The following is a 56,339-nucleotide window of genomic DNA, read 5'->3' as shown; positions in this document are numbered from 1 at the left end:
ACCAACAGCCCCCTGCATTACAGAACAGCACAACAGCACAGAGAGGTGCGCCGCCATGACCAGTACCACCGAGACCGCCGCCCCGGTCACCACCGGCCTCTACATCGGGGGCCGGGAACGCCAGGCCGGGCAGACCCTGGAGATCGCCGACCCCGGCAAGCCGGGCGCCGTCGTCGGGCACGCCGCCGCGGCCTCCGCCGCCGACGTCGACGACGCCGTGGCCGCCGCGAAGGCCGCCTTCCCGGCCTGGGCGGCCCTGACCGCGGAGCAGCGCGCCGACACGATGCGGGCCGCACTCGAGGGGATCGCCGAACACCGCGACGAGGACGCCGCCGTGCTCTCCCGCGAGAACGGCAAGATCCGGATGGAGGCCTGGGTGGACTCGCTGGTCTTCGAGATCCGCTGGAACCTGGCCCTCGCCCTCGCGGCCGAGGTGGATGCCACCAAGGTGCTCCCGCCGGCGCCGGGCATCCCCGTCTCCACCACCGTCGCCTACCAGCCGCTCGGCGTGGTGACCGTGATCGTGCCGTTCAACTGGCCCATCGCCATCCTCGCGGCCTCACTCCCGCACGCGCTGCTGGCCGGGAACACCGCTATCGTGAAGCCGCCGCCCACGGCGCCGCTGGCCACCACCAGGGTGGTGCAGCGGATCGCGGAGAAGCTGCCGCCGGGCGTGCTCAACGTCGTCACCGGCAAGGACGCGGAGATGTCCGCCCTGATCAGCAGCCCGGACGTCGCCAAGGTCTGCTTCACCGGCAGCGTCGGCGGCGGCAAGCGGATCATGGAGATGGCCTCGAAGGCGCTGACCCGGGTGACGCTGGAACTGGGCGGCAACGACGCCGCCGTCATCCTGGCCGACGCCGTCCTGGACGACACCCACCTGGACCGGCTGTACGCCGCCATTTTCGACACCACCGGCCAGATCTGCATGAACGCCAAGCGCATCTACGTCCACCGCTCCCGGCTGGACGAGGTGGTCAATGGGCTCGCCGCCCGGCTGGAGCGGGCCGTGATCGGCTACGGCCTGGACGAGGGCACCACCATGGGGCCGCTGCACTCCCCCGCCCAGAGGGAGTTCGTGGCCGGGCTGATCGAGGAGGCCAAAACCGCCGGGGCGGACGTCCGCGAGTACGGCACCCTGCCGGAGGACCCGGAGCTGCGCGGCGGGAACTTCCTCCGCCCGGCGCTGGTGATCGACCCGGATCCGTCCCTGCGGGTGGTGACCGAGGAGCAGTTCGGCCCTGTCATCCCGCTCCTGCCCTTCGACACCGAGGACGAGGCGGTGGAAGCCGCCAACGCCACCTGGGCCGGCCTCTGCGGCTCCGTCTGGACCGCCGACGCCGCCACCGCCAACCGGGTGGGTGCCCGGCTGGTCTGCGGCTACGTCTGGGTCAACGACCACGGCGCCACCCGGCTGGACCTGCGCGCCCCCTTCGGCGGCATGAAGCAGTCCGGAATGGGCCGCGAACAGGGCATCGAGGGCGTCCGGGCATTCCAGGACACCAGGTCCATCGCCCACCTGCAGCCGGAGGACGCCGCGGGGAGTTAATTACCTATAGACAGTGCCTATGCACATAGGTAAAGTCGGCCGTGGGTGCACCGTCGCACCCACGGAAAGGACTTCCTGATGGCGAACCGAACCACACCCGCGGCCAACCGGGCGGCTTCCCTGGAACTGATCCGCGACTTCTCGCTCGAGATGACCGGCAAGGACGTGCCGGCCCTGCACGAGGCCAAGGACCACATCCCGCCGGGCACCCGCATCAACGTCACCTTCCTCGGCAACGAGGACCTGGAGATGCGGGTGGCCGCGGCGAAGGCCGTCCGGGAACTCGGATTCGTTCCCGTCCCGCACATCTCCGCCCGCCGGCTCCGCTCCCTGGAACAGCTCGAGGAATTCCTGGCCCGGCTCCAGGACGTCGGCGCCAGCGAGCACATCTTCGCCGTCGGCGGTGACCCGGCCACCCCCGAGGGGCCCTTCGAGGACTCCCTCGGCGTGATCCGGAGCGGCGTGCTGCAGCAGTACGGGGTGCGCCAGGTGGGGATCGGCGGCTACCCCGAGGGCCACCCGGACATCGCCAAGGACGTGCTCGCCCGGGCGCTGGCGGACAAGACCGCCGCCCTCGCGGAGCAGGAGCTCGACGCCGTCATCCTCACTCAGTTTGCCTTCGACACCGACCCGGTCGCGGACTGGATCACCGGCCTGCGCGCCGACGGCGTCAATGCCGAGATCCGGGTAGGAACCCCCGGTCCGGCCGGCATCAAGCGGCTCCTCGGCTTCGCCCGCCGCTTCGGCGTCGGCGCCAACGCCATGATCGTCAAGAAGTACGGCTTCTCCCTGACCAACCTGATGGGCGACGCCGGGCCGGACCGGTTCGTCAACGACCTCGCCGCCGAACTCGCCGAGCGCACCTCCGGGCCGCAGGATCCCGCCGTCGGCCGCGTGGGCCTGCACTTCTACACGTTCGGCGGACTGCTGGCCACGGCCGACTGGGTCCGGCAGTTCACCGCCGGACGCCCCTGATGGCACCACACACCGGGTCGCTCCGGGACCAGGCCTGCCTGATTGTCCACGGCCCCGACCAGCCCGGCATCGTCGCCGCCGTGGCCGCGCTGGTGACCCGCAGCCGGGGAAACATCGTCTCCCTGGACCAGTACTCCTCCGATCCCAGCTCCGGCGACTTCTTCCAGCGGGTGGTGTTCAACCGCCCCGACCTGGCCGCCGCCCTGCCGGAAATCGAGGCGGACCTGGCGAAGACCCTGGGCCCGCTCGGCCTGCAGTGGACCCTGACGGACCGGTCAGTGCCCAAGCGGATGGCCATCCTGGTCTCCACCTCGGACCATTGCCTGCTGGAGCTGCTCTGGCGGCACCGCCGCGGCGAGCTGCCCGTCTCCATCCCGATGGTGATCTCCAACCACACCAACACCGCCGAGGACGTGCGCTCCTTCGGGGTGCCGTTCTTCCACGTGCCCTCCGCCGGCGCGGACAAGTCCGCGGCCGAGGGCGAGATCCTGAAGCTGCTGGCCGGCAACGTCGACTTCGTGGTGCTGGCCCGCTACATGCAGATCCTCTCCCCGGAGTTCCTGGACCGGGTGGGCGTTCCGCTGATCAACATCCACCACTCCTTCCTGCCCGCCTTCGTCGGCGCCGCGCCGTACCGCAAGGCCAAGGAACGCGGCGTGAAGCTGATCGGCGCGACCTCGCACTACGTCACCAAGGACCTGGACGAGGGCCCGATCATCGAACAGGATGTCGCCCGCGTGACCCACGCCCACTCCGCTGCGGACCTGCAGGCCCGCGGCGCCTACGTCGAACGGGCCGTGCTCTCCCGCGCGGTGCAGTGGCACGCCGAGGACCGGATCATCCGGCACGGCAACCAGACCATCGTGTTCTGACCCCCTCTGACTTCCAAACTCCCCCAGACCCCCGAAATCCCGACAGAAAAAGAGGTTCATTGTGGCACCGAAGAATCTGCAGGAAGTCCTCGACGCATCCCGCGGCGCCGTCGACCTGCTCCGCAACTCGCAGATCGGCTCCTACATCTATCCGGTGGTCCCCGCCGACTTCCAGAACTGGATCAAGGAACAGACCGCCTGGCGCCAGACCGCCGTACTGTACGACCAGTCCCACCACATGGACAACCTGTTCATGTCCGGCTCGGACGCGATCAAGCTGATCTCCTCCACGGCCATCAATTCCACCGCCGTCTTCCCGGTCAACAAGGCCAAGCAGTACGTCCCGACGACCGAATCCGGCCACGTGATCGGCGACGGCATCCTGTTTCGCGAGGGCGAGGACGAATACGTCTACGTGGGCCGCGCCCCGGCCGCGAACTGGCTGCTCTACCACGGTGAAACCGGCGGCTACGGCAACCTGGACATCCGGGTGGACCGCCGGTCGCCGTCGCGGCCCTACGGCCATGGCGTGTCCCGGCAGTACTACCGCTTCCAGATCCAGGGCCCGAACGCCTGGCAGGTGATCGAGAAGCTCAACGGCGGCCCGCTGGAGCAGCTGAAGTTCTTCAACATGTCCACCATGACGATCGACGGAACCACCGTCCGGACCCTCCGCCACGGCATGGCCGGCGCCCCGGGCCTCGAGGTGTGGGGACCGTACGAGGACCACGACCGGATCCGCGACGCGATCGTGGCCGCCGGCGCCGAGTTCGGGCTGGTCCCGGTGGGCTCCCGCGCCTACCCCTCCAACACGCTCGAATCCGGCTGGATCCCCTCCCCGTTGCCGGCCATCTACACCGGCGAGGCCGAGCGCGGCTACCGCGAGTGGCTGCCGGCGGACGGCTACGAAGCCACCGGCACCCTGGCGGGCTCCTTCGTCTCGGACCGGATCGAGGACTACTACCTGACCCCCTGGGAGCTGGGCTACGGCTCCTTCGTGAAGTTCGACCACGACTTCATCGGCAGGGACGCCCTGGAGAAGATGGACCCCGCCGCGCAGCGCCGCAAGGTCACGCTGGCCTGGGACGCGGAGGACATCACGAAGATCTACGCCTCGCTCTTCAACGTGGAGGGCCCGAGCTACAAGTTCTTCGACCTGCCGCTGGCGAACTACGGCTCGGCCAACTACGACTCCGTGGTCGACGCCGACGGCACCGTGGTGGGCTACTCGATGTTCACCGGCTACAGCGCGAACGAGCGCCGGGCACTGTCCCTGGCCACGATCGACCCGAACGTCCCGGAGGGCACCGAACTGAAGGTGGTCTGGGGCGAGCCGAACGGCGGCACCGCAAAGGCCGCCGTCGAGCCGCACGAGCAGACCGAGGTCCGCGCCGTCGTCAGCCCGGTCCCCTACTCCACCGTGGCGCGCGCGACGTACCAGGGCGGCTGGCGCACCAACTACCAGCCCGCCTAGGCTGGGAGCCCCGGGGGGGGGGGGGGGGGGGGGGGGCGGGGGGGGGGGGGGGGGCCCCCCCCCCCCCCCCCCCCCCCCCGCCACGCCCGGAAGGAGCACCGTATGAGCCTGCGCTATGCGCTGCTCGCGCTGCTGCGCGTCGGCCCGCTCTCCGGATACGAATTGCAGAAGCAGTTTTCCGCGTCCGTGGGCCACGTCTGGCACGCCCCGGACTCACAGATCTACCCCGAGCTGCGCAAGATGGAGACCGAGGGCATGATCGAGGGCGAGGAACAGCCCCGCGGCCAGCGCGCCACCCGGCGGCTCTACCACGTGACTGCCGCCGGCGAGGCGGCGTTCCTGGCCTGGATGCAGACCCCGCTGGAATACGCCCGGGTCCGCGACCCGGCCCACCTGCGCGCGGCCTACCTCGAGGCCGCCTCCCCCGGCGACGCCCGCGCCTTCTTCCGCCGGCACCAGGCCCAGTGGGAGGCCGAACTCGCCCAGTGGGAGGGTGAACTGCAGCGGATCGCCGAGGTGGCCAACCCGATGCTGGTCCGCCGCCTCGCCGTCACCGACCCCGGCGACCGGGAACGCACCGTGGCCTTCAAGCGCTTCACCTACGAGGGCCTGGTGGACCGCGCCCGCACCGAGATCGAGTGGGCCCGGCGCGGGCTCCGGCTGGTCGAGGAGCTGGAGTCCGCCGGCGGCGCCTGGCCCGGGCCGGGAATCCCGGCCCGGTAGGCGCCGCCCGGCAGGTGCCGCATGCGCCTAGCCGAAGTTCTGCACCGTCGCGTAGCCCTTGCCGTCGTACTTCTGCACCAGCACCGAGGACACAGCGGGCTGGCCGTCCGTCGTCGTATCCACCGAGGTGCCGGAGAGCATCAGCGGCGCCTGCAGGCCCTTGACGTTGCGCAGCGCGGTCATGAAGCTGTCCCGCGTGGGCTCGGTCATGGTCTTGAACGCCTGCTCCAGCGTCGCACCCACCATGTAGCTCCACATGCAGTGCGGGAAGGCCGGCATGTCCGGGTACTTCGCATATTGCTTGAGGTCGGCGAGGAACTTCACGACGTCGGGATCCTTGGCGAACGCCGGGCTCTGCGGGGCCTTGGCGAAGGACACCGAGTAGATGCCCGGGTACGCGGCGGCCCCGCCCGGGCCCAGGATCGCGGCCGGGCTGGAGGTGTTCGAGGGCAGGAACCAGCTGGGCTTCCAGCCGAGCTGCTGCGCCTTCTGCAGCGAGGCGATGGCCAGCGGGGTGATGGACATGGCGTCGAAGAACACATCCGCCCCCGAGGATGCCAGCTGGGTCAGCTGCGCGTCCACGGAGGTATCCGTGGCCTCGTAGGTCTGCTCGCCCACGACGGAGACGTTCGAGGCGCCCTTGATGGCGTCCTTGAAGCCCTGGACGTAGCCCTTGCCGTAGTCGTCGTTCTGGGACAGAATCGCCACCTTGTGCGGCTGGCCTGAACCGGCGATCAGCTTGCCGAACGCGGCGCCCTCGTTCTGGTAGATCGGGACGAACCCGAGTTGCCAGGGGCTCTGCTTCCGGTCGCTGAACAGCGGGTCGCCGGTCATCACCAGCACCTGCGGGACCTTCTGGCTGATCGCCGCCTCCCGGAAGGCCCGGTTGGTGGGGGTACCAAGGCCCGCAGTGGCGGCGAAGACGTTGTCCGAAACCATCTGCTGGAAGTTCGCCAACGACTTCTGCGGGTCGTAGCCGTCGTCGTAGGACTTGATGTTGACGGTGCGGGTCTTGCCGTCGCCGAATTTCACGCCGCCGGCGGCGTTGAGCGCGCCGAAGTAAGCGGTGACACCGGCCACCGTGCAGGTGCCCTGGCCGGCGATCGCGCCGCTGAGCGGGGTGGTGATGCCGAGGGTGATGGAGGAGTCGGTGATGCCGGGCGAGGCGGCGTTGCTTCCGCCGCCCTGGTTAGTGCCGCCGCGGGTGCAGCCCGAGGCGGAGAGCGCAATGACCGCCGCCACCGCCACGATGCCGAGGACCCCGCGAGGCCGGGTGTTCTTTCTCATGCTTGGTCTTGCCTCCCTGTCTGGTGCTGGATTGTCTGCTGCTGGTCTGTCTGGTCCGGAATGGCCTGGTGCTCTGTCTGGTGCTGGTCTGCCTGCTTTTCCGACCCGGCCCCCGGGGCCGGGGCGGGTACGGTGCGCTGCGGGGCGCCGGGCCGGTCCCGGTTCCGGCCGGTGATCCGGCGGAGCACCCGGGGCAGGCTGACCAGCCCCTCGGGCAGCAGGAACAGGACGATCAGCAGGATGGCGCCCTGGCTGACGGTGGTGAGGCCGGGGTCCACGGCGTTGGTCAGCAGCGGGACCAGGACGTAGTAGGCCCCGCCGATGAGGGACCCGGCGATGCTCCCGGCGCCGCCGATCACCATGGCGGCCAGGAGGCTGATCGAGTGCCCGAAGCTCAGGGTTTCCGGGGAGGTGTACTGCACGGCGGCGAGGTAGAGGAACCCGCTGGCGCCGCCGAAGATGGAAGCCACGGTGAAGGCCAGGACCTTGGTCCGGTACGGGGAGACGCCCATCGACGCGGCGACGGCCTCGTTTTCCTTGACGACGCCGAACGCCCGGCCGTACTTGCCGCGGACCAGGTTCCGGGCCAGCAGGAACCCTGCGGCGGTCACCAGCAGGATGATGTAGTACTGCCACTGGTCGTTGTAGAGCCCGGACCAGTCCGGGGCGTCGGTGAACCGGGCGGAGATGCCCTGCGAGCCGCCGGTGAATCCCTCCAGCCGCTTGGCCAGCGGCACGCCCACGATCGGCAGGGCGATGGTCACCATGGCGATCGCGAGGCCGCCCAGCCGCGCCGCGGCCAGCGCCACCAGCAGCCCCACGACGCCGGCGATCAGGCAGGCCAGGACGAACACCAGCAGGATGTTCCAGCCCTGCTTGACCCCGTACGCGGTGACGTAGGCGCCGAGACCCACAAAAAAGATCTGGCCGAGGTTGACCTGGCCGGTGTAGCCCATGACGATGTTCAGGCCCAGCACGGCCACCGCGTAGACGCCGATCCGCACCAGGGTCTGGTTGGCGAAGGGCGGCAGGTTCAGCGGCGCGAGCAGCAGCACCACGGCCACCAGGACGAGCACCACAATCCGGACGGTGCGGTTTCCGGTGGCCACGGGTTTTACGGACTGGGGTTCTACGGACAAGGGTTTTGCGGACAGGGGGTTGCGCATCAGACTCTCACCACGACCTTCCGGCCAAAGAGGCCCTGCGGCCGCAGGATCAGGATGACGAAGATCAGCGCGAACGGGACGGCGATCTTCAGGTCGTGGCCGATGAACGGCACGTACACCGCCACGAGGTTTTCCAGCACGCCGATCGCCCAGGCGGCCACCACACAGCCGATCGGACTGCTCAGGCCGCCCAGGATCACGGCGGCGAGGGCGTAGACCAGTGCGGTGTCCAGCATGCCGGGGGTCAGGGTCAGCTGCGGGGCCACCAGGACGCCGGCGACGGCGCCGAGCGCGGCAGCCAGACCCCAGCCGACCATCAGCAGCCGCCCCACCGGCAGCCCGGAGAGGGCGGACGACGCCGGGCTGTCCGCCACCGCGCGGAGGGCCAGGCCCAGCTTGGTGCGCAGGAAGAGCAGCTGCAGGACCACCATGATGACCACGATCGTCACCGTGGTGGCGAGTGACCGGACGCTGACCACCGCGCCGAGGATGTCGACGCTGGTGAGCGGGAACAGCGAGGGGAAGCCGAGGTTGTTGTAGCTCCAGATCACGGCGATGATGCCGGTGATCAGGGTCAGCAGGCCGATGGTGACGACGACGGCGGTGTCCGGGTCGCCGCGCTCGAACCGGCGGACAAGGAAGCGTTCGGCGAGGGCACCGAGGACGAAGGACAGCGCCACGGCCAGGATGATGGCCACCACGAGCGGCAGGCCCGCCTGCACGAAGGCGTAGGCGACGTAGCCGGAGAGGACCGCCAGGCCGCCTTGGGCGAAGTTGATCAGCCCGGTGGCCTGGTTGACCAGCACGATCGCCAGGGCCAGGGCGGCGTAGATGGATCCGGTCGACAGCCCGTCGACCACCAGCTGGATGAAGGTGCCCACCGGTTCAGCCCCCCAGGTACGCTCGTCGGATTTCGTCCATCCCCTTGAGTTCGGCGGTGGTGCCGGTCAAGGCGGTGCGGCCCGTTTCCAGCACGGTTGCCGTGTCCACCAGGGAGAAGGCGAGGTTGGCGTTTTGTTCCACCACCACCATGGCGATCCCGGACTCCAGCCGGAGCCTGCGGATCGCCTCGTAGACGGTCTTGGCGGTGCCCGGCGCGAGTCCCAGCGAGGCCTCGTCCAGCAGCAGCAGCCGCGGCCGGGCCATGAACGCCCGGCCGACGGCGAGCATCTGCTGTTCGCCGCCGGAGAGGGCGGCCGCCCGGGAGCCGATCCGGTCGCGCAGTTGCGGGAACAGGTCCAGGCAGTAGTCGACGTCGGCGGCGATCGCCTGGCGTCCCTTCCGCAGGTACGCGCCCACCATCAGGTTTTCCCGCACGCTCAGCTGCCCCAGCGTTCCGCGGCCCTCGGGCACATGCGCGATGCCCAGCGCCGCGACCTGGTCAGGCCGCAGCCCGCGGATGTCGCGGCCCGCGAACCGGATGGTCCCGCCGGCACGGACGGTGCCGCTGATGGCCCGCAGGGTGGTGGTCTTGCCCGCGCCGTTGGCGCCGAGGATCCCGACGGCGCCGCCCTCGGGCACGCTGAGCGAGACGCCGTCGATCACCTGGATCGGCCCGTAGGAGGCGGTCACGTCCACCAGCTCAAGCAGCGTCATCCGCGGCGTCCTTCCCCAGGTAGGCCTCGATCACCCGCGGGTCGGCCTGCGCCTCCGCCGCGGTTCCGGCCATGAGCTTCCGGCCGTGGTCCAGCACCACCACCTGGTCCGTCAACGCCGAGATGAGGCCCATGTGGTGCTCGACGACGATGATCGTGATGTCCTGTTCGGCGCGGATCCGCCGGACGGTGGCGATCAACTCCTCCACCTCGGCGTGGGAGAGGCCGGCGGCCGGTTCGTCCAGCAGCAGCAGCGAGGGTCCGGAGAGCAGCGCACGCCAGAGTTCGATCCCCTTGTGCAGGCCGTGGGAGAGTTCGTTGGCCGGGACGTCGGCCGCCCAGCCGAGTCCGGCGCGCTCGAGCAGCCCGCGGGCCTCGGCGCGGATGGAGCGTTCGGCCCGGGCGGTCCGCGGCAGCCGGAGCGCCCAGGAGGCGGGGCCGCCGGGGAGGCGGAGGTGTCCGCCGAGGAGGACGTTCTCCAGCACGGTGGCGTTCAGCAGCAGGGCCGGGTGTTGGAAGGTCCGGGCGAGGCCCAGTCCGGCGAGCCGGGACGGGGCCGAGCCCTGGACCTCGGCGCCGTCGATGGTGATGGTGCCCGCGCTGGGTTTGTAGTGCCCGCTGATGCAGTTGAAGAGGGACGTCTTGCCGGCGCCGTTGGGCCCGACCAACCCGAGGATGACCCCGGGGTCGACGTCGAAGCTGACGTCTTGCAGCACCTTGACGCCGCCGAAGTGGAGGCTCACGTCCGTCAGGCTCAAGGTTGCGGCCACCGGCATCCCTTCCTGTCGCACCATTGCGGGGTGGGGCGCGATCGGCGGGGACGGCCCGGAACCGACGGTACGGATCGCTGACGAAATTGTCAACGATTTTGAGGTCAGAATGCCGCGAAGCTCAGCCGCCGGCGACGGACTGGATGATGAGCACCTCCTGGCCCGGCGAGACCTCGGTCCCGAGGCCCTGCAGACGGCGGATTTCGACGCCGGAAACGTAGACATTCACGAAGCGGCGGACGCTGCCGGTCTCGTCCCGGAGGCGCCGGCCGAGCGCGGGGTAGTTGCCAGCCAGCTCGTCCAGCAGCCGGCCCACCGGGAGCGGGCCGTCGGCCGCGACCTCGAGGCCGGAACGGCCGCCCGCCAGGGGTGCCAGGACGCTCGGCAGCAACACGCTGATCTCAGCCACGGCAGCCCGTCATGCCGGGACCGGGGCGCCGACCACCTGCGCCGCGCGCACGCACAGCACGTCCGGCAGGTGCGAGGCCACCTCGGTGAAGTGCTCACCCTCGTCGGCACTGGCGTAGACGCTGCCGCCGCGGGTGCCGAAGTACACCCCGGCCGGCTCGGCGGTGTCCACGCAGGCCGCATCGCGGAGCACCGCGTTGAATTCGGAGCCGGGCAGGCCCTCGTCCAGCCGCTTCCAGGTGACGCCGGCGTCGTCCGTCCGGTGCACTGCCAGCTTCCCCTCCGGGGGGATCCGCTCGCCGTCGGCCTTCAGCGGGATTACCCAGGCCGTCCCGGCGCGGTGCGGGTGCGTGAGCATGACAAAGCCGAAGTCCGCAGGCAGCCCCTCCGCGATGGATTCCCAGGTCTCGGCGTCGTCGTCCGTGCGGTAGACGCCGTGGTGGTTCTGCGCGTAAAGCCGGCCGTCGACGGCGGAATCGGCGGCGATCTTATGCACGCACTGGCCGAACTCCGGGTAGGGGTCGGGGTTGAAGTAGGCGGAGATGCCCTTGTTCCGGGCGTCCCAGGACTGGCCACCATCCTTGGAGCGGTAGACGCCGCCGGTGCTCATGGCCACATGCACCCGCTCCCCGTCCGGGTGGACGACGATCGAGTGGGCCGCCGCGCCGCCGTAGCCGGAGCCCCACTCGCTGCGATGCGGGTGGTCCCAGAGGCCGCGGTTGAGTTCGAAGTGTTCCCCGCCGTCGGTGGACTTCCAGACCGAGATCGGCTCGCAGCCGGCCCAGACGACGCCGGGCCGGGACTCGGCGTCGGGGTAGATCTGCCAGACCCGCTCCAGGGCGGCGCCGGTGTCCTCCGGGAAGCGGATGGCGCCCTGTTCGGGCTCGTTCCAGCTCGCCCCCAGGTCGTCGGAGTGGAAGACGGTGGGCCCCCAGTGCTCGGAGCGGACGCCGACCAGGATCCGGGTCTTGCCGTCCCGGGTGTCGATGCCGATGCTGGGGATCTCACTCATCAGGAAATGCGGTCCGGACAGGGACCAGGACCGGCGGTCGGGGCTGGTAGCCAGCCACAGCCCTTTTTTCGTGCCGATTGCCAGGACAAAGTTTTCCTCGGATGCCATGGCCCCCATCGAACCACCACGAGTGAAGGCCCGCAATGGTCTTTTCACCTTCGCGTGGAGAAATTCCCCGGGACACCGGCAGCGGCCCGGTCGGCCGGGGCACGGGAAACTAAAGTGAAAGTAGTTATCCGAGATGCTGGCGAAGCGGCCTTAGGCCCCGTAGAGTCGTGGATGTAGGCGGAAGAACTCCTACCCCAATGACTGCTCCGGAGTGCGTATCCCCCAATAACGCACTCCGGAGCTTTTTAATGTCCGCTTTCCGACGGCGCGAACTAAGGGATACCCCCTGGGGGTACTTGCGCCATACCCTCCTGGGGTATATCTTGGTGGCCATGAGCGCATCCGATTCTTCAGTGGCCGCCCCCGGGGACCAAATTCCCGCAGGTGCGGACGCAGATACCGCCGCAGCGGCAGACCAGCACGAGGGCCCCCACACCGGCTCCGGCCAGCACGGGTATTCCGCTAACAAGGATGCCTACCTCAAGCGGCTCAAGCGCATCGAGGGGCAGGTCCGCGGCATCGCCCGGATGGTCGATGAGGACAAGTACTGCATCGACATCCTCACCCAGGTCGCCGCCGTCACCAAGGCCCTGCATGCCGTCAGTCTGGGTCTGGTGGAGGAGCACATCGGCCATTGTGTCGTCGGCGCGGCCGCCGAACCGGATCCTGAGCTGCGGTCGGAGGCCATCGACGCCAAGGTCAAGGAAGCCACCGACGCCATCGGCCGGCTCCTGCGCTGACGCCGCGCGCCGCACCACCCCACCGGTAACCCCCACATCCAGCTACCCAGCCAGCCACCAACCGGGCCGTCCCGGCCCACGAAGGAGAGCACCATGAGCACCGTTTCCACCACCATCGAAGTTTCCGGCATGACCTGCGGCCACTGCGTCTCCTCCGTCACGGAGGAACTCGAGGCCCTGGACGGCGTGGAGAACGTCGACGTCGACCTCAACGCCGGCGGGATCTCCACCGTGACCATCGGCTCCGCCCGGGAGCTCTCCCCCGCCGAGATCGGCGAGGCCGTCGCCGAGGCCGGCTACCTGGTGGTCGCTAACGAAGCCTGACAAGGCGACTGACCAGAACTGAGCGCCGGAGCCGGCGCCCGCAGCACGAAGGAGCAAGGAAAGAGGCACGTACCGTGGAAAACGCCAAGCTGCTGGACCAGTCCGGGACGCGGGTGGTGGAACTCGATATCGAGGGCATGACCTGCGCGTCCTGCGTGGGCCGGGTGGAGCGCAAACTCGGCAAGCTGGAGGGCGTGGAGGCGGTGGTGAACCTGCCGCTGGAATCGGCCCGCGTGACCGTTCCGGCCGGCATCACGGACGACCAGCTCACCGCCACCGTGAGCGCCGCGGGCTACAAGGCCACCGTGAGGACGCCCCCGGCCGCGCATCCCGCCGTGGACGATGCCTCCGCCGGGGACGAAGCGTCCGACGGCGGCGCAACTACCGGCGCAACCCGCGGCGCGGCGTCGGCCCTGAAGCCCCGCCTGATCACCGCCGCGGTCTTCACCGTGCCCGTCTTCGTGCTCTCCATGGTGCCCGCCGCGCAGTTCCCAAACTGGGGCTGGGTGGCCGGGCTGCTGGCCCTGCCCGTCGTCACCTGGGCGGCCTGGCCCTTCCACCGGGCAGCGGCGGTGAACGCCCGGCACCTGTCCTCCACCATGGACACCCTGGTTTCGATCGGCGTCACCGCGGCCTACGTCTTCTCCGCCTGGCAGCTGCTGGCCAATCCGCGGCTCACCGAACACCCCGCCATGGCCGGCATGGGACCGGAGGGCCTGTACTTCGAGGTGGCCTCCGTGGTGACCACCTTCCTGTTGCTGGGCCGCTACCTTGAGGCCAACGCCAAGCAGAAGGCCGGGGATGCGCTGAAAACCCTGCTGGATCTGGGGGCCAAGGATGCCACCGTGCTCCGCGACGGCCTCGAGGTCACCGTCCCGGCGGACCGGCTCACGGTGGGCGACGTGATCGTGGTCCGCCCCGGCGGGAAGATCCCGGCCGACGGCGTGGTGGTCGAGGGCAGCTCCGCCGTCGACGCCTCACTGGTCACCGGCGAATCCGTGCCGGTCGAAGTCGGCCCGGACAGCCCCGTCACCGGCGCCACCATCAACACCTCCGGCCGGATCCTGGTCCGAGCCACCCGCGTGGGCTCGGAGACCACCCTGGCCCAGATGGGACGGCTGGTCTCGCAGGCGCAGTCCGGCAAGGCGCCCATCGCCCGGCTGGCCGACCGCATCAGCGGCGTGTTCGTCCCGGTGGTGCTGGGCATCGCCGTCGTGACCTTTGCCGCCTGGTTGCTGGCGGCCGGACCGGACATCACCGACGCCGGCCTCCGCTCGGCCTTAACGGCGGCGGTGGCGGTGCTGGTCATCGCCTGCCCCTGTGCCCTGGGCCTGGCCACCCCGGTGGGCCTGCTCACCGGCACCGGCCGCGGCGCCCAGCTGGGCATCCTGATCCGCGGCCCCCAGGTCCTGGAGGACACCCGAACCGTGGACACCATCCTGCTGGACAAGACCGGGACCGTGACCACCGGGCACCTGGCCGTCGCGGGCACCACCGCCTTCCCCGGTTTCGAGGCCGGCGCCGTGCTGCGGTTCGCCGGCGCCGCAGAGGCCGCCTCCGAGCACCCGATCGCCCGGGCCATCGCGACCGCCGCCCTGGCCGACGCCTCCGCGGACCGGCTGCCCGCCGTCGCGGACTTCTACTCCGCCCCCGGCGGCGGCGTCCGCGGCACGGTCGACGGGCACACCGTCGCCGTCGGCCGCTCCGGCTGGCTGGAGGAGAACGGCGTCGCGCTCACCGGCGGCCAGCGCGAGACCCTCGCGGCCGAGGAAGCCGCCGGGGCGAGCGCGATCTGGGTGGCGGTCGACGGCGCACCGGCGGGGCTCATCAGCCTGCGCGACACCCTGAAGCCCGGATCCGCGGCCGCCATCGCCCGCCTCCGCGGGCTGGGGCTGCGCCCCATCCTGCTGACCGGCGACAACGCCGCCGTCGCGGCCCAGGTGGCCGCCGCCGTCGGGATCGCCCCGGAGGACGTCTACGCCGGGGTCACCCCGGAGGGGAAGGTGGACGCCGTCCGCGCCCTCCAGGACGACGGCGCCACCGTGGCCATGGCCGGCGACGGCGTCAACGACGCCGCGGGGCTGGCGCAGGCGGACCTCGGCATCGCCATGGGCTCGGGGACGGACGTGGCGATCGAGGCCGCGGACCTGACCGTCATGGGCAACGACCTGGCCCAGGTGGCGCAGGCGATCGAGCTGTCCCGCCGCACGCTGGGCACCATCAAGACGAACCTCTTCTGGGCCTTCTTTTACAACGCCGTCGGCATCCCGGTGGCGGCCCTGGGCCTGCTCAACCCGATGATCGCCGGCGCGGCCATGGCCGCCAGCTCGGTGCTGGTGGTGGCCAACTCGCTCCGCCTCCGCAGCTTCGGGAAGCAAGGGCCGGCCGCAGCCTGAGCGGGGCCAACCCTGTGGGCAGGGCTCCATGGGCAGGGGTCCCCATCGACGCTGGCGGAGGCGGCAGGGTAGGTTCTTGGCATAGGAACTTCCGGATCAGCCGGGGGCCGCTGGGGACGCCGAGAGGTTCGGGTCCGACGATCTAAGGAGATTTTTCGCATGGCTATTTGGGGTGCAGATGTTGATCAGCTGAAGGCGCTGGGGTCCAAGCTGCAGGCCGGGTCGCAGGAAATCGATAACCAGAAGTCGATGCTGACCAAGGTCCTGGCGGGCACGCAGTGGATGGGTCCGGACGCGGAGAAGTTCCGCAGCGAGTGGAACGGCGAGCACGTCGCGGCCCTGACCCGGGTGTCCCAGGCGCTGCAGCAGGCCGGCCAGCAGGCGGTCCGCAACGCCACCGAGCAGCAGAGCGCCTCCGCCCGCTAAACGCGGCCGCGGAAACAACCCGCCCACTACGCAGCAGGTCCGGACGCACCGCGTCCGGACCTGCTGCTGTTAATCCGCCTTTTGTGACCCCGCCCGGCCTGCCTAGGGGACGGGTTCGACGTCGTTCGCGTGGTCCAGCGGCGCCGGAACCGCGGCGGCCGTCCGCAACTCGTCCAGCCGGACCAGCAGCACCCCGCCCACGATCAGCACGCCGCCCAGCAGCTGCACCGGCCCGGGAAGCTCGCCCAGCAGCAGCCAGGCCCAGAGCACCGCGAACAGCACCTCGGTCAGCGAGATGAAGGACGCCACCTTGGAGCCCAGGGCCCGGGCGGCCACGATCCCGGAGACGTAGGCCAGCACGGTGGCCAGCAGGACCAAGCCGCCGAGGGAGACCCACCACGGCGTCACCCAGGGACCCAGGCGGGTGTCCGCGGTGGAGGCGGCCATGGGCAGCAGACCCGACGCCGCGGCCAGCCACATCACGGCGGCGCCGGTCAGCAGGCCGCCGGAGGCCAGGACGATCGGCGGCAGGGTGTCGTTTTCCTTGGCGGTGATGAAGAAGTAGATGGCCAGGCAGACGGCGGCCGCCACGCCCCAGAGCACGCCGACCAGGTCGATCCGCACCGCCCCGGTGAGGTCCAGGACCAGCACCAGCCCCGCCAGCGAGAGCAGCGTCCCGCCGATGGTCAGCGGCCGGGGCCGGCGTCGACTGGCCACCCAGAGCCAGAGCACGATCATCACCGGGGCAAGGTATTCGAGCAGGAGGGCGACGCCGACCGAGAGCCGGGCGACGGCGTTGAAGTAGAAGAGCTGGCAGGCCGCCACGCCGATCACGCCGAACAGCACCACGGTGAGCCAGTTGTCCCGGAGCTGGTGCCAGCGTCCGCGCAGCGCGAGGGCCGCGGGGACGGCGAGGACCAGGGCGGCGCCGGTCAGGCGCGCGGTGACCGCGGCGCCGGGGCTCCAGCCGGTCTCCAACAGGGACTTGGCGAAGGATCCGGACAGGCCGAAGACCGCCGAGGAGAACAGCGCCACGCCCAGGCCCGAGGCGAGGAACGAGGAGACGCCGGTCCGCGCCGGGATGCCGGCGGCGGCGGTTCCGGCGGCGGGCGTGCCTGGCGTGCCGGCGACGGTGCCGGTGCCCGGGCTGCCGGGAGTGGCCCCGTCGTGCGGGGTGCTGGTGGGAGAGCCGGCGGGGCGGCGAGCGGCAGGCAAGGGTCTGCCTCCTGTCAGGAGTAAAGTCGGGTTATGGTCATGACAGTACGTGCGTCGAACGTAAGGAGTCAAGATGATTTTTGCCCCTGACACGGAGATTGCGCTCCGGTCCGTCGTCAACCTGATCAATACCGCGGCGAACGGGGAGGAACATCTCCCGGATCCGGCCGCCCTGGACCGGTTCCTCAGCGCTGAGGGCTTCAGCGGCGCCCGGAGCCGCGACGAGGCCGAACTGGAGAGCGTCCTGCGGTTGCGAACGGAACTCACCGCCCTCTGGCGGGCCCGGGAGTCCGAAGCGGTGAACACCGTGAACCGGCTGCTGCGTGAGGCGCGGGCACTACCGCAGCTGAGCAAGCACGACGGCTGGGACTGGCACCTGCACGCCACCGCGCCGGAGGCGCCCCTGGCGGACCGGATGAGCACGGAGGCGGCGATGGCGCTGGTGGACGTCATCCGCAGCAAGGAAATGGACCGGATGCTGGTCTGCGCCGCGGACGACTGCGACGCCGTCGTGCTGGACCTGAGCCGGAATCGCTCCAAGCGGTACTGCGACACCGGCAACTGCGCCAACCGGGCGCACGTGGCGGCTTACCGGGCACGGAAGGCCGCGTCCTAGGGGCGGCTGAGGACTGCCTGCGCCGCCGGAGAGGTGAGGCCGGACTTAGTGGGGCCGGGCTAGTGGAGCCGGACTGAGTGGGCCTAGTGGGCGGGGGTGCCGCCGTCGGACTCTTCCTGCTGCGGGGCCTGCTGGGGGGAGGACGCCGGGCGGCGGGAGCTGAGGTTCACGCCGGAGCCCTTGCCGAGGTGCTCGGCGTTCTCCTTGTAGCTCATGGAGAGCATCGCGGCGATCACCAGGGTGACGATGAAGGCGATGCCGGCGCCGGTGAAGGCCAGGTCAAAGCGGGGGGCCTTGGCGCTGCCGCCGGAGGCGAAGATGAGGACGGCGAAGAAGGCCAGCACCGCGAAGAAGGCGGAGAACATCAGCGGTCCCTTGACCGAAGTCCGCATCGTGCGGCGTTCTCCTGGGTTCTGCTGTGCCAAGGTGCTTTCCTCCTGCCGCCAGCGCCGTGGGGCGTGGCAGTCGCGATCGCGCAAATGTTCTACGCCGGGTAGAACCTGTCGTGTCTAGTTTACGGCCTCGGCGGAAACGCCCCGCGCATCGTGCCGCAGGGTCAGCCCGGCCAGCGTCCACAGCACGCCGCCGATAATGGCGCCGCCGCCGGCCACACCGAGGAGGGCGTGCGGGCCCAGGTCGATGAAGAACGGCAGCCCCACGGCCGTGCCGAGGCCGATGATGCCGGAGGTGATCCAGTCCCGGGCCAGCACCGACCGGCCGCGGGTGGCGATCCCGAGGACCAGCTCGGCCGCGCCGGCCAGCGCCAGGCCCAGGGCGCCGACGACGCCGAAGACCAGGTTGGAGGGCAGCAGCGCCACTGCGGCCCCGGTGCCGGCCAGGATCGCACCGGCCGCGGCCAGGAGGCGCGCGTGCGGGCCGCCGGTGGCCAGGCCGGTCCTGCGGGCGCCCCAGAGCAGCATCACGCCGGTGGCCAGCAGGTAGAGTCCCGCGGTCCAGCCCATCGCCGGGACCGGCGGCGCCGCCCAGAAGACGGTGACGGCGCCGAAGACCAGGGCGACGGCGGCGCGCAGCAGGACCGGCTTCCAAAGGTCCGGGGCGGCGGTCGGGGCGGTCGAGGGGCTCGGGGTGGCGGGGAGAGTCACCCGTCCAGTTTAGGCGCTGGCGGGCCTCAGGCGTCGCCCAGCCGCATCCAGCGGTCCGTCCGGGCCCGGAGCCCCAGGGTCGCGGCCCGGGCGCCGAGGTAGCCGAAGGAGAACGCGGCCCAGAGCCAGAGCAGCCCCTCTCCCCCGGCGGCCCCGGAAAGCCGGACCACCAGCAGCAGCGGCAGGTACACCAGCAGGTTGATGACGCCGGCCACCGCCAGGTACTTGGCGTCCCCGGCGCCGATCAACACGCCGTCCAGGACGAACACGTAGCCGGCCAGCGGCTGGCCCGCGGCGAGGACCCACAGCGCCAGCGCCAGGGTGGAGCGCACGCCGTCGTCGGCGGTGAACAGCAGGCCCGCCCACGGTGCCGCCACCGCCAGCAGCGCCCCCATCAGCACGCCGAAGCCCAGGCCCCAGCGGATCATGGTCCGGGTCAGCTCACGGGCCGCCGCCGGGTGTGAGGCGCCCAATTCCTTCCCGATCAGGGCCTGCGCGGCAATCGCCAGGGCGTCGAGGGCGAAGGCGAGGAAGGTGAAGACGGTCATCGCGAGCTGGTGGGCGGCCAGGTTCACGGCGCCTTGGGCGGTGGCCACGAGCACGGTGGCGAGGATCGCGACGCGCAGGCTGAGGGTGCGCAGCATCAGCCAGGACCCCACCTGCGTCAGGGCGCGGATGCCGCGCCAGTCCGGCCGCAGCGGGACCCCGTGCCGGCGGGCGGTGCGCTGCACCATCACCACATAGACCAGCGCCATGCCCCATTGGGCGATGCTGGTGCCGAGCGCCGACCCGGTGACGGACAGCCCCAGCCCGTAGACCAGGAACGCGTTGAGGCCGATGTTGACGGCGAACCCGGCGGTGGCCACCACGAGCGGCGTCCGGGTGTCCTGCAGCCCCCGGAGCACCCCGGTCCCGGCGAAGATCAGCAGCATGGCGACCAGGCCGGGCATCGACCAGCGAAGGTAGTCCACGGCGAAGGTGCGTACCTCGCCATGGGCCCCCATCAGGTCCAGCAGCGGCCCGGCGGCGAGGGCGCCGGCGGCGGCCAGGGCTGCGCCAAGGAGCAGCGCCAGCCAGAGCCCGTCGCGGCCGGACGCCAGGGCGCGGGCCAGGTCGCCGCGGCCGACGGCGCGGGCGACGGCGGGGGTGGTGGAGTAGGCCAGGAACACCATCAGCCCGACGGCGGTGTGCAGGACGGCGGAGGCGAGACCGACGCCGGCCAGTTCCGCGACGCCGAGGTGGCCCACGATCGCGGAGTCGGCGAGCAGGAACAGCGGCTCGGCGATCAGCGCCCCGAAGGCCGGGACGGCCAGGCGCAGGATCTCCCGGCGCTGGTCCGGCCGGGCGGTAATGGTGGTGGTGGGTTGCGCGGGCACGGCTCCACCCTAGCCGTCCCGTGTGGCGCGGGTGCGCGCGAATGTGTCATTTCGCCTGTGTCCGGCCACGGCCGCGTCAGTACACTCGCAGGCATGGATGAGTCCCCCGACAATGCCGTCACCCTCCGCTTCCTGGCCGCGCCCACCGACGTCGGCCACAGCGGCTCCGTGGACGCCGGGACGGTCCTCGAATGGGTGGACAAGGCCGCCTACGCCGCGGCGGTCGGCTGGGCGAAGTCCTATTGCGTGACGGCCTACGTGGGCAACATCCACTTCGCGGACCCGGTCAACAGCGGGGACATGGTGGAGGTGGAGGCCACGATCGTCTACACCGGCCGGTCCTCCATGCACATCCGGACCGTGGTGTCCTCTGGCGATCCGAAGGGCGGCCCCGCCACCATGCGCAGCCAGTGCCTGGTGATTTTCGTGGCCGTGGGCGCGGACGGCAAACCCGTCCCGGTGCCGCAGTTCGAGCCCGCCACCCCGGCGGAGATCGAGGAGCGGGACCATGCGCTGGCGCGGATCAAGGTCCGCGAGGAGATCGTCGAGGCCATGAACCGGCAGGAATACACTGACGCCGGCACGGCCGAACGCGTCACGCTCCGCTTCATGGCCGCGCCCACGGACGTGAACTGGGGCGGCAAGGTGCACGGCGGCATCGTGATGAAGTGGATCGACGAGGCGGCCTACGTCTGCGCCTCCCGGTACTGCGGGATGGACACGGTGGCCGTGTTCTCCGGCGGGGTGCGGTTCTACCGTCCGCTGCTGATCGGTCACCTGGTGGAGGTCGAGGCGCGGCTGGTGTACACCGGCACCAAGGGCATGCACATCGCGGTGCACGTCCGCTCCGGGGACCCCAAGGGCCACGAACTGAACCTGACCACCTACTGCCTGACCGTGATGGTGGCCCGGGACGCGACGGGCACCTCGGTCCCGGTACGGCAGTGGGTGCCGGCCTCGGACGAGGACCGGCGGCTGCACGCCCACGCCCGGGAGCTGTTGGAGATCCGCGGCCGGGCCCCCGGGAACCGGCTGCCCAACCACCTGCTCCCCGACCGGCCGGCGGGTCCGGCCTAGAAGCCCCCGCCGCCGCCGGCGTCGCCGGCCATGTTGGCGAACCGGGAGTAGTGGCCCTGGAAGGCGACCACGATGTCCTTGGTGGGACCGTTACGGTGCTTGGCGATCAGGATGTCCGCCTCGCCGGCGCGGGGGGACTCCTTGTCGTAGACGTCTTCGCGGTGCAGCAGGATGACCATGTCGGCGTCCTGCTCGATGGAGCCGGATTCACGCAGGTCGGAGACCATCGGCCGCTTGTCCTGGCGCTGTTCCGAGCCACGGTTCAGCTGCGAGAGGGCGATCACCGGGACCTGGAGTTCCTTGGCCAGCAGCTTCAGGGCACGGGAGAACTCGGATACTTCCTGCTGGCGGGATTCGACCTTCTTGCCCGAGCTCATCAGCTGCAGGTAGTCGAGGATGACCAGCTTGAGGTCGTGCTGCTGCTTCAGGCGGCGGCACTTGGCGCGGATTTCCATCAGGGACATGTTGGGGCTGTCGTCGATGAACAGCGGGGCGTCATTCATCCGGCCCATCGTGGTGGCGATCTTGGACCACTGTTCGTCCTTGATGGTGCCCTTGCGCAGGTCCTGCAGGCCGATCGTGGCTTCCGCGGAGAGCAGGCGCATGGCAATCTCGTTCCGGCCCATTTCCAGGGAGAACATGACGGTGGCGAGGTTGTTCTTGATCGCGGCCGAGCGGGCAAAGTCCAGCGCGAACGTGGACTTACCGACGGCGGGGCGCGCGGCGATGACGATCATCTGGCCCGGGTGCAGGCCGTGCGTCAGCTCATCGAGCTCGTAGAAGCCGGTGGGGACGCCCACCATGCCCTCGCCGCGGTGGCCTGAGGCCTCGATCTCGTCCACCGTGGATTCCATGACGTCCTTGAGGACCACGTAGTCCTCGGCGGTGCGGCGCTCGGCCACGGCGTAGACCTCGGCCTGGGCCTGGTTGACCAGGTCCTCCACCTCGCCGTCCTGGCCGTAGCCGAGCTGGACGATCTTGGTCCCGGCGTTCACCAGGCGGCGGAGCACGGCGCGTTCGGCCACGATCTCCGCGTAGTACCCGGCATTCGCGGCCGTGGGAACGGTCTGGATCAGCTCGTGCAGGTAGGCGGGCCCGCCGATGCGGTTGATTTCGCCGCGCTTGGTCAGTTCATCGGAGACGGTGACGGCGTCGGCGGGCTCGCCCCGGCCGTAGAGGTCGATGATGGCCTCATAGATGGTCTCGTGGGCCGGGCGGTAGAAGTCCTGGCCGCGCAGGATTTCGACGACGTCGGCGATGGCATCCTTGGAGAGCATCATGCCGCCCAGCACGGACTGCTCGGCCGGAATGTCCTGAGGCGGCTTGCGGCTGCCCTCTGCTCCCCGGGTTCCCTCGATCGAGTCCAGATGCGTAACTGACAAAACTGCCGTCCTTCGTTGTGTGCCGTGGGGCGCCGCCGCCGGCGGCTTCCGTCCCATGCGTCAGGTGTATCAGCGGGCACTGACAGGATGGCGGTGTGGGGCCCGGCTGCCGCTGGTCTCCCGCCACGCTATCCCCCCGGGAGCCTGGCTCCAACCCGGTTGTCCACCGGGGCTGTGGATAAGGTGTGGAGCACCGCCCCCTGCTTGTGCACAGCCTGTGGGAAGTTCTGTGGAAAAGAATACTGTTTCGCTCATACATCGCCTCTGACCTGCGGAAACACTGCGTTCAGGCTGTGGACGCAAAAGAATTTTGGAAAACTTTCATCCACAGCCGCGACGGCTGTGCTGGGGAAACTGCAGCACATTCCGCCCGGAAAACTCCGCACATATGCCTATTCTGTGATGCATATCACCGATTCCGCGCCGCTCCGCCCCCGATCCCGGGTTCCGCCATACGGCGGGCGGAATATGCTGTGGATAACGGTGCGCGACAGTCTACAAACCGCCGGCCCGTCCGGCCCCGACCGGCCTCCGGCCCGCACCCGCATCAAAACCCGCACCCGCACCCCCAAGGATTGGTCCAGAACGTATGGAAGCCCTACTCATCCCCCTTGCCATCCTGGTGCTCGCCGCCGTCGTCGTCATTCTCGTGGCGCGGGCGCTGGGCCGGCGGCGGAACGCCGGGGTGGATTCGGGCCCCACCGGCGCCCCGTCCTCTCCGGAGGCCGCCCGTGCCGCCGCGCAGGGCCTGGACCAGAACCAGCACCGCCAGGTCTACGCCCTCATTGCCCGCGGGCAGGCGGTGGCCGCCATCCAGGCCTACCGGGAGGCGACCGGGACGGGCCTGCGCGCCGCACGTGACGCCGTCGCGGCGCTGGCGGCCCATCCCCAGCCGTTCCGGGAGGCCGCCCCGGCGGACGCGCCGACCGAGGACTCCGAGGCGCCGCAGCACTTCCCCTACCGCTACCGTGCCATCGCCAGCAGAGGCGAGGTCACCCGGGAAGTCAGCAGCACCATGCTCAACGACGAGATCTACGGCCGGATCCGCCGCCAGGCCGCCGAAGGCGACGTCGAGGGCGCCGCGGCGGCGCTCTGCCGCCACTCGGATATCACCCTCGACGAGGCCCGGGAGTTCATCGCCCTCCTGGACGACTGACACCCGGCGCTGACACCCGGTCCGGGCGCCGCTGCTCCCTAGTGTCCGCCCGAGATGCCGGCCAGCAGCTGCTCGAAGGGCAGCGACGCCGCGGGTTCCTGCCGGCGGCCCGGCTGCGGACCCTGAAGCAGGGCCGCGAACTCCCCCGCGGCCCGTTCGATCCGTGACGAGAGGGGCGAGCCGCCGTCGCCCGCGGTCCCCCAGTCCTGGGGGCCGGCGAAGACGCCGGTGGCCGCCGTGCGCATCCGGAGGTAGCTGAAGAGTGGCCGCATGGCGTAGTCCAGCACCATCTGGTGCCGGTCCGTGCCGCCGGTGGCGCCCAGGAGCACCGCCTTGCCGTCGAGGGACTTGGGGTCCAGCACGTCGATGAAGGACTTGAACAGACCGCTGTAGGAGGCGCTGAAGACCGGGGTGACGGCAATCAGGCCCTCAGAGGCCTCGACGCCGGCGATCACTTCCGCCAGCCGCGGGCCGGCGTACCCGGTGACGAAGTTGTTGGCGATGTCCACGGCCAGGTCGCGCAGTTCCACCACGTCGGCAGTGACGGCGTAGCCCTCGCGATCCAGCCTGCCCTTGGCGGCGGCCGCCAGCTGGTCGGCCAGCAGGCGGCTGGAGGAGGGGACGCCGAGTCCGGCGGAGAGGACGGTAATGCGGCGGGTTTCCACGGTGCGCTCCTAAAATCGAGGTACATGCATTTGCATCTACCTATAGAAGCCGGTGCCGTGGCGCTTTATTCCCCTCCGCTTCCCATGCCTCCAATCGTTCAGAGGAGTAGTTCAGAGGAGGACGAATCCCTCGATGCAACTCACGGAGCTTCCGCCAACCCAGATATCGTCACCGGCAGCCTCGATGTGGACGCGCCCGGCACGGCCCAACACCGTCCCCTGCGCCGCCAGGTAGGAGCTGGGCGCCCGGCCGGTTCCGATCAGCCACTGGGCCGCCCCGGCGTTGAAACTTCCCGTGACCGGGTCTTCAGCGGCCGCGTCTCCGGGGATGAAGGTGCGGACCTCGAAGCCCGGCTCCGATCCGTCCGGGTGGGGGCCGATCACACCGACCTTCAGCCCGGCCAGCGCGGCATAGTCGGGCCTGATGGCGAGCACCTGCTCCGCGGATTCCAGCAGGACACCGATCCATTCCGGCCCGTTGACCAGCCAGGACGCGTCCAGGAGTTCGTGCCGGGTCAACCGCAACCCGGCCGCGATGCGGCCCAGGTCCGCCTCCGCCACCGGCCCCGAGCGGGTCAGCGGTGGTGCCGCGAAGGCCAGGCGGCCGCCGTCGCGCCTCACGCGCACCAGACCGGCGGCGCATTCCTGCACCAGCTCCCCGTCCCGCCGGGGGATGCCGCCCGCCTCGAGCCAGGCATGGGCAGACCCCAGGGTCGGGTGGCCGGCGAAGGGAAACTCCTCGCTGCCGGTGAAGATCCGGACCCGGTAGTCGGCACGGGGATCCGTGGGCGGCAGCAGGAAGGTGGTCTCCGAGAGATTGGTCCAGTTGGCGAATCTCTGCATGGCCTGGGCGTCGAGGCCGTCTCCGTCGAGCACCACTGCCAGCGGATTCCCGCGGTAGGGTTCGGCGGAGAAAACGTCGACCTGGGCGAAGGGGCGAAGCCGGGGTGCAGGATTATCGGTCACCTGCCGCAGGCTATCACCGCCGCCGGTCCCGGGCGTGCGGCCCGGTCCTCTGCGGGGAGTTAACGCAGAAGGCCCCCGCTCCCGGTTCCCTGAGGGGATCCGGAGGCGGGGGCCTCCCCGTCGTGCAGTCAGTCAGTCGTAATGACTACTTCCCTGAAACGACGTCGAGTTCGATCACAGCGGAAACGTCGTCGTGGAGACGGACGTTGGCCTGGTAGGAACCGGTCGACTTGATGTGAGCCGGCAGTTCAACCTTGCGCTTGTCGATGCGGCCGAGGCCAGCGGCCTCAACGGCGTCGGCGACGTCGCCCTGCTTGACGGTGCCGAACAGGCGGCCGGTTTCGCCGGCCTTGACGACGAGCTTGACCGGCTTGGCCTGCAGAGCCGCAGCCTGCTTCTGAGCGTCTTCCAGGGAAGCGTGCTCGCGGGCGGCGCGGGCGGCCTTGATGGACTCAACCTGCTTCTCGCCACCCTTGGACCAGGTCAGGGCGAAGTTGCGGGGCAGCAGGTAGTTACGGGCGTAACCGTCCTTGACCTCGACAACGTCGCCAGCAGCACCGAGACCGGTGACTTCGTGGGTCAGAATGAGCTTTGCCATGTTAGTTAATCCCTTCCTTAGCCGCGGCCAGCGCCGGAGTAAGGCAGCAGAGCAACTTCGCGGGCGTTCTTGATTGCCTGTGCGATCTTGCGCTGTTCCTGGACCGTGACGCCGGTGACGCGACGGGCGCGGATCTTGCCGCGGTCGGAGATGAACTTGCGCAGCAATGCTACGTCCTTGTAGTCGATGACAGTGATGTCAGCGGCCTTCAAGGGGTTGGACTTTGGTTTGGGCTTACGGAGTTCAGCCTTAGCCATCGTGGAGCTCCTATTCGATGGAGCCCGTGGATATTGATCCACGGGATGGTGGTGATCCGCCGCCGTTCTCTCGCGGCCGCCCTGAGGCGGCCGTGCGGGTCCGGCGTCGGACCTTTATATGGTGTTTAGAAAGGAGGTTCGGAATCCGGGCCATTGCCCCAGCCGCCGGCATTGCTGACCCCGGGCGTTGCCCACGGATCATCCTGCGCAGCCTGCTGGCCGCCGCCCCAGTTTCCACCCGAGTTGCCGCCCTGGTTTCCACCAGAGTTGCCACCGAAACCGCCGCTATTGCCGCCGCCGAAGCCACCCTGGCCGCCGTTTCCGGCGCCACCCCCGCCGGAGCGCTGGGTGCGGTTGACCTTGGCGTTGGCGTAGCGCAGGCTGGGGCCGATCTCGTCGACTTCCAGTTCGATAACGGTGCGCTTCTCGCCTTCCTTGGTTTCGTAGGAACGGCTCTTCAAGCGGCCGGAAACGATCACGCGCATGCCCTTGGTCAGGGACTCGGCGACGTTTTCGGCTGCTTCACGCCAGACCGAAGCGCGGAGGAACAGGGTTTCCCCGTCCTTCCACTCGTTGGACTGGCGGTCGAACGTGCGGGGCGTAGAAGCGATGGTGAAGTTCGCTACTGCCGAACCTGACGGGGTGAACCTCAGTTCGGGGTCATTGGTGAGATTACCGATGACCGTAATAGTGGTCTCGCCTGCCATCTACTGCCTCCTTGTTCGTTCCTACGGGGTTAAAGATTGAGGGGTGGAGCTGAATTACTCAGCAACAACCTTCTGCTCTTCGGGGCGGATGATCTTGGTGCGCATGATGGTCTCGTTGAGACTCAGCTGGCGGTCAAGTTCCTTGGCGGTAGCCGGCTCAGCGGTGAAGTTCACCACGGCGTAGATACCTTCGGACTTCTTCTGGATTTCGTAAGCCAGTCGACGACGGCCCCAGATGTCAACCTTTTCGATGGTTCCACCATCGTTGGTGATGACATTCAGGAACTTCTGAAGCGACGGCTCAACGGTACGCTCTTCGACCTCGGGGTCGATGATTACCATCAATTCGTAAGGACGCATATGTGAACCCACCTCCTTTGGGCTAAGCGGTTACGGCATTTCCGTAACAGGAGGTTCATTTGCGGTGACTGCACGGCCGCGCACCCGGAACGGGGCGTGACGCAGCACAGACTTCAACAGCTTAGTGCATCCGGGGTGTTTTCGGCGACTCTGCACCCACCGTAATCCCGGGCAGGGCAACGGGAAAGCGGGCCGGCGGCGGTGTGGATAACTTCCGGCCAAGGTCCCTGTGCCATGATCTGCTCATGACCCCGGCCACCGCTCCGCAGTCCTCCGGCTTCCCTGTCCGCCGCAGCCGGCTCCGTTTCATCGTCATGCTCGCCGCCGGACTGGTGTCCGGCGTCGCCGCCGGCGTCGGCGGGCGGTGGGTTGAGGCTCCGGCGGTGGGCTGGAGCGTCGCGGCCTTCATCTATGTCGCCTGGGTGTGGATCGTGATCGGCCGGCTGGATGCGGCGGGGACGCGGGCCCATGCCACCTCGGAGGACCCCTCGCACCGGGTGACGGACCTGATGATCCTCGCCGCCAACCTGGCGAGCCTCGCGGCGGTTGCCGCCGTCGTCATCGATTCGCACAGCGGCAGCGGCGGATTCCGGCTGGCCGGCGGGCTGCTGGCCCTGGCCTCCACGGCGCTGTCCTGGATGCTCGTGCAGACGCTCTTCACCCTGCGCTACGCCGCCCTGTACTTCAGCACCTCTGCGAGGGCGGGTGCCGCAGTGGGCGGCATCGACTTCAACCAGCCGGAGCCGCCGCAGTACACGGACTTCGCCTACCTCGCCACCAGCCTGGGCATGACCTACCAGGTCTCGGACACCGCATTGAAGAACCACGCCATCCGGGCCGAGGCCCTCAAGCACAGCCTGCTTTCCTACCTCTTCGGCACCGTGATCCTCGCCGCCACCATCAACGTGGTGATCGGCCTCGCCAGTTCCTAGCCCGCCTGACCGGCGGGGGTGCGGAAGAAGGCGCCCGTAACCGTGGCCAGGCGGTGCGGGTCCTCGACGCCGCAGAGTTCACGCGCGGAGTGCATCGAGAGCAGCGGGACGCCGACGTCGACGGTGCGGATGCCCAGGCGGGTGGCGGTCAGCGGGCCGATCGTGGAGCCGCACGGCATCACGTTGTTGGAGACGAATTCCTGGTACGGGACGCCGGATTCGGCGCAGAGCCGCGCCCAGAGGGCCGCTCCGGTGGCGTCGGTGGCGTAGCGCTGGTTGGCGTTGATCTTCAGCAGCGGTCCGCCGTTGAGGACCGGCCGGTTGGCCGGATCGTGCCGTTCGGGGTAGTTCGGGTGCACGGCGTGGCCGGCGTCGGCGGAGACGCAGAAGGACGCGGCGAAGGCCTGCCGGCGCTGGCTGGCGGTGGCGCCGAGGCCGTCGGAGATGCGGACCAGGACGTCCTCGAGGACCGGGCCGCAGGCGCCGGAGCGGGAGGCGGAGCCGATCTCTTCGTGGTCGAAGGCGGCGAGGACGGCGATCGGTCCGTCCGCCGGGACGGGCCCCGCGGCGTGGGCGATCAGGGCGGTGAGGCCGGCGTGCGTGGCGGAGAGGTTGTCGAGGCGGCCGGAGGCGAAGAACTCGCCGCGGGCGCCGAAGACGGCGGGGGGCTGGGTGTCGGCGATGACGACGTCGTAGCCGCCGATCTGCGCGGGGTCCACCGTGGCGCCGTCGACCCGGTCCGCGAGCAGGGCCAGGAGGTCGGAATCTGCCGGGTCACCGAGGCCGTAGACCGGGTTCATGTGCTGCTGCTTGTCCAGGGTGAGGCCGTCGTTGACGGCGCGGTCCAGGTGGATGGCGAGCTGGGGGAAGCGCAGCAGCGGTCCGGTGGCGGTGAGGTGTTCGGTGCCGTCGAGCATCACCAGGCGGCCGGCGAGCTGCAGTTCCCGGTCCAGCCAGGAGTTCAACAGCGGGCCGCCGTAGACCTCGACGCCGGCCTGGAGCCAGCCGAACTTGCCGGTGCTGGGCTTGGGCTTGAGCTTGAAGGACGGCGAGTCGGTGTGGGCGCCGAGGATGTTGAAGCCGGTGACGGGGCCCGCCCCTTCCGGGACCACCCAGGCGATCAGGGCGCCGTCGCGCAGCATGTAGAACCGGCCGGTGCCGGCGTCGGATTCCGCGGCGGTGGGCCAGGGCTGCAGTTCGTCGAGGGCGGTGAACCCGGCCTCATCCAGGCGGCGGGCGGCCTCGTGGACGGCGTGGAAGCTCGACGGGGAGGCGCTGACGTACGCGCCGAGGTCCTGGATGTGCTCTGCTGCGGTGGAAGACATGGCTCCGAGTCTAACCGGAGCCCGTTCCTCCCCCGCCGGCCCGCGGAGACGTGGCGGCGGGGGAGGAACGGCGGGATCTACTTGGCCGGGCCGGTGACGGCGGGCTCGGCGTCGGTGACCTCGGCGGCGTTCCGGGCGGTGGCGTCACCCGCGGGGGCGTGGCCCCGGCCGCGGTAGCGGAAGAGCCCAATACCGACGACGACGGCGGCGAGGGCCAGCGAGAGCAGCAGCGATTCGCGGGTGCTGTCCAGGATCACCATGCCGATCAGCAGCGCCACGATGCTGATGATCGCGGCCCAGGTCAGGTAGGGGAAGAGCCACATCTTCAGCTGCAGTTCGCTGGCGGCGGCGCCCATCCGGCGGCGCAGGATCAGCTGCGAGACGGCGATGACGAGCCAGACGAACAGGGCGATCGCGCCGGAGGTGTTGACCAGGAAGAGGAACACGGTGTCCGGGGCGATGTAGTTCAGGCCCACGGTGATGAAGCCGACCACGGTGGAGGCCAGCACGGCGCCGGCCGGGACGCCGCGCTTGGAGATCCGCATCCAGGACTTGGGGGCGTCACCGCGGCGGGAGAGGGAGAAGAGCATCCGGCTGGCGGTGTAGAGGCCGGAGTTGAGGCAGGACAGGACCGAGGTGAGCACCACGATGTCCATGATGGTGCCGGCGCCGGGGATGCCGAAGAGTTCGATCACTGCGACGTACGGGCTCTTGGCCACGGAGGCGCTGTTCCAGGGCAGCAGGGTCACGACGATGGCGATGGAGCCGATGTAGAAGACCAGGATGCGCCACACCGTGGACTTCACGGCCTTCTTGACGGCGTCGACGGGGTTCTCGGATTCGCCGGCGGCGATCGTCGCGATTTCGGCGCCGAAGAAGGAGAAGACGACCACCAGGATGCCGGCCAGGACGGCGCCCGGTCCGTTGGGCATGAAGCCGCCCTTGTTGACCAGGTTGTCCAGGCCCGGGGCGGGGACGCCGGGGATCAGGCCGAGGATGGCGGCGACGCCGAAGAGCAGGAAGAGGACGATCGCGGCGACCTTGATGGAGGCGAACCAGAATTCGAACTCACCGTAGGACTTCACCGAGCCGAGGTTGGTCAGGGTCAGCAGGATCATCAGGGCCAGGGCCCAGACCCACTGGTCGATGCCGGGCACCCAGCGGTGCATGATCGCGGCGCCGGCCGTGGCCTCGATGCCGAGGACGATGATCCAGAACCATGCGTAGAGCCAGCCGATGCTGAACCCGGCCCAGCGGCCCAGGGCCTTGTCAGCGTAGGTGGAGAAGGAACCGGTTTCCGGGTTTGCCGCGGCCATTTCGCCAAGCATCCGCATGACGAGGATGACGACGAGGCCGGCGGCCAGGTAGGCGACCAGGATGCCCGGGCCGGCCTGCTGGATGGCGGCGCCGGAGCCGACGAAGAGCCCGGCGCCGATGACGCCGGCGATGGCGATCATCGAGAGGTGCCGGGGTTTGAGGGACTTGGAGAGTTGCTGGTCAGCCTGCATGAAGCGCCGTCCTTTGTGGGTGGTCTAGGTCCGGGCCGCACGCCGGGCTCAGGGGCCGGGGGGCGTGTGCTGCGGACCACAAGGTCGTTTCACAGTAGACCGGCGGCGGAAGGCGGTGTCCTGTGCAATCCCACAGATTACGGTGCGTGATTTCAGGCGCGGTTCCAGCCCGGGGGCCCGGAGGTCAAAGCCTGTTGCCTCTCAGGCAATTTTGAAATGTGCCTGAAACCACTGCTTCAGGCTCTGCCGGGCCCCGCGTCGGAGCTACCCGCGGGTACCCCTCGCGGGGGCACCGGCGGGTAGCTCAGGTTTAGACGTCGCGCTTCTTCAGCAGGAAGCCGGCCAGGACCAGCGGGATGACCACCCAGGCGCCGAGCACCAGCGCGGCCTGCCACGCCTCGAGGGTGTCCGGGAAGTGCTGGGACGCGGTCATCGGGGTCAGGGTGCTGTCCGGGGTGTACTTGCGCAGTTCCTTGACCACGTCACCCTGGATGATCTGCAGGGCGATCGGCAGCACGAAGAACAATCCCACCAGGGCCATGATGCCACCGGCCGAGTTGCGCAGCAGGGCCCCCAGCGCCAGGCCGATGGCGGCGACGGCTGCCACGTAGGCGCTGTTGATCAGCAGGGTGCGCCAGTTGTGGTCACTGGAGACATCCAGGGTGTGGCCGTACTGCTCGAAGATCGGCACCGCCACAAGGCCGGAGATGTACAGCGACACCGCGGTGACAACAAACGCGGAGACCGCCACGACGATCAGCTTGGCCACGAAGGCCGGGATGCGGCGCGGTACGGCCGTGAACGTGGAGCGCGCCATGCCGGTGGTGAACTCCGAGCTGATGATTAAGACCGCCAGGGAACCGAGGATCAACTGGGCGAAGGAGATCCCGGCACCCGGGGCCGACGCCGCGATGTCACCCTGGGCGGCCAGTGCGGCGGAGCGCTGGGGATCGGCGCCGGAGGACTGGAGGGCCTGGCCGATGCCCCAGGACGCGAGGGCGCCGATGCCCACGATGACCGCGGCGGTGGCGACCAGCAGGATCACGGTCGAGAGCAGGGAGCGGAACTTGATGAATTCGGCATTGAGGACCCGCGGGAAGCTGGGGCCGGGCCCGGTGCTGAGGCCGGCGGGGCGTCCGCTGCCGCCGGCGGCGTGGGCCGGGCCGCCCGGTTCGCGGCGGGAGGGCGTTGGGTCGATGGTGGTGGAGCTCATGGTTCAGTTGCCTCCGGCCTGGGCGGGGGCGGTATCGCCCGTGGTGATCAGCGAGTGGTATTCGACCTCGTCCTTGGTCAGCTCCATGTAGGCCTCCTCGAGGCTGGCGCGGAGCGGGGTGAGTTCGTAGATCATGACGCCGTGCTCCAGCGCGGTCCGGGCGATCCGGCGCGGCTCCAGGCCGGTGACTTCGAGCAGTTCGTTCTCCTGGCCGTCCACGGTGGCCCCGTCGGCGGTGAGCAGGCGCGTCAGTTCGGCGGCCTGGTCGGTGCGGACCCGCACCCTGCCCCGGTCCTTGCCCGTGATGATGTCCTGGATCGGCGCGTCGGCAATGATCCGGCCGCGGCCGATGACGATCAGGTGGTCCGCGGTGACGGCCATTTCGCTCATCAGGTGGCTGGAGAGGAACACCGTGCGGCCCTCGGAGGCCAGGTATTTGACCAGGTTGCGGACCCAGACCACGCCCTCGGGGTCGAGGCCGTTGACCGGCTCGTCCAGGATGACGGTGCGCGGGTCGCCCAGCAGGGCGGCGGCGATGCCGAGCCGCTGGCCCATGCCGAGGGAGAAGCCGCCCACCTTCTTGCGCGCCACCTCGCCGAGGCCGGTCATCTCGATGACGTCCAGGACCCGCTGCTTCGGGATGCCGTGGGTGGCGGCCATGGCGAGCAGGTGGTTGTAGGCGGACCGGCTGGTGTGGACGGCCTTGGCGTCGAGCAGGGCGCCGACGTCGCGCAGCGGCGCGGCGTGCCGGGCGTACGGGACGCCGTCGACGGTCACGGTGCCCGACGTCGGTCGGTCCAGTCCCATGATCATCCTCATGGTGGTCGACTTCCCGGCCCCGTTGGGGCCCAGGAAGCCGGTGACCCGTCCCGGCTGGACGGTGAAATCAACTCCGGCGACGGCGGTTTTGTCGCCGTAGACCTTCGTCAGGCCTCTGGCCTCGATCATGGAAGCGGTCCTTTGCGTAGCGGTGGCTGTGTGGTCCCCACGCTACCCATGCCTTCCGCCAACCGGACCGGTTTGGCAACGGTTTAAGGGATGTTTCAGGGTCGACTCAGGGTCCCGGCACGGGTGCCGGGACCCCCGTCAGTCCTGGTCCCGCGGCGTGTAATAGACCAGGCCGCCGGCCTGGACCGAGAACTCCACGGCCCGGACCCCGGGCATGACCTCCCCGTCGACGGCCAGCACCATGGTGGGTCCGGCGGGTTCCACCCGGATCCGGGTGGCCTCGCGCAGGTGCGTGATGCCGGAGGTCGCGACCGTCCCGGTCAGCACCGCCCAGAGCAGGCGGAGCCGGGCAAAGGACTCGTCCGCGGTGATCATCCGGAGGTCCAGGACGCCGTCGTCGAGCACCGGGCGGACCAGCGGGGCGTGGTCGCGCGGGTAGTAGCGGCCGCGGCCCACGTACAGGATCCAGAGCTTGTGCCGCACCCCGTCCACCACCAGGGTGCTGGGCGTTCCGGCGGCGAAGGTCCGGAACATCGCCACGACGCCGGCCAGCGGCTTGCCGAGGGCGGGCTGGAGCTGTTCGCGGCGCCGGACCAGGTTGGGATAGAGCCCGATGCTGGCGGTGTTGAGCATGGTCAGGTGCTGCCGGACCGGGTCGTCCGGGAGGCCGCGTTCCACCGCGACGTGGCCGATGTCGGCGCGGGCGGCCTCGCCCCGGGTCGCGGCGTCGACGGCGGCCTGGAGGGTGGGGGTGCCGGCGTCGCGGGCGAAGTGGTTCAGGGTGCCGCCGGGCAGGACCAGCAGCGGGAGGGAGTGTTCGACGGCGGCGCCCGCGGCGGTGCCGACCGTGCCGTCCCCGCCCCAGACGCCGAGGGCCTTGATCCCCTCCCGCCGGGCCACCGCCTGGATTTCGGAGTCGACGTCCTCGCCGGCCTGGATTTCCTTGATATACGCCTTGGGGAATACTTCCTGGAGGGCGGCGGCGGTCTGGTCGGCGTAGGAGCCTCCGAGGGTGTTCACGGCGATGCCGAGCCCCTCTCCGTCGGGCAGCCGGTTGGCCTCCACGGGGGTGCGTCGGACGGCGGGAAACGGCGGCCGGACCGGCCACCAGCGCCGGGTCACGAGGGCCGCCCCGGCGCCGATCGCGGAGCCGAAGAAGACGTCCGAGGGCCAGTGCGCCCCGGTGTGCACCCGCGAATAGGCCACCCCCGCGGCGACCGGGGCCAGGGCGGCGCCCAGGGCCGGCCGGACCAGGCCCACCCCCACGGCGAAGGCCACGGCGGAGGCCGAATGCCCCGACGGCATGGAGGAGCTGGTGGGCTGCGGATTCACGAACCGGAAGGTCGGCAGGTGTTCGGGCAGGGGCCGCTGGCGGGGCAGCAGCGACTTGAAGACCACGTTCGTCACCGCGGACGCCACGCCCTGGGCCAGCAGTCCGTGCAGGGCGGCCCGGCGGGTCTTGCCGGGAACCAGGGCCAGTCCGGCGGCGATCCCGATCCAGAGCTTTCCGTGGTTGGCGGCGGCGGAGAGGTTCCGGAAGAAGTCGTCGTGGCTGCCGTGGGGGAGCCGCGAGACCTTCCGCACCAGCCGGCGGTCCAGCTTCTCAAAGTGGCGCGGGGTTTTGGCCAGCATGCTTCGCATCTGCCCACCTTACTGCCGGCCCGGCGGCGGCGTGCCCTACGCGGCGCGTAGCGGCTTCGCGGCGCCCGCCAGCAGCAGCGCCAGCAGGATGGGCGCCCCGATGGCCAGCAGGGCCAGCCTGATGCCGGTCAGGTCGCCCAGGTAGCCGAGCAGCGGAGGCCCGGCGAGGAACGCGACGTAGCCCAGCGTGGACACCACGGAGACCCGGACGGCGGCGCGGCGCGGGTCGTCCGCCGCGGCGGACATCCCCATCGGGAAGGCCAGGGCGGCCCCCACGCCCCAGAGTGCCGCGCCCCCGGCCGCCACCCAGAGGTTGCCGGCGAAGACGAACAGGGCAAGTCCCGCGGCCGCGGCGCCCATGCTGGCGCGCAGCACCGGCACCCGGCCGTAGCCGTCGATCAGCCGGCCGCCGAACAGGCGCATGGCGGTCATGGCGAGGACGAAGACGGCAAACAGCAGCGCCCCCGTCGATTGCGGGGCGCCCAGGCCGTCGACGGCCGCCTTGGCGATCCAGTCGTTGCCGGCGCCCTCGGTCAGGGTGGCACCGAGGACGACGACGCCGATCAGCACCGTGCGGCCCTCCCGCCAGGCCGAGCCGGCGCGCGGTGCCCCGGCGTCGGCGTCGTGCGATCCGTCCGCTTCCGCCGCGTGCGGGAGGAAGTAGCGGGGCGCCGTCAGCGCCGCGACGACGACGACGGCGGCGATGACCAGCAGGTGGATGGGCAGGCCGATGCCCAGCTGGGAGAGCCCGGCGCCGATCAGTGCACCCACGAACGCCCCGCCGCTGAACGCGGCGTGGAACTGCGGCATGATGGTGCGGCCCAGTTGGTGTTCGACGTCGGCGCCCTCGATGTTCTGCGAGACGTCCCAGAGCCCGATCCCGATCCCGAAGAAGAACAGCGAGACGGCGGTCCCGGGGATCGAGACGGCGTTCAGGGAGATGGCGATGCCGGCACCGGCGACGGCCGCGAGCAGCCCGGCGGCCCGGATGGTGTTGGCCGTGCCCAGCCGGTTGACCACCCAGCCGGCGGTCGGCAGGGCGATCAGCGACCCGACGGCCACGCAGAGCAGCAGCGTTCCCATCTGGCCCGAGGTGATGCCCAGGATGTCGGTGACCGCGGGGATCCGGGCGGCCCAGCTGGCGAAGACCAGCCCGTTGATGCCGAAGACCAGGAAGGTGGCCGTGGCCGCCGCCCTGAGGGGTTGGCGGGTCTGAAGCTTGCTCATACGGTTACCACTTCCACACAGTGACGGGCGAGTTCGGCGCGGTCCGCCGGGGTCAGGTCTTTGTCGGTCACCAGGACGTCCACGGCGTCCAGGGCGGCCACCAGCGCTACGGCGCCGGCGTCCCATTTGGCCGCCGAGCAGGCGGCGATCACGCGACCGGCCGACTCAAGTCCGGCGCGTTTGACGGCGGCGTCCTCCAGGTCGTGGGCCAGCAGGCCGTCGCGCAGGCTTACCGCGCAGGGGGTGACGACGGCGGTGTCGAACCGGAGGGCCCGGACGGTGGACTCGGTCAGCGGGCCGCGGAAGGAGAGTTCCCCTGGGCTCAGGCTGCCGCCGGGCAGCAGCAGCGCCGCCCGCCGGCCGGCCGTGGCGCCGCCGGCGAGGGCGTTGACGGCGGGCAGGGACATGGGCATGACGGTCAGTTCACGGTGTTGCAGCTGCCGGGCCACCTCGGTGGCGGTGGTGCCGCTGTCCAGCCAGACGTGGGTCCGGTCCCGGAGGAGTCCGGCGACGCCGGCGGCGATGCGGGCCTTGGCGTCCTGGTCCTCGAGTTCGCGCTGGCCGTACTCGGGGTGCTCGCCGCCCGCGACGAGGCTCTGCGCCCCGCCGTGGACCCGGCGGAGCACGCCGTTGAGGGCCAGGACGTCCAGGTCGCGCCGGATGGTGGCGCCGGAGGCGCCGCACTCGGCGACCAGTTCCTCCACGCTCACGCGGTCGCGGCCGCGCAGCAGTTCGCCGATGCGGCGGTGCCGCTGCTCAGTGTTCATGAGCAAACAGTAGCGTTAAATGATCAAATGATCACGCGCAACGCTCATGTGCACATTCATCGAACCCGGTCCACGCGCTTTTCGTCCCAGACCGGCTCCGCGGATTCGTAGACCTTGCCGTCGGAGCCGAAGACCAGGAAACGGTCGAAGGTCCGCGCGAACCAGCGGTCGTGGGTGACGGCCAGGACGGTGCCCTCGAAGTGGCCGATGGCGCGTTCCAACGCCTCGGCCGAGTGCAGGTCCAGGTTGTCGGTGGGTTCATCGAGCAACAACAGGGTGGCGCCGGAGAGCTGCAGCAGCAGAATCTGGAACCGGGCCTGCTGGCCGCCGGAGAGGGACTCGTACTTCTGCTCGGACTGGCCCGCCAGGCCGTAGCCGTCAAGCGCGCCGGCGGCGGCCTCGCGGGCCAGGCCGGAGCGGTGTTCGTCGCCGCGGTGCAGGATCTCCAGCAGGGTCTTACCCAGGAGGTCCGGGCGGACATGGGTCTGGGCGAAGAAGCCGGGCCGGATCCGGGCGCCGAGCTTCACCGTGCCCTCGTGCGGGACCTCGGCGATCTCGACAAGCGGCTGCGGCGAGGGCCCCTCCCCGAGCTTGCGAGGGGTGGGAGCCGCAGGCAGCGCGGAGACGGGCAGGTGTTCGCGTTCCGGGTCGGTGCCGCCGGTCGCCAGCAGACGCAGGAAGTGGCTCTTGCCGGAGCCGTTGGAGCCGAGCACGCCCACCCGGTCACCGAACCAGATCTCGGTGGAGAACGGCTTCATCAGCCCGGTGAGCTCCAGCTTTTCGGCCACGACGGCGCGCTTGGCGGTCCGGCCGCCCTTGAGCCGCATCTGCACGTTCTGCTCGATCGGCAGGGCCTCGGGCGGGCCGGCCTCGAGGAACTTCGCCAGCCGGGTCTGCGCGGCGTGGTACCGGTTGGCCATGTCGGAGCGGAACGCGGCCTTGTTCTTGTACATGTTGACGAGTTCCTTGAGCTTCACGTGCTCCTCGTCCCAGCGCTTGCGGAGCTCCTCGAAGCGGGCGTTGCGGTCCGCGCGGGCCTCTACGTAGGAGCCGAAGCCGCCGCCGTGGACCCAGGCGCCGGCGCCGTTGATGCCCGGTTCCAGGGTGACGATGCGGCCGGCGGCGTTGTTCAGCAGCTCGCGGTCGTGGCTGATGAAGAACACGGTCTTCTTCGACTCGTTGAGCTTCGCCTCGAGCCAGCGCTTGCCGGGGACGTCCAGGTAGTTGTCCGGTTCGTCCAGCAGCAGCAGTTCGTCCGGGCCGGCGAAGAGGGCCTCGAGGACCAGGCGCTTCTGTTCGCCGCCGGAGAGGCTTGAGGCGGGCCGGTGCTGGGCGCGGTCGAAGGGCAGGCCCAGCGCGGCCATGCAGACCTCGTCCCAGACGGTTTCGACGTCGTATCCGCCGGCGTCGCCCCAGTCCACGATCGCCTGGGCGTACTTCATCTGGGTCGGCTCGTCGTCATGTTCGATCATGGCCAGTTCGGCCTCGTCGACGGCGCGCGCGGCCGCGGCCAGCGCGGGCGGCGCGGCGGAGACCAGCAGGTCCCGGACCGTGGAGTCGTCGCGGACCTGGCCGACGAATTGCCGCATGATGCCCATGTTGCCGGAGCGGCCGATCACGCCCTCGTCCGGCGTGAGGTCACCGGCGATGATGCGGAAGAGCGTGGTCTTGCCGGTTCCGTTGGGTCCAATCAGCGCCGTCTTGGTGCCGTCGGGGACCTTGAAGGTCACGCCGTTGAGCAGCTGGGTGCCATCGGAGAGGAAGTAGTCGATGCCGGAAACGTCAATATGGGCCACGCTTCCATCCTCGCACGGAGCCCCGCGGTCACGGCCGCGGGGCTCCGGGGTGCCGGCCTAGCCGGCGCCGGTCAGGAACTCCTTGAGCAGCGGCCCGGAGGTGGTAGCACCCAGCCCGCCGTCCTCCACGAAGACGGCGACGGCGAGGTCGCCGTGCGTAGCCACGATCCAGGCGTGGGTCTTCGGCGGGTTGTCCGAGCCAAACTCGGCCGTGCCCGTCTTGGCCCCCACCGGGGCGCCGGGAACGGAGGCGAGGAAGCCGGCGTGCCCGGAGGTGATGACGGCGCGCATCATGTCGGCCAGGGACGCCGCCTCGGCCGGGGTCAGCGGGGTACCGGAGGCCGTCGGGGCGGCGGTCGCCGAGGAGGTCGCACCCGGCGACCCGCTGGCGGAAGCACTTGCGGCTGCCGTCGCGGCGGGAGACGCGGAGCCGGTGGCGCCCGCCGTCGTTCCCGGCGTGCCGGCGGGTGCATCAGGGTTCGTCACCAGGACCGGCGACACGGGGGCGCCCTTGGCCACGGAACCGGCCATCACGGCCGCCACAAGCGGGGACAGCAGCACCTTGCCCTGGCCGATCATCGAGGCGGCGTGTTCGGTGCCGCCGGCCTGGCCGGGAACGGACCCCAGGAACGCGGCCGCGCCGAGCTTCGGGGCGTCGACGCCCACGCCCAGGGACGCCGCGGTGCTTTCCAGCTGGGCCTGGCTGACCTTGTCCCGGGCGTTGATGAAGGCGGTGTTGCAGGAGTGCGCGAAGGCATCCCGCAGGGCCACCGAGCCCAGCGAGGAGGCAGGGTAGCCCTCCGCGTTCTTGAAGGTCCGGCCGTCCACCTCCAGGGTGGCGGGGCAGTCGACCTTGCTGTCCGGGGTCATGCCGCCGCGGATCAGCGCCAGGGAATCGACGATCTTGAAGATGGATCCGGGGGCGTACTGTCCCAGCATGGCGGTGTCGTAGCCGTTGCTGCCGGGTCCGGAGGCGGCGGCAAGCACGGCGCCGCTGGAGGGCCGGAGCGCCACGATCGCGGACGCCGGTCCCACCTTGGCCAGGGTGTCCTCGGCCAGCTGCTGCAGCTTCGGATCCAGGGTGGTCTTCAGCGGGGCGCCCGGCTTCATGGCGACCTGGAAGAGCATCCGGCGGCCGGCGTTGGGCTGGGCCTGGCGTTGTTCCGGAGTGAGGCCGGGGACCTGGGCGAAGACCTGGACGCCGTCCGTGCCGCGCAGCCGGGCGTCGTACTGCTGCTGCAGGCCGCCGGTGCCGGTGCTGTCCCCGTTCTTGAGCGCGCCGCCGGACTTTTCGATCTGTTCGGCGCTGGCCTCGGCCACGGAGCCGAGGACGGCCCGGGCAAAGGTCCGCGTGGGTGCCAGCGGAAGCGCGTCGGCGATGGCCCGGGCTCCGGGGATCGCGGCGATCTGCTCGTCCGTGACGGTCCGGCCGTCCTGCCGCAGCGTGATGGCGGCGACGAAGGCCTGCGGGCCGGCGGCCTGGACCTGCTGGGTGTACCCGGCCGGGTCCACGCCCACCAGGGCCGCGAGCTTCGCGGCGGAAGCCGCCGGGTCGGCTCCGCCGAGGGTGGTCTTGTCGATGCCGACGTTGACCACCGCGCGGGAGGTCACCAGCGGCACGTCCCCGGCACCGAGGATGTCGGCCCGCTGCGGCGCCTGCGTGGAGGTGGCCAGCACCTCGGTATCGGTCAGCCCCGGGGCCAGCAGGTCCGGCTTCCAGACGGTCTGCCAGGTGTCTCCGGCCTTCTTCAGCTGGGCGGACACGGTGTACTTCCATTCGGATCCGCCGATGGTCCAGCTGATGTCCAGCGGGAGGGTGGCGGTGTCCTTGTCCACGGTGAGGTCACCGCCGTGGACCGTGGGCTTGGCCGGTTCGAGGGCCTTGAAGGCCTCGTGCAGCCGGTCATTGGCGGCGGAGGAGTCCTTGCCCTGGAACGGGACCGCGCCGACGTCGAGCGCGGAGAGGCCGGAGGCGAGCTTGTTGGCGGCGTCCTGGGCCCCCGAGCGGCCGTCGTCGCAGGCCACCAACGAGGCGGCGAGCACCAGTCCGGTCAGGCCAAAGGTCAGTATGTGTTTTTTCCCCATTCGCGCCATTATGCCCTGAGCCCCGGATATCGCCGTGTCACGCGGCGTCCCCCGGGGTCCCGGCGTTCACCCGCCGGGCAGCGTCACCCGCCGCCGGGGCGGATGATCCGGCGTTGCGTCGCCGCGGCGATGGCCGCCGTCCGGTTGTCGACGCCGAGTTTGGCGTAGATATGCGCCAGGTGGGTCTTCACGGTGGCCTCGGAGATGAACAGTTCCTTGGCGATGGCGCGGTTGGCCAGGCCGGTGGCCAGCAGTTCCAGCAGTTCCAGCTCCCGGGCGGAGAGGGCCGGATCCGGGTTCCGGATCCGGCCGAGCAGCCGCGCCGCAACCTCGGGGGCCAGGGCAGTGCGGCCAGCGGCGGCGGCCAGGACGGCGTCGCGGAGCTGCTCGGGCGGGGCGTCCTTGAGCATGTAGCCGCTGGCGCCGGCTTCCACCGCGGCCAGGATGTCGGCGTCGGAGTCGAAGGTGGTGAGGATCAGGACCGGGGGCGGGGGAGTCCCGGCCGCGCCGGCGCGGATCCGGCCGGTCGCGGTAACGCCGTCCATGCCCGCGCCCATCTGCAGGTCCATGAGGACGACGTCGGCCGGTTCGCCGAGTGTGTGGAGACGGGAGAGTTCGGCGATCGCGGCGGCGCCGTCGGCGGCCTCCGCGGCGACGGTGATGCCCTCGCAGCCGGCCAGCATGGCCCGCAGACCGGCGCGGACCACGGGGTGGTCATCGACCAGCAGGACGCGGATGTCGTTCATGCGGCCGCACCGCCCAGCGGCAGGCGCAGCGCCACCACGGTGCCCTCCCCGGGCGCGGACTCGACGGCGAAGGAGCCGCCGAGCGCCGCCAGCCGGTCCTGCAGGGTGCGCAGGCCGAAGCCGGAGCCGTCCGGGCGGCCCGCGGTGGCCCGCGGGTCGAAGCCCTGCCCGTCGTCGAAGATGTCCATGGTGACCTCCGTGTCGAGGAATCCGATCGTGACCACGGCCGTGCCGGCGGCGGCGTGGCGGCGGACGTTGGCCAGGCTGGCCTGGGCGGCGCGCAGCAGGGTGGCCTGGTAGGGCCGGGGCAGCTCAACGGGTGTACCGGTGAGCTCAAGCCGGCAGGCCAGGGGCGTTCCCTGCGCGGCGGCCTCGGCCTCCGTACTCTCGCAGAGCCGGCGCAGGCTGGTCGGCAGCGACTCGCGTTCCAGGACGGGCGGCTGCAGCCCGCGGACGAAGTTGCGGGCCTCGGCTAGGTTTCCGGCGGCCGTGGCCTGGACCGTGTGCAGCCGCGCGGCGGCGAGGTCTGTATCTCCCGCGGCCAGCGCCTGCTCCGCGGAGCGTCCCATCAGCACGATGCTGGAGAAGCCCTGGGCTAGGGTGTCATGGATTTCGCGGGCCAGCCGGGCGCGTTCGGCGAGGATGCCGGCGTCGTGTTCGCTGCGGGCCAGCTCGGCGCGGGTGCGCCGGAGTTCCTCCGCCACGCGGCGCTGCTCCTTCGCCTCGGTGTAGAGCGCCCGGTAGGCGAGGCCGGTGACGACGGCGAACGCGGCGCCGAAGCTGGGTCCCAGCACCATCGGCAGCTGCAGCGGCGTCCCGGCGGGGCCGCCGCCGTGGAACCAGAGCGCGGCGATGACCAGGGCGGTGCTAACGGCGATCGCAGCGAGGGCACCCGCCCGGGGCAGCACCTGAAGCTGGAGGAAGAACAGCGGGAAGGCGAGCCAGACAAAGTCGGCGCTGCCGGCGATCAGGGCCAGCCAGAGCAGGCACACCAGCGCGAGCCACCAGCGGGCGTGCGGACTCGGGTCGAAACGCCCGGGCAGCGCCGCGTGCCGCTTCTCCAGGACCGTTCCGGCCAGGTAGACCCCGGCGAGGGCGACGGCCAGGACCAGCTGCAGCCAGGCCGCGCCGGTGCCCAGGCCGCCGCCCAGCAGCCGCGCAACCGCCACCAGCAGGAGCACCGCGAAGCCGACGTGCAGGCTCACGCGCAGCACACGCAGGATCACCGCCGTGCCCGCCGCCTGCCGGGTGTCCCCCGCCTCGCTTTCCATGTCCTCAGCCTAGCTTTGGCACCCTGCCCGGGAGCCCGCCCAGGGCCCGCGGGACACCGTAATCATCCTTTTGGATGATCCTGCGCCCCTCCGATCGTCCCGCCGGGATCATCCGGGCACCCGATGGCATTGCCGCCGGCCCCGGCGAGAGTGGAAGAAAGGCTTTTCAACCCGCAAAGGACACCCATGTTTCTCGCTCTCCGCGACATCCGCTTCGCCAAGGGCCGTTTCGCCCTGATGGGCGGCGTCGTCGCCCTGATCACCCTGCTGCTGGTGATGCTCTCCGGCCTCACCGCCGGCCTCGGCAACCAGTCAACCTCCGCCATCGCCGCCCTCCCGGCGGACCACATCGTGTTCGGCGCCCCCGCCGGGACCACACCCACCGCCTCCTACACGGAGTCCTCCGTCACCGCGGCCCAGCTGGCCCACTGGAAGAACCACGACGGCGTCACCAACGCGGAGCCGCTGGGCATCAGCCAGACCCGCTTGCAGGCCGTGGCCCCGGGCGGGGAACCCGCCGGCTCGGCGAATGTTGCCGTCTTCGGCGTGACCGGCGACGGCGCGCTGGCCCCCGCGCAGGTGGCCGAGGGCACCGTGGTGATCGGGGCCGGCCTGGCCAAGGACCTGGACCTCGCACCGGGGCGCCGGGTCAGCGTGGGCGGCAGCTCCCTGGCCGTCGCCGCGGTGGTTCCGGACCAGTGGTACTCGCACACCGCCGTGGTCTGGACCTCCCTGGCGGACTGGCGCACCCTCTCACACCTCACCGACCCGGCCGCCGTGGCCACGGTCCTGGCCGTCGGCACCTCGGCCGGGACGGACCTCGGCGCCGCCGACGCCGCCGCGGGAACCGTCAGCGCCACCCGCAGCGGCTCCTTCCAGGCCCTCGGCTCCTACCGCAGCGAAAACGCTTCCCTGCTGCTGATGCAGTCCTTCCTCTACGGCATCAGCGCCTTGGTGGTGGCCGCCTTCCTGACCGTGTGGACCGTCCAGCGGACCCGTGACATCGCCGTCCTCAAGGCGCTCGGCGGTTCCACCCCGTACATCCTCCGGGACGCCATGGTCCAGGCCGCCGCCGTGCTGGCCGCGGGGGCCCTGGCCGGAGGCGCGGCGGGCGCTTTCGGCGGACTGCTCGCCGGGAAGGCCGCGCCGTTCCTCACGGGCCCGGCCACCACGCTGCTGCCCGTCGCCGGCGTCGTGCTCCTGGGGCTCGCCGCCTCCGTCCTCGCGGTCCGCGGCGTCACCCGGGTGGACCCGCTGCTGGCCCTCGGCGGCAACTAACGCGGCGTGCCACCGGCACCCGCACCCTCACCCTAAACATTCTTCGAAAGGCATATTCATGAAGTCCGTCCTCAGCCTCCGCGACGTCACCCTCGACTACCCCGACGGCGGCAGCACGCTGCGCGCCCTGGACCGGGTCAGCCTGGACCTGGCCGCCGGCACGTTCCTGGCCTTGCTGGGTCCGTCCGGATCCGGGAAGTCATCGCTGCTGGCGGTGGCCGCCACCCTGATCCGCCCGAGCTCCGGCACCGTCCTGGTGGCCGGCCAGGACGCGGGGTCCCTGTCCGACGCGGCCCGCTCGGCGCTGCGGCGGGACCGGGTCGGGATCATCTTCCAGCAGCCCAACCTCCTGCCCTCCCTGACCGCCGTGGAACAGCTCCTCCTGGCAGCGCACCTGCGCGGAGAACAGCCGCGGCAGGCCCGGGAGCGCGCCGGGACGCTGCTGGACCGCGTGGGCCTGGCCGCCGCGGGAGACCGCTGGCCGCACCAGCTCTCCGGCGGCCAGCGGCAGCGCGTCAACATCGCCCGGGCCCTGATGGCCGACCCGGCCCTGCTGCTGGTGGATGAGCCGACGGCGGCGCTGGACCAGCAGCGCAGCGGGGACATCGTCCGGTTGCTGCGGGAGGTCACCGATGAATTCGGCGTCGCGACGCTAATGGTCACCCACGACGCGGACCTGGTGCCGCACACCGACGCCGTCGCCACGATGGCCGACGGTCGGCTCTCGCTCGGCGCCCTGCAGGGCGCGCACTAGCCGGCGGCCGCGTCCCCCACCGGGCCCAGTGCGGGAACCGGGAGACCGAAGACGTCCCGGAGCGCGTGCCGGGCGGCGTGGAAGCCGGGCATGCCGGTCACGCCGGGCCCGGGCGGGGTGGCCGAAGAGCAGAGATAGAGCCCGCGGACGGGGGTCCGCCACGGGACGGGCCGGAACACCGGACGGGCCAGCAGACCGCGCAGGTCCATGGCCCCGGCGCTGAAGTCCCCGCCGACATAGTTTTCGTTGTAGGCGCCGAGGTCCGCCGCCGTGGTCACCCGCTGGTCCACGATCAGGTCCCGGAAGCCGGGGGCGAATCGCTCCAGCTGGGCCGTGACCTCGGCGCCCATGTCCACGGTGGACCCGGCCGGGACGTGGCAGTAGGTCCAGAGGATGTGCCGGCCGGCGGGGGCGCGGCCGGTGTCGAAGGTGGAGGGCTGGGAGACCAGGACGTAGGGCCGCTCCGGGTGCTGCCCGGAAGCCACCAGGTGCTCGGCCTCGGCGGTCTCGGCCCGGGTGCCGCCGACGTGGACCGTGCCGGCCCCGGCGAGCTCGGAGGCGGCCCAGGGGACGGGGCCCGAGAGGATGTAGTCCACCTTGCAGGCGCCGTTGCCGAACCGGTAGTCCTCCAGGGCGCGGCGGTAACGGGCCGGGAGCCGGTTGCCGGCGATCCGCAGCAGCCCGGGCGGGGCCACGTCGAACAGGCTGGCCCGTGCCGGCGGCAGGTCCGTCAGGGTATCGATCCGGGTGCCGGTGCGGATCCGGCCGCCGTGGGCTTCGATGTCCGCGATCATCGCCTGCGCGATGGAGGCGGAACCGCCCACCGGGATGGGCCAGCCCCCGGCATGTCCCAGGGCACCGAGGACCAGGCCGGCGCCGGCGGCCGGGAGGGTGGGCAGCGGAGCGACGGCGTGGGCGGCCACCCCGGTCAGGAGCGCGGGGGCGAGATCCTCACGGAAGCGGGCATCCCACAGCCGGGTGCCCTGTTCAAGGGTGCGGAGGCCGAAGACGGCGGCGGCGACGGGGTCCCGGGGGACCCGCACAAGCTGGTTGAGGGCAACGTCCATGACTCCCTCGAGGCGTTGCAGCAGCGGGGTCATCAGGCGTCGGTACGCTGCGCCGTCGCGGCCCAGGGCGGCTGCCGTGCGCTCCAGGGAGCGGTAGCCGAGCGCGGCCCGGCCACCGTCGAGGGGCGCCCCGTGGGAGAGCTCAGGGGTCACGACGTCGATCCGCCGGGAGAGCCCGAAACCGCGGAAGAACGGCGAGGCCAGCGCCATGGGGTGGACGGCCGAGCAGACGTCGTGCAGGTGGCCCGGTTCCATCAGTTCCATGGTCCGGAGGCCGCCGCCGGGGGTGGGTGCGGCCTCGTACACATCCACGGCGAGGCCGGCGCGGGCCATCGTCACGGCCGCGGCGAGGCCGTTGGGACCCGCTCCCACCACCGCGACGTCAGGCATCGGAGCCCACCTTCGCCGTCCGCCACGGCAGGACCGAGGCCGCCGGGTGCCGGAGGTCGATCCGCAGCCGGTCAGCGGCGCCGTCGAAGGGACCTCCATGGGGATCGTCCACGCGCTGCCGGCGGATGATGTCCCGGTCCGGCTCGACGATGTCCCAGGCCACCCGCGCCATCAGATATGCCGTGGCCAGCATGTGCGCGACGACGGCCAGGACGTAGTAGGGCATGTCGATGTTGTGCTGGGAGGGGCCGCCGCTGGTGACCTGACCCAGGAACATCCACACGGCCGCCCAGTGCAGTGCCTCGATGGCCTGCCAGATGAGGAAGTCGCGCCACCGCGGCCGGGCCAGGGCCAGCAGCGGGATGAGCCAGATGACGAACTGGGGCGAGTAGACCTTGTTGGTCAGGATGAAGGCGGCCACGATCAGGAAGACCAGTTGCGCCAGGCGGGGACGGCGCGGGGCGGCCAGGGCCAGCAGCGCGATCAGCACGCAGGCGGCCAGGAACAGGTCCATGGCCAGGGAGTTGATGACGGCCGCCTCCAGCGGCTTCCAGCCGAGCCGGCCGGCCACCAGGTTGTACGCGAACCAGGGTGAGCTGTAGCCGGCGGGCCGGGACTCGGTGAACTGGTAGAAGTACTTCCATCCGGCCGGGTCTGCCAGCAGGGCGGGAAGGTTCACGGCAAGCCACGCCGCCGCGGCCGCCCCGGCGGTGGTGAGGAACGCCCGGATCCGTCCGGTGCGCAGCGCGAGCACCAGGATGGCGCCGAGGATCAGCAGCGGGTAGAGCTTGGTGGCGGTGCCCAGCCCGATGCAGATGCCGGCCAGGACCAGGTGGTTCCGGGCGAAGAAGTACATGGCCAGGGCCAGGAAACCCACGGCCCACATGTCCCAGTTGATGAATCCGGCCAGGATGATGCCGGGGGCCAGCGCCACCATGGCGGCGTCCCAGGGCCGCCGGCCGGCCGTGCGGGCGGTGACGAGGACGACGACGATCCAGACGGCCGCCACCAGGGTGGCATTGACGTCGAAGTACGCGAGGACCCGGCCGGCGCCGGTTCCCGAGCCGGGTACCAGAAGGGCGGTGGCTCCGGCGATGAAGCCCATCAGGACCGGGTATTCGAAGTGACTTCCGGCGGTGACGAACGGGAAGGCGCCGTTGCCCAGTCCGCGGTTTCGAAAGAGTTCGGGGAAGTCGGAGTAGCAGGTGGCGTAGAACTGGCCGGGGGATTCCCAGCCGTTGCTCCGGCAGTAGCCCTTGACCAGGAGTGCCAGCAGCGCGGCCAGGACCGTCAGGATTCCAAGCACCCGCGGGACGGTGAAGAGGCCGGGAGAGACGACACCGGGCGCGGCGCGGCGCCCCATGGGTCCGCCGATCAGTTCGGTGAAGTTCCGTAGCAGCCGGTCACTGCGGGTGGGAACCACCAGTCGGCTCCTCCGGTGCTGGTCCGGCGGCATTGTCTCCTGCATGCCATGAGCTTACCGGGGGTTCGCGGCGGCCGGACGTGGCCCTGGGGGCTACGGGCGGCCGGTTAAACGGGGGAGCCCACGCGTTGCCGCGTGGGCTCCTGGCGGGTAGCTCGGAATGGTCAATCTCATGGGTCCTCCTCTGATGGCTGCTGCGGTGTGCGTGACCTGGGCGGTCGGGGCAGCAGGGAATCAGCGGATCAGGCCCATCTGGTGCAGGGTCAGGTAGACGTCTTCACGCCGCTGTTCCAGCAGCTGGGCGTTGAACTGCGTCCGTTCCTTGCGGCCGGGCCGCGGACGGAAGACCGGCACGCGGGGGAGCTGTCGTTTCATTGGTTTCACCTCCCTCCGGAGGGTCGGGATGGAAGTCTGGGCGGGATCCGGCCGAACCGGCAGGGCTCCGGGGTGCGGTGTGGGGCGGGTCAGGGACGGAACGACAGACACGTGTACTCCTGGGGTGAAGAGGGAAGGAATTTCCGGGATATCTGGGCATGACAAATAGACCCCGGATAAATTGCAGGTAATTTCACTAAAAAGGGCAGCAAAAGAAGAGCCGTCTTAGTGCGTGAATTCGCCACGCGAAGAATGCCGGCACTGAGCGTGAAAGATGCACCGCCGGGAAGCAGAGTTCCGAATTGTGGTGCCGCGCGCTGTGATGGCCTGGCAGGGCGAAGGTGATGAAGAAGGAGGCTTCACCGGCAACTGTCCCGCCGAAGCCCGCGCCGTCCCTGATGCGGGAGGATTCGGGCTAGCGGCGGTTCTGCAATCCCGGCACGTGGCCGGCGATGAGCGGAATCAGCAGGTGTGCATTCCAAAATTCGGGCGCCAGGCAACAACGGAGGCCGGGTTGGCGGTGAGGGTGAACATCCATCCGCGAGTCAAAGTAATCATTTTCCCAACCTCCTTTTCTGTTGTGCCATCGCTCCGGCTGACAGGCCGGGCGGTGAGCGCCGATACCCCGGCTGGACGCCTCTGGGGTTGGAAATAAAACTACATGATGAATGCAGGGGTTGACCACTTAATCCATAAAGTTTTATGGAAAAACTTTTAAGGGACGGGTTTAGAGGCCCCAACGCACTACTGCGGGGGTCTTCTTATCCCAGCCGAGCGTGCAGACCTTGGCTGTACCCAGGACGAAATGCCGTCCCTCGTGGGCGTCCAGTCCCAGCCACCGGGCAGTGAGGATGCGGGAGAAATGCCCGTGCGCCACGACCAGGACATTGTCGAGGCCGGACTCCAGCACCCTGGCCACGATCTTGTCCGCCCGGGCCGCGACGTCGTCGAGCGCTTCACCGTTTGGCACGCCGTGGGTCCAGATCAGGTAGTCCGGGTTGTCCTTCCGGATCAGGTCCGAGCTGATGCCCTCGTAGTCGCCGTAGTCCCACTCCACCGCCAGCGGTTCCAGCCGTGCGTCGGGGAAGCCGGCCAGTTCGGCCGTGCGGCGGGCGCGGCGCAGCGGCGAGGTGAGCACCAGGTCGAAGTCGACCCCGTCAAGGACCTTGCGGGCCTCCACGGCCTGCTGCTCGCCCTCCACCGTGAGGGGAAGGTCCGTCAGGCCCGTGTACTGGCCGCTCTTGGACCATTCGGTCTCGCCGTGGCGGAGGATCCAGAGCTGGGGGCGGGGGCCGTTGGCGGGTGCGGGCATTAGGACTCCTCAGAGGGTGCGACGGCGGCGGATTCCGGCTGCGCCGCCCACCATTCCAGCAGTTTGGCTTCGGCGGCGGCGGGCTCGAGCGGCCCGTTCTCCATCCGTACTTCCAGCAGGTACTTGTAGGCGCGGCCGACGACGGGTCCCGGCTTGAGGCCCAGCAGGGCCATGATGGCGCCGCCGTCGAGGTCCGGGCGGACCGCCTCCAGCGATTCCCGCTCGCGCAGCTCGGCGATCCGCGTCTCAAGGTCGTCGTAGGCGAAGGCGAGGCGTTCGGCCTTGCGCTGGTTGCGGGTGGTTACGTCGGACCGGGTCAGCCGGTGCAGCCGCTCCAGGAGGGGGCCGGCGTCGGTAACGTAGCGGCGGACGGCGGAGTCGCTCCAGCCGGCGTCGCCGTATCCGTAGAACCGCATGTGCAGTTCCACCAGGCGCGCAACGGCCTTGATGGTGTCGTTGTCGAAGCGGAGCGCCTTCATCCGCTTCGCGGTCAGCTTCGACCCCACCATGTCGTGGTGCCGGAAACTCACCGCGCCGCCCGCCTCGAAGCGCCGCGTGGCCGGCTTGCCGACGTCGTGCATCAGGGCCGCGAACCGCAGCACGAAGTCAGGGCCCGGGACGGGGCCTTCGGCGCCGGTCTCCAGGCCCGCGGCCTGCTCCAGGACCTGCAGCGAGTGCTGGTAGACGTCCTTGTGGCGGTGGTGTTCATCCGATTCGAGCCGAAGCGCGGACACCTCGGGCAGCACGTATTCGGCCAGGCCGGTGTCCACGAGGAGGTCGACGCCGGTCCTTGGCTGGGCGGCGCAGATGAGCTTGACCAGCTCGTCGCGGACACGCTCGTTGGAAATGATCTTGATCCGCTCCGCCATGGCGGTCATGGCGCGGCGGACGTCGGGGTGGACGGTCACACCCAGCTGCGCGGCGAAGCGGGCGGCCCGCATCATCCGCAGCGGGTCGTCCGAGAAGGAATCCTCGGGCGACCCGGGCGTGGACAGCGTGGAGGCGTGCAGGTCCCGGACCCCGCCGAACGGGTCCACCAGTTCCATCGAGGGCAGCCGGAGGGCCATGGCGTTGATGGTGAAGTCGCGGCGCAGCAGGTCATCGGTCAGGGAGGATCCGAACGCCACCACAGGTTTCCGTGACTCGGGGTCGTAGGCCTCGGCGCGGTAGGTGGTGATCTCGATCTGGAAACCGGCCTTGCGCATCCCGATGGTCCCGAAGGCGCGTCCGATCTCCCAGAAGTTGTCGGCCCATTTCTTGATCAGCGCGACGGTCTGGTCCGGGGTGGCGTCGGTGGTGAAGTCCAGGTCCGGCGATTCACGGCCCAGGAAGAGGTCCCGGACCGGGCCGCCGACCAGGGAGAGTTCGTGGCCGGCGTCGGCAAAACGCCGCCCCAGCTCAAGGACCACCGGGTCAACCTGGAAATCGACGGGGTGGGACTCGGTCTGGTGATGTGGGTGCGACATAGTCTCTTAAGCTTGTCAGAAATCCCCGCCAGCACCACACCGGGACGGACCGGGGACACCGGCCCGTCCGCGGCGGCCCGCGGGGGCGGGCCGAATCCGATTTTCCCGCCGTCCACTTTCCCGTCACGTTTAGGTCATCAAGTCCGGGCAAGAGTAGTTAGAGTGGACTTTATGGCCCACCCCGTACCGAGCGCTCCCGGCAGGAGGACGAACGCACCGTTGCCCTCGGCAATCGGTGGCAACGTCGCGCCGGCGCAGCAGCACGCGGGCCAGGCCTCCCTGCCTACCGTGGAGGAAGTTTCCGCGGGCGGCGTCGTGGTGGATACATCCGACGCCGAACTGCGCGTGGCGATCATCGCCCGGCTCAACCGCGGCGGCCGCCTCGAGTGGTGCCTGCCGAAGGGCCACCCGGAAGGCAAGGAAAGCAACGAGGAAGCGGCCGTCCGCGAGATCGCCGAAGAGACCGGCATCGAGGGCAAGATCCTCGCCCCGCTGGGAAGCATCGACTACTGGTTCACCGTCAGCGGGCACCGGGTCCACAAGACGGTCCACCACTATCTGTTGCAGGCCACCGGCGGCGAACTGACCATTGAGAACGATCCCGACCAGGAAGCCGTGGACGTGGCGTGGGTGCCGCTGACGGAACTGGCGCGGAAATTGTCCTTCCCCAATGAGCGCCGCATCGCCGACCTCGCCCGCGAAGTCCTTCCCGACCACCGCTAGGACCACGTCCGTACGGGCCGCGGTTGCGCCTATTCGGCCGCCCGGGTGAGACGATGAGAATGATGTCTGCCGCCCAGCCCCAGCCCGAGAAGTCCGCACCCTCCGAAGCCGCCGCCCCCCAGGCCGCCCGCGCCGGAGAGGCCCGGTCCAGCGCCGTCATGGCCGCCGGGACCCTGGTCTCGCGGTTCCTCGGATTCGCCAAGACCTGGATGCTGGCGCTGGCCCTGGGCCTCGGCTCGACGGTCACCGACACGTTCATCAATGCCAACAACCTTCCCAACTTGATCTTCCTGTTGGTGGCCGGCGGCGTCTTCAACGCCGTCCTGGTCCCGCAGATCATCAAGGCCAGCAAGGGCCCGGACCGCGGCGCCGACTACATCAGCCGCCTGCTCACCCTGGCCGTCGTCGTGCTGTTGTCCCTGACGCTGGTGGTGACGCTGCTGGCGCCCACCGTGATTGACCTGACCACCCAGGGGTATTCACCGCAGCAGAAGTCCCTGGCCGTGGCGTTCGCGTTCTGGTGCCTGCCGCAGATCTTCTTCTACGGCCTCTATGCCCTGCTGACCCAGGTCCTGAACGCCAACGGCGCGTTCGGGCCCGCCATGTGGGCACCGATCCTGAACAACGTCGTCGCCATCGCCGGCCTCGGTATGTTCATCTGGATCCTCGGCACCAACGAGGCCAACCCGCACACGCTGGACAACTGGGGATCCTTCCAGACGTTGCTGGTGGCCGGGTTCTCCACCATCGGCGTCGTGGCGCAGACGGCCATCCTGATGATCCCCGTGCTGCGGCTCCGGCTGGGGCTGCGTCCCCGTTTCGGCTGGCGCGGGGTGGGGCTGGGACAGGCCGCCAAGCTCAGCGTGTGGACGCTGGCGACGGCGGCTGTGGGGCAGCTGGCCTTCCTCTACATCATGCGCATCGCGACCATCCCCGGCGCCGAACGCCTCCGGCTCCAGGCCGAAGGACAGACCGAGGCGGCCGCCACGCTTCCCGGCAACGCCGTGCTGGAGGTGGCCAGCCAGCTGTACCTGCTGCCGCACTCGATCATCGCCCTCTCGCTCGCCACGGTGCTCTTCAACCGGATGACCCGCGCCTCCCAGGACGGGGACCGGGCCGGACTCCGCCGCGCGCTCAGCCACGGCCTGCGCACCATGGCGGTGGCGACAGTCTTCGGTGCACTGGCCCTCTTCGCACTGGCCGGCCCGCTGGGCATGTTCTTCTCCGGCGGTGACCGGCAGGACGGGGTCATGCTGGCCCAGACCCTGACCATCCTGGCCCTCAGCACCCCGTTCATGAGCGCCAACTTCATGATGTCGCGGGTGTTCTACGCCAACGAGGACGCCCGCACCCCCTTCTACATCCAGCTGGTCCTGGCCCTGGTGAACGTGGTGGCGGCCTTCTTCATCCAGTTCCTGCCCTTCGACCGGATCATCTTCGCCATCGCACTCCTCTACACCGGCGGCAACATCCTCTCCGTGATCGTCAGCGCCGGCTTCCTGCGGCGGCTCCTGGGCCACCTGGACGGCCCGCGCGTCGCCAGTTCCTACATCAAGATGGGCTACGCGGCCCTCGGTTCGGCTATCGCGGGGACCGGCGCCCTCTGGCTGCTGGGCAGCTACAACCCGGACGGCTTCGCCTGGAGCGGCCGGATCGCCGCACTGGTGACCGTCGCCGTCGTCGGCCCCATCATGCTGGCCGTCTACTTCGTGCTGCTGCGGGTGCTGCGGGTGAGCGAGCTCCAGGACCTCCTGCAGCCGCTGCTGGGCAGGCTGCGCCGCCGCCCGGCCGCCGCGGGTGCGGCAGGCGCCGCAGGGACAGGGGCGGACGCCACGGGCGAGGCTGGTGCCGGCTCGGGCGAGGAAGTAGCCGGGGAGGTTCCGGCGGGACGGACCGCACCGGTCCGGACGGTTCCCCAGCGGGCCACCACCTCCCTGGATACCGGCCTCATCCCGCGGATCTCGGGAGAGTTCGATTCGGCGTCCTTCCGCGTGGGTCCCGACGTCCGCGAGGAAGACACCACCGGTTGGGGCCCCGACGGCGGCTACCTCCCCGAGGAGGAACGGCCCGCCACGTCGCGGGGCGGGGCGGGCCAGACGGAGATTCCACTGCCGGGCCGCCGCACCTACCAGGGCGACCCCGGACGCAACCCGTACTTCCCGGACGGGCAGGGCAACAAAAAGTAAGCCGCACCCCGAACGGAGGCCGTGGTCACCGGGCGCAACACCAGCATCAGTTAGGATCGAAGACTAACAAGGGGAGTTGCAGACCTGGGGTCCACCGGCTTTACCGGGGGCCGGCGTTGACCGTTGACGTCACCGGGGCCGGCAGTTCCGGACAGCCTAGGAGGAACACGTGTCCCACCCGATCGATGTCGGATCAGTACTCGGCGGCCGCTACAAGGTGACCGCCACGGTTCTGACCTCGCATGACGAGGATCTGGTGCTGGACGGCGTGGACCAGGTGCTGAACCGTCCCGTGAGCATCCTCGTTGCTGGCCCGGGAAACGCCGACCAGGTGGCCCAGAGCGCCCGCGAGGTGGCCACCGGCGAACGCCCCGGACAGGTGCAGATCCTGGACCTCGGAGTCAGTGACGACGCCACCTACCTGATCACCAACCACACGTCCGCGGCTGACCTGCTGGACCTCGTGGTCAGCTCCAACCCGCCCTACGTGGAACCGTTCTTCACCGACACGCTGGGCAGTGAGATCTTCGGCCAGGCCCGGTCGAACGAGCCCGAAACCTATGACGGCCTCTACGACGACGAGGAAGTCGACGCCGGCTACATCAACTACGGCGACCAGCAGCAGCGGCCAGCCAACCAGCCGGTGGTTCCGCCGCGGCAGGCCCCCGCCCCGCAGGCAGCAGCGCCGAAGACGGAGCACCGGGGAGCCGGAGCGGCCGCCGCCGCAGGTGTTGCCGGAGCAGCCGCAGGCGCGGCCGCCGCGAAGGCAGCGAAACCGTCGAAGGCCCCGAAGACCGCGCCGCAGGACGCCGCGCCGCAGCCGACCGTGGCCAACCCGGTCCAGCCGGCACAGTCCGCGAAGGCCGCTCCGACGTCGTCGAACCCCAAGGTTTCCCTGTGGCAGGACGACGATTACGACGACGCCGTCCCGGACCAGCGCACGATGGCACGGGAGAAGTCCTCCGGCCCCGCAGCCGGCCGCGCCGCCGCAACCCTGCCCGCCTTTGCCCGCAAACCCGCCGCGGACGGCCCGGGGGACTACGACGACGATGACGATGACGCACCCCGCCGCGAGCCCCGCTCCATGCGGTGGCTGGTCGGCGCGTTGCTGGCCGCCGTCCTGGTCATCGGCCTTATCTTCGCCGTCACCAACCTGGGCGGCCTCTTCAAGGGCGGCACACCGCAGGCAGCGAAGACGACCTCGACTTCCACCGGTACCCCCGAGCAGTCCGGCACGCCATCGACGAGCCAGAGTGCCCCGCCGGCCGCGGTTCCGCCGGCGATCGAATCCGTGTCCCGCCAGGGCAACTTCGACTTTGCGGCCACCTACGACGGCGATCTGGTCAAGACGTACGACGGCAACGCCGCCAGCTACTGGTCCGACATGGAATTCGCCACCGACGCCTGGGGCGGCTTCGCTCCGGACGGCGTCCCGCTGGTGGTCAAGCTCAAGGGCCCGGCCAAGGTCTCCTCCGTCACGCTCAGCCAGCTCGGTGCCTCCGGCGGCAACATCAGCGTCTACACCGCCGACCAGCCCTCGCTCGACGGCGCCAAGCTGGTGGGCAGCAACAGCTTCACCTCGCCGGAGTTGACGCTGCCGTTGCAGGAACCGGTGACCGCGCAGTACGTCATCATCCAGATCAAGAACCTGCCGAAGCTGGCCGCCCCGAAGACCCGCTACGGCTTCGGCCTGCGGCTCGCGGAGATCAAGGTCCAGTAGCCGTTCCGGGCCGTCCCGGCGGCCCCACACCGGTACCCTAGAAGGACGGGGCTAGGCCCCGTCCAAAGGCGTACGCGGAATATTCACCCGGTGCGCTTAGTTGTGCCATGTGGCCGGCCAACCTGGCGGGTGCATCGACAAAGGAAGAGGTTCACCGTTCAGTGAGCAACGCAGAAAACACCGCGTCCGAAGTACGTGATGTCATCATCGTCGGCTCGGGGCCGGCCGGCTACACCGCCGCGGTGTACACGGCACGCGCCAACCTGAAGCCCCTGCTCCTGGCGGGCTCCGTCACCGCCGGTGGCGAACTGATGAACACCACCGACGTCGAGAACTACCCCGGGTTCCCCGAGGGCATCATGGGTCCTGACCTGATGGAGAACTTCGAGAAGCAGGCTGCCCGGTTCGGCACGGAGATCCAGTTCGAGGACGTCACAGAGCTGGACCTCGACGGCGACATCAAGACCGTCACCATTGCGACGGGGGAGACCTTCCGCGCACGGTCCATCATCCTGTCCACCGGGTCCGCCTACCGCGAACTGGGCCTGGCCAACGAGAAGCGCCTCTCCGGCCACGGCGTCAGCTGGTGTGCAACCTGCGACGGTTTCTTCTTCAAGGATCAGGACATCGCCGTGATCGGCGGTGGCGACTCCGCCATGGAAGAGGCACTCTTCCTCACCAAGTTTGCCCGCTCCGTCACCGTGGTTCACCGCCGCGATACGCTGCGCGCGTCCAAGATCATGGCCGACCGCGCCCTGGCCCACGAGAAGATCAACTTCGTCTGGAACACCGGCGTCGAGGATGTCCTCGGTGGCGACAAGGTCACCGGACTCCGGGTGAAGAACCTGCTGGACGGCACCGAGTCCGAGCTGGCCGTGACCGG

At 70.2% G+C, this 56,339-nt stretch carries 53 protein-coding genes (1 of these 53 only partly in view); 19 read left to right on the top strand and 34 right to left on the bottom strand.

Features of this window, described 5'->3' with window-relative positions:
• Positions 1–55 precede the first annotated feature (55 nt).
• From QWJ39_RS07815 to QWJ39_RS07795, 5 genes are all read left to right on the top strand, one after another.
• Positions 56–1,549 carry an aldehyde dehydrogenase family protein gene (locus QWJ39_RS07815; RefSeq protein ID WP_290257177.1) on the top strand — a complete coding sequence of 498 codons (1,494 nt, stop codon included), beginning with the start codon at positions 56–58 and terminating at the stop codon, positions 1,547–1,549.
• Between the two features lie 78 nt (positions 1,550–1,627).
• The gene (locus tag QWJ39_RS07810; RefSeq protein ID WP_290257176.1) at positions 1,628–2,524 is read left to right on the top strand and encodes a methylenetetrahydrofolate reductase; all 897 of its coding nucleotides are present in this window, start codon (positions 1,628–1,630) and stop codon (positions 2,522–2,524) included.
• A complete protein-coding gene (gene purU, locus QWJ39_RS07805) occupies positions 2,524–3,396 on the top strand; it encodes a formyltetrahydrofolate deformylase (protein WP_290257175.1) in 873 nt (290 codons plus the stop codon). Before QWJ39_RS07810 ends, purU begins: the two co-directional genes overlap by 1 nt.
• 61 nt (positions 3,397–3,457) lie before the next feature.
• Complete coding sequence (locus tag QWJ39_RS07800; protein ID WP_290257174.1) at positions 3,458–4,870, top strand: aminomethyl transferase family protein; 1,413 nt, start codon at positions 3,458–3,460, stop codon at positions 4,868–4,870.
• A 102-nt stretch (positions 4,871–4,972) separates the two neighbouring features.
• Positions 4,973–5,593, top strand: a complete 621-nt coding sequence (locus tag QWJ39_RS07795; protein WP_290257173.1) for a PadR family transcriptional regulator — start codon at positions 4,973–4,975, stop codon at positions 5,591–5,593.
• A gap of 27 nt (positions 5,594–5,620) precedes the next feature.
• Here the strand turns inward: QWJ39_RS07795 and QWJ39_RS07790 are convergent, their stop codons facing one another.
• The 7 genes from QWJ39_RS07790 to QWJ39_RS07760 all read right to left on the bottom strand — a co-directional run bounded on the left by QWJ39_RS07790 (position 5,621) and on the right by QWJ39_RS07760 (position 11,948).
• Entirely contained in the window at positions 5,621–6,880 is a 1,260-nt protein-coding gene (locus tag QWJ39_RS07790; RefSeq protein WP_290257171.1) for an ABC transporter substrate-binding protein, read from the bottom strand.
• The gene (locus QWJ39_RS07785) at positions 6,877–7,989 is read right to left on the bottom strand and encodes a branched-chain amino acid ABC transporter permease (protein ID WP_290257170.1); all 1,113 of its coding nucleotides are present in this window, start codon (positions 7,987–7,989) and stop codon (positions 6,877–6,879) included. Before QWJ39_RS07785 ends, QWJ39_RS07790 begins: the two co-directional genes overlap by 4 nt.
• Positions 7,990–8,045: 56 nt before the next feature.
• Positions 8,046–8,927, bottom strand: a complete 882-nt coding sequence (locus tag QWJ39_RS07780; protein ID WP_290257169.1) for a branched-chain amino acid ABC transporter permease — start codon at positions 8,925–8,927, stop codon at positions 8,046–8,048.
• A 4-nt stretch (positions 8,928–8,931) separates the two neighbouring features.
• Entirely contained in the window at positions 8,932–9,642 is a 711-nt protein-coding gene (locus QWJ39_RS07775) for an ABC transporter ATP-binding protein (RefSeq protein WP_290257168.1), read from the bottom strand.
• Positions 9,629–10,417 carry an ABC transporter ATP-binding protein gene (locus QWJ39_RS07770; RefSeq protein WP_290257167.1) on the bottom strand — a complete coding sequence of 263 codons (789 nt, stop codon included), beginning with the start codon at positions 10,415–10,417 and terminating at the stop codon, positions 9,629–9,631. Before QWJ39_RS07770 ends, QWJ39_RS07775 begins: the two co-directional genes overlap by 14 nt.
• Before the next feature lie 115 nt (positions 10,418–10,532).
• Positions 10,533–10,820 carry a MoaD/ThiS family protein gene (locus QWJ39_RS07765; RefSeq protein ID WP_290257166.1) on the bottom strand — a complete coding sequence of 96 codons (288 nt, stop codon included), beginning with the start codon at positions 10,818–10,820 and terminating at the stop codon, positions 10,533–10,535.
• 9 nt (positions 10,821–10,829) lie between these two features.
• Positions 10,830–11,948, bottom strand: coding sequence for a sialidase family protein (locus QWJ39_RS07760; protein ID WP_290257165.1), 1,119 nt, complete (start codon positions 11,946–11,948; stop codon positions 10,830–10,832).
• 323 nt (positions 11,949–12,271) lie between these two features.
• On the opposite strand from QWJ39_RS07760, the gene QWJ39_RS07755 reads away from it, so the two are divergent.
• The 4 genes from QWJ39_RS07755 (at position 12,272) to QWJ39_RS07740 (ending at position 15,825) form a co-directional block, all read left to right on the top strand.
• Positions 12,272–12,679, top strand: a complete 408-nt coding sequence (locus QWJ39_RS07755) for a metal-sensitive transcriptional regulator (protein ID WP_290257164.1) — start codon at positions 12,272–12,274, stop codon at positions 12,677–12,679.
• 93 nt (positions 12,680–12,772) lie between these two features.
• On the top strand, positions 12,773–13,003 hold the full coding sequence (locus QWJ39_RS07750) for a cation transporter (protein WP_290257162.1): 231 nt from the start codon (positions 12,773–12,775) through the stop codon (positions 13,001–13,003).
• 74 nt (positions 13,004–13,077) lie between these two features.
• Positions 13,078–15,399: a heavy metal translocating P-type ATPase gene (locus tag QWJ39_RS07745; RefSeq protein WP_290257161.1), complete on the top strand. Its 2,322-nt coding sequence runs from the start codon at positions 13,078–13,080 to the stop codon at positions 15,397–15,399.
• 159 nt (positions 15,400–15,558) lie between these two features.
• Positions 15,559–15,825, top strand: a complete 267-nt coding sequence (locus QWJ39_RS07740; RefSeq protein ID WP_290257160.1) for a hypothetical protein — start codon at positions 15,559–15,561, stop codon at positions 15,823–15,825.
• A gap of 102 nt (positions 15,826–15,927) precedes the next feature.
• On the opposite strand, the gene QWJ39_RS07735 is transcribed toward QWJ39_RS07740, so the two are convergent.
• The gene (locus tag QWJ39_RS07735; protein WP_290257311.1) at positions 15,928–16,908 is read right to left on the bottom strand and encodes an EamA family transporter; all 981 of its coding nucleotides are present in this window, start codon (positions 16,906–16,908) and stop codon (positions 15,928–15,930) included.
• Positions 16,909–17,113: 205 nt separating this feature from the next.
• Here QWJ39_RS07735 and QWJ39_RS07730 point away from each other — a divergent pair, with 205 nt between their 5' ends.
• Positions 17,114–17,656: a CGNR zinc finger domain-containing protein gene (locus QWJ39_RS07730; protein WP_290257159.1), complete on the top strand. Its 543-nt coding sequence runs from the start codon at positions 17,114–17,116 to the stop codon at positions 17,654–17,656.
• 83 nt (positions 17,657–17,739) lie between these two features.
• Here QWJ39_RS07730 and QWJ39_RS07725 read toward each other — a convergent pair whose 3' ends face one another.
• The 3 genes from QWJ39_RS07725 to QWJ39_RS07715 form a co-directional block, all read right to left on the bottom strand.
• A complete protein-coding gene (locus QWJ39_RS07725; protein WP_290257158.1) occupies positions 17,740–18,081 on the bottom strand; it encodes a hypothetical protein in 342 nt (113 codons plus the stop codon).
• A gap of 84 nt (positions 18,082–18,165) precedes the next feature.
• Positions 18,166–18,759: a hypothetical protein gene (locus QWJ39_RS07720; RefSeq protein ID WP_290257157.1), complete on the bottom strand. Its 594-nt coding sequence runs from the start codon at positions 18,757–18,759 to the stop codon at positions 18,166–18,168.
• Positions 18,760–18,785: 26 nt separating this feature from the next.
• On the bottom strand, positions 18,786–20,135 hold the full coding sequence (locus tag QWJ39_RS07715; RefSeq protein WP_290257156.1) for an MATE family efflux transporter: 1,350 nt from the start codon (positions 20,133–20,135) through the stop codon (positions 18,786–18,788).
• Positions 20,136–20,228: 93 nt separating this feature from the next.
• On the opposite strand from QWJ39_RS07715, the gene QWJ39_RS07710 reads away from it, so the two are divergent.
• A complete protein-coding gene (locus tag QWJ39_RS07710; protein WP_290257155.1) occupies positions 20,229–21,212 on the top strand; it encodes an acyl-CoA thioesterase in 984 nt (327 codons plus the stop codon).
• On the opposite strand, the gene dnaB is transcribed toward QWJ39_RS07710, so the two are convergent.
• The gene (dnaB, locus tag QWJ39_RS07705; protein ID WP_290257154.1) at positions 21,209–22,594 is read right to left on the bottom strand and encodes a replicative DNA helicase; all 1,386 of its coding nucleotides are present in this window, start codon (positions 22,592–22,594) and stop codon (positions 21,209–21,211) included. The genes QWJ39_RS07710 and dnaB overlap by 4 nt on opposite strands.
• Before the next feature lie 589 nt (positions 22,595–23,183).
• Between dnaB and QWJ39_RS07700 the strand changes: the two genes are divergently transcribed.
• Positions 23,184–23,750, top strand: coding sequence for a hypothetical protein (locus tag QWJ39_RS07700; RefSeq protein WP_290257152.1), 567 nt, complete (start codon positions 23,184–23,186; stop codon positions 23,748–23,750).
• A 38-nt stretch (positions 23,751–23,788) separates the two neighbouring features.
• On the opposite strand, the gene QWJ39_RS07695 is transcribed toward QWJ39_RS07700, so the two are convergent.
• The 6 genes from QWJ39_RS07695 to rpsF form a co-directional block, all read right to left on the bottom strand.
• A complete protein-coding gene (locus QWJ39_RS07695; protein ID WP_290257151.1) occupies positions 23,789–24,415 on the bottom strand; it encodes an FMN reductase in 627 nt (208 codons plus the stop codon).
• Positions 24,416–24,526: 111 nt separating this feature from the next.
• Positions 24,527–25,381, bottom strand: coding sequence for a PhzF family phenazine biosynthesis protein (locus tag QWJ39_RS07690; protein WP_290257150.1), 855 nt, complete (start codon positions 25,379–25,381; stop codon positions 24,527–24,529).
• A gap of 145 nt (positions 25,382–25,526) precedes the next feature.
• Entirely contained in the window at positions 25,527–25,979 is a 453-nt protein-coding gene (rplI, locus tag QWJ39_RS07685) for a 50S ribosomal protein L9 (RefSeq protein WP_290257149.1), read from the bottom strand.
• A 17-nt stretch (positions 25,980–25,996) separates the two neighbouring features.
• Positions 25,997–26,236 (bottom strand): 30S ribosomal protein S18, encoded by a 240-nt coding sequence (gene rpsR / locus QWJ39_RS07680; RefSeq protein ID WP_003800144.1) that lies wholly within the window; start codon positions 26,234–26,236, stop codon positions 25,997–25,999.
• A 125-nt stretch (positions 26,237–26,361) separates the two neighbouring features.
• Positions 26,362–26,943 (bottom strand): single-stranded DNA-binding protein, encoded by a 582-nt coding sequence (locus tag QWJ39_RS07675; RefSeq protein ID WP_290257144.1) that lies wholly within the window; start codon positions 26,941–26,943, stop codon positions 26,362–26,364.
• Positions 26,944–26,997: 54 nt separating this feature from the next.
• The gene (gene rpsF / locus QWJ39_RS07670; RefSeq protein ID WP_290257143.1) at positions 26,998–27,303 is read right to left on the bottom strand and encodes a 30S ribosomal protein S6; all 306 of its coding nucleotides are present in this window, start codon (positions 27,301–27,303) and stop codon (positions 26,998–27,000) included.
• Between the two features lie 245 nt (positions 27,304–27,548).
• On the opposite strand from rpsF, the gene QWJ39_RS07665 reads away from it, so the two are divergent.
• Positions 27,549–28,235 carry a DUF1345 domain-containing protein gene (locus tag QWJ39_RS07665; protein WP_290257142.1) on the top strand — a complete coding sequence of 229 codons (687 nt, stop codon included), beginning with the start codon at positions 27,549–27,551 and terminating at the stop codon, positions 28,233–28,235.
• Here the strand turns inward: QWJ39_RS07665 and QWJ39_RS07660 are convergent.
• From QWJ39_RS07660 to QWJ39_RS07610, 11 genes are all read right to left on the bottom strand, one after another.
• On the bottom strand, positions 28,232–29,560 hold the full coding sequence (locus QWJ39_RS07660) for a M18 family aminopeptidase (RefSeq protein WP_290257141.1): 1,329 nt from the start codon (positions 29,558–29,560) through the stop codon (positions 28,232–28,234). The genes QWJ39_RS07665 and QWJ39_RS07660 overlap by 4 nt on opposite strands.
• Before the next feature lie 77 nt (positions 29,561–29,637).
• A complete protein-coding gene (locus tag QWJ39_RS07655) occupies positions 29,638–31,068 on the bottom strand; it encodes an amino acid permease (RefSeq protein ID WP_290257140.1) in 1,431 nt (476 codons plus the stop codon).
• 310 nt (positions 31,069–31,378) lie between these two features.
• Positions 31,379–32,281: an ABC transporter permease subunit gene (locus tag QWJ39_RS07650; RefSeq protein ID WP_290257139.1), complete on the bottom strand. Its 903-nt coding sequence runs from the start codon at positions 32,279–32,281 to the stop codon at positions 31,379–31,381.
• 3 nt (positions 32,282–32,284) lie between these two features.
• Positions 32,285–33,229 carry an ATP-binding cassette domain-containing protein gene (locus tag QWJ39_RS07645; protein ID WP_290257138.1) on the bottom strand — a complete coding sequence of 315 codons (945 nt, stop codon included), beginning with the start codon at positions 33,227–33,229 and terminating at the stop codon, positions 32,285–32,287.
• A gap of 138 nt (positions 33,230–33,367) precedes the next feature.
• A complete protein-coding gene (locus tag QWJ39_RS07640; protein ID WP_290257137.1) occupies positions 33,368–34,870 on the bottom strand; it encodes a bifunctional phosphatase PAP2/diacylglycerol kinase family protein in 1,503 nt (500 codons plus the stop codon).
• A gap of 36 nt (positions 34,871–34,906) precedes the next feature.
• Positions 34,907–36,097, bottom strand: coding sequence for an MFS transporter (locus QWJ39_RS07635; protein WP_290257135.1), 1,191 nt, complete (start codon positions 36,095–36,097; stop codon positions 34,907–34,909).
• Positions 36,094–36,864 carry a DeoR/GlpR family DNA-binding transcription regulator gene (locus QWJ39_RS07630; RefSeq protein WP_290257134.1) on the bottom strand — a complete coding sequence of 257 codons (771 nt, stop codon included), beginning with the start codon at positions 36,862–36,864 and terminating at the stop codon, positions 36,094–36,096. Before QWJ39_RS07630 ends, QWJ39_RS07635 begins: the two co-directional genes overlap by 4 nt.
• Before the next feature lie 56 nt (positions 36,865–36,920).
• On the bottom strand, positions 36,921–38,660 hold the full coding sequence (locus QWJ39_RS07625) for an ATP-binding cassette domain-containing protein (RefSeq protein ID WP_290257133.1): 1,740 nt from the start codon (positions 38,658–38,660) through the stop codon (positions 36,921–36,923).
• A gap of 57 nt (positions 38,661–38,717) precedes the next feature.
• Positions 38,718–40,745: a penicillin-binding transpeptidase domain-containing protein gene (locus QWJ39_RS07620; RefSeq protein WP_290257132.1), complete on the bottom strand. Its 2,028-nt coding sequence runs from the start codon at positions 40,743–40,745 to the stop codon at positions 38,718–38,720.
• Between the two features lie 83 nt (positions 40,746–40,828).
• Positions 40,829–41,491 carry a response regulator transcription factor gene (locus tag QWJ39_RS07615; RefSeq protein ID WP_290257131.1) on the bottom strand — a complete coding sequence of 221 codons (663 nt, stop codon included), beginning with the start codon at positions 41,489–41,491 and terminating at the stop codon, positions 40,829–40,831.
• On the bottom strand, positions 41,488–42,762 hold the full coding sequence (locus QWJ39_RS07610) for a sensor histidine kinase (RefSeq protein ID WP_290257130.1): 1,275 nt from the start codon (positions 42,760–42,762) through the stop codon (positions 41,488–41,490). Before QWJ39_RS07610 ends, QWJ39_RS07615 begins: the two co-directional genes overlap by 4 nt.
• Positions 42,763–42,948: 186 nt before the next feature.
• On the opposite strand from QWJ39_RS07610, the gene QWJ39_RS07605 reads away from it, so the two are divergent.
• Positions 42,949–44,040, top strand: coding sequence for an ABC transporter permease (locus QWJ39_RS07605; RefSeq protein WP_290257129.1), 1,092 nt, complete (start codon positions 42,949–42,951; stop codon positions 44,038–44,040).
• A 58-nt stretch (positions 44,041–44,098) separates the two neighbouring features.
• Complete coding sequence (locus tag QWJ39_RS07600) at positions 44,099–44,794, top strand: ABC transporter ATP-binding protein (RefSeq protein ID WP_290257128.1); 696 nt, start codon at positions 44,099–44,101, stop codon at positions 44,792–44,794.
• On the opposite strand, the gene QWJ39_RS07595 is transcribed toward QWJ39_RS07600, so the two are convergent.
• From QWJ39_RS07595 to QWJ39_RS07575, 5 genes are all read right to left on the bottom strand, one after another.
• Positions 44,791–46,251 (bottom strand): NAD(P)/FAD-dependent oxidoreductase, encoded by a 1,461-nt coding sequence (locus tag QWJ39_RS07595; RefSeq protein WP_290257127.1) that lies wholly within the window; start codon positions 46,249–46,251, stop codon positions 44,791–44,793. The two genes, QWJ39_RS07600 and QWJ39_RS07595, sit on opposite strands and share 4 nt — an antisense overlap.
• Positions 46,244–47,719: a glycosyltransferase 87 family protein gene (locus QWJ39_RS07590; protein ID WP_290257126.1), complete on the bottom strand. Its 1,476-nt coding sequence runs from the start codon at positions 47,717–47,719 to the stop codon at positions 46,244–46,246. Before QWJ39_RS07590 ends, QWJ39_RS07595 begins: the two co-directional genes overlap by 8 nt.
• Positions 47,720–47,908: 189 nt before the next feature.
• Positions 47,909–48,049: a hypothetical protein gene (locus QWJ39_RS07585; RefSeq protein WP_290257125.1), complete on the bottom strand. Its 141-nt coding sequence runs from the start codon at positions 48,047–48,049 to the stop codon at positions 47,909–47,911.
• A gap of 727 nt (positions 48,050–48,776) precedes the next feature.
• A complete protein-coding gene (locus QWJ39_RS07580; RefSeq protein ID WP_290257124.1) occupies positions 48,777–49,361 on the bottom strand; it encodes a histidine phosphatase family protein in 585 nt (194 codons plus the stop codon).
• The gene (locus QWJ39_RS07575) at positions 49,361–50,827 is read right to left on the bottom strand and encodes a CCA tRNA nucleotidyltransferase (RefSeq protein WP_290257122.1); all 1,467 of its coding nucleotides are present in this window, start codon (positions 50,825–50,827) and stop codon (positions 49,361–49,363) included. The genes QWJ39_RS07580 and QWJ39_RS07575 overlap by 1 nt, the downstream gene beginning before the upstream one ends.
• Before the next feature lie 171 nt (positions 50,828–50,998).
• On the opposite strand from QWJ39_RS07575, the gene QWJ39_RS07570 reads away from it, so the two are divergent.
• From QWJ39_RS07570 to trxB, 4 genes are all read left to right on the top strand, one after another.
• A complete protein-coding gene (locus tag QWJ39_RS07570) occupies positions 50,999–51,550 on the top strand; it encodes an NUDIX hydrolase (protein WP_290257121.1) in 552 nt (183 codons plus the stop codon).
• 59 nt (positions 51,551–51,609) lie between these two features.
• Positions 51,610–53,736: a murein biosynthesis integral membrane protein MurJ gene (gene murJ / locus QWJ39_RS07565; protein WP_290257120.1), complete on the top strand. Its 2,127-nt coding sequence runs from the start codon at positions 51,610–51,612 to the stop codon at positions 53,734–53,736.
• Between the two features lie 169 nt (positions 53,737–53,905).
• Complete coding sequence (locus QWJ39_RS07560) at positions 53,906–55,456, top strand: ABC transporter substrate-binding protein (protein ID WP_290257119.1); 1,551 nt, start codon at positions 53,906–53,908, stop codon at positions 55,454–55,456.
• A 161-nt stretch (positions 55,457–55,617) separates the two neighbouring features.
• A protein-coding gene (gene trxB / locus QWJ39_RS07555; RefSeq protein ID WP_290257118.1) for a thioredoxin-disulfide reductase crosses the window boundary here: on the top strand, positions 55,618–56,339 show its 5' portion. The gene runs 238 nt beyond the window's last position; only the first 722 of its 960 coding nucleotides appear in the window; it begins with the start codon at positions 55,618–55,620; its stop codon lies beyond the right edge, outside the window.

Origin of the sequence: Arthrobacter sp. YD4 (assembly GCF_030410515.1) — a bacterium.
Classification (GTDB): domain Bacteria; phylum Actinomycetota; class Actinomycetes; order Actinomycetales; family Micrococcaceae; genus Arthrobacter.
This window is presented reverse-complemented; position numbering and strand designations above follow the sequence as displayed.

Excerpts from the sequence above, each read along its gene's own strand:
- QWJ39_RS07815 (WP_290257177.1), top strand. The coding sequence starts at position 56 with ATGACCAGTACCACCGAGACCGCCGCCCCGGTCACCACCGGCCTCTAC.
- QWJ39_RS07810 (WP_290257176.1), top strand. The coding sequence starts at position 1,628 with ATGGCGAACCGAACCACACCCGCGGCCAACCGGGCGGCTTCCCTGGAA.
- purU (WP_290257175.1), top strand. The coding sequence starts at position 2,524 with ATGGCACCACACACCGGGTCGCTCCGGGACCAGGCCTGCCTGATTGTC.
- QWJ39_RS07795 (WP_290257173.1), top strand. The coding sequence starts at position 4,973 with ATGAGCCTGCGCTATGCGCTGCTCGCGCTGCTGCGCGTCGGCCCGCTC.
- QWJ39_RS07790 (WP_290257171.1), bottom strand. The coding sequence starts at position 6,880 with ATGAGAAAGAACACCCGGCCTCGCGGGGTCCTCGGCATCGTGGCGGTG.
- QWJ39_RS07775 (WP_290257168.1), bottom strand. The coding sequence starts at position 9,642 with ATGACGCTGCTTGAGCTGGTGGACGTGACCGCCTCCTACGGGCCGATC.
- QWJ39_RS07770 (WP_290257167.1), bottom strand. The coding sequence starts at position 10,417 with ATGCCGGTGGCCGCAACCTTGAGCCTGACGGACGTGAGCCTCCACTTC.
- QWJ39_RS07760 (WP_290257165.1), bottom strand. The coding sequence starts at position 11,948 with ATGGGGGCCATGGCATCCGAGGAAAACTTTGTCCTGGCAATCGGCACG.
- QWJ39_RS07755 (WP_290257164.1), top strand. The coding sequence starts at position 12,272 with ATGAGCGCATCCGATTCTTCAGTGGCCGCCCCCGGGGACCAAATTCCC.
- QWJ39_RS07750 (WP_290257162.1), top strand. The coding sequence starts at position 12,773 with ATGAGCACCGTTTCCACCACCATCGAAGTTTCCGGCATGACCTGCGGC.
- QWJ39_RS07740 (WP_290257160.1), top strand. The coding sequence starts at position 15,559 with ATGGCTATTTGGGGTGCAGATGTTGATCAGCTGAAGGCGCTGGGGTCC.
- QWJ39_RS07730 (WP_290257159.1), top strand. The coding sequence starts at position 17,114 with ATGATTTTTGCCCCTGACACGGAGATTGCGCTCCGGTCCGTCGTCAAC.
- QWJ39_RS07710 (WP_290257155.1), top strand. The coding sequence starts at position 20,229 with ATGGATGAGTCCCCCGACAATGCCGTCACCCTCCGCTTCCTGGCCGCG.
- QWJ39_RS07700 (WP_290257152.1), top strand. The coding sequence starts at position 23,184 with ATGGAAGCCCTACTCATCCCCCTTGCCATCCTGGTGCTCGCCGCCGTC.
- rplI (WP_290257149.1), bottom strand. The coding sequence starts at position 25,979 with ATGGCAAAGCTCATTCTGACCCACGAAGTCACCGGTCTCGGTGCTGCT.
- rpsR (WP_003800144.1), bottom strand. The coding sequence starts at position 26,236 with ATGGCTAAGGCTGAACTCCGTAAGCCCAAACCAAAGTCCAACCCCTTG.
- QWJ39_RS07675 (WP_290257144.1), bottom strand. The coding sequence starts at position 26,943 with ATGGCAGGCGAGACCACTATTACGGTCATCGGTAATCTCACCAATGAC.
- rpsF (WP_290257143.1), bottom strand. The coding sequence starts at position 27,303 with ATGCGTCCTTACGAATTGATGGTAATCATCGACCCCGAGGTCGAAGAG.
- QWJ39_RS07665 (WP_290257142.1), top strand. The coding sequence starts at position 27,549 with ATGACCCCGGCCACCGCTCCGCAGTCCTCCGGCTTCCCTGTCCGCCGC.
- QWJ39_RS07660 (WP_290257141.1), bottom strand. The coding sequence starts at position 29,560 with ATGTCTTCCACCGCAGCAGAGCACATCCAGGACCTCGGCGCGTACGTC.
- QWJ39_RS07655 (WP_290257140.1), bottom strand. The coding sequence starts at position 31,068 with ATGCAGGCTGACCAGCAACTCTCCAAGTCCCTCAAACCCCGGCACCTC.
- QWJ39_RS07650 (WP_290257139.1), bottom strand. The coding sequence starts at position 32,281 with ATGAGCTCCACCACCATCGACCCAACGCCCTCCCGCCGCGAACCGGGC.
- QWJ39_RS07645 (WP_290257138.1), bottom strand. The coding sequence starts at position 33,229 with ATGATCGAGGCCAGAGGCCTGACGAAGGTCTACGGCGACAAAACCGCC.
- QWJ39_RS07640 (WP_290257137.1), bottom strand. The coding sequence starts at position 34,870 with ATGCGAAGCATGCTGGCCAAAACCCCGCGCCACTTTGAGAAGCTGGAC.
- QWJ39_RS07635 (WP_290257135.1), bottom strand. The coding sequence starts at position 36,097 with ATGAGCAAGCTTCAGACCCGCCAACCCCTCAGGGCGGCGGCCACGGCC.
- QWJ39_RS07630 (WP_290257134.1), bottom strand. The coding sequence starts at position 36,864 with ATGAACACTGAGCAGCGGCACCGCCGCATCGGCGAACTGCTGCGCGGC.
- QWJ39_RS07620 (WP_290257132.1), bottom strand. The coding sequence starts at position 40,745 with ATGGGGAAAAAACACATACTGACCTTTGGCCTGACCGGACTGGTGCTC.
- QWJ39_RS07615 (WP_290257131.1), bottom strand. The coding sequence starts at position 41,491 with ATGAACGACATCCGCGTCCTGCTGGTCGATGACCACCCCGTGGTCCGC.
- QWJ39_RS07610 (WP_290257130.1), bottom strand. The coding sequence starts at position 42,762 with ATGGAAAGCGAGGCGGGGGACACCCGGCAGGCGGCGGGCACGGCGGTG.
- QWJ39_RS07605 (WP_290257129.1), top strand. The coding sequence starts at position 42,949 with ATGTTTCTCGCTCTCCGCGACATCCGCTTCGCCAAGGGCCGTTTCGCC.
- QWJ39_RS07600 (WP_290257128.1), top strand. The coding sequence starts at position 44,099 with ATGAAGTCCGTCCTCAGCCTCCGCGACGTCACCCTCGACTACCCCGAC.
- QWJ39_RS07595 (WP_290257127.1), bottom strand. The coding sequence starts at position 46,251 with ATGCCTGACGTCGCGGTGGTGGGAGCGGGTCCCAACGGCCTCGCCGCG.
- QWJ39_RS07590 (WP_290257126.1), bottom strand. The coding sequence starts at position 47,719 with ATGCAGGAGACAATGCCGCCGGACCAGCACCGGAGGAGCCGACTGGTG.
- QWJ39_RS07585 (WP_290257125.1), bottom strand. The coding sequence starts at position 48,049 with ATGAAACGACAGCTCCCCCGCGTGCCGGTCTTCCGTCCGCGGCCCGGC.
- QWJ39_RS07580 (WP_290257124.1), bottom strand. The coding sequence starts at position 49,361 with ATGCCCGCACCCGCCAACGGCCCCCGCCCCCAGCTCTGGATCCTCCGC.
- QWJ39_RS07575 (WP_290257122.1), bottom strand. The coding sequence starts at position 50,827 with ATGTCGCACCCACATCACCAGACCGAGTCCCACCCCGTCGATTTCCAG.
- QWJ39_RS07570 (WP_290257121.1), top strand. The coding sequence starts at position 50,999 with ATGGCCCACCCCGTACCGAGCGCTCCCGGCAGGAGGACGAACGCACCG.
- murJ (WP_290257120.1), top strand. The coding sequence starts at position 51,610 with ATGATGTCTGCCGCCCAGCCCCAGCCCGAGAAGTCCGCACCCTCCGAA.